Genomic DNA, 56,040 nt, shown 5'->3' with positions numbered 1-56,040 from the left:
GACGGTTCCCCGCTCGTCTACGACCGGCCCGACCCGTGGTTGCCGGACCTGCTGGTGTGCCGTCCGGAACTGGCCGAGCCGCTGCTGACGGCGTTGTCCCGCTCGGCCGCGACACGTCCCGAGGGGAGCTCGTGATGCCCGCCGAACCCGCACTGTCCCGCTTGGACATCCTCGAATCCGAGGCACTGCACCTGATTCGCGAGGTCGCGGCCGAGTTCGACCGGCCCACGCTGCTGTTCTCCGGCGGCAAGGACTCCGCCGTGCTGCTTCGGTTGGCCGAGAAGGCGTTCTGGCCCGCGCCGATCCCGTTCCCGGTGCTGCACGTCGACACGGGCCACAACTTCGACGAGGTGCTCGACTTCCGGGATCGCCGGGCCGCGGAGCTCGGCGTGCGCCTGGTCGTGGCCTCCGTGCAGGACTCCATCGACGCCGGGCGCGTCGTGGAGCAGGAAGGCCGCGGCGCGAGCCGCAACCGGGCGCAGACGGTGACGCTGCTCGACGCCATCGGCGAGCACCGGTTCGACGCGCTGTTCGGCGGAGCCCGCCGCGACGAGGAACGGGCGCGGGCGAAGGAGCGGATGCTGTCGTTCCGGGACGCCTTCGGCCAGTGGGATCCGCGCAACCAGCGCCCCGAGCTGTGGAACCTCTACAACGGGCTGATCTCGCAGGGCGAGAACGTGCGCGCCTTCCCGCTGTCGAACTGGACCGAGCGCGACATCTGGACCTACATCGACCAGGACGGGGTGGAGCTGCCCGGCCTGTACTTCGCCCACCGGCGCAAGGTCTTCGAACGCGACGGCATGTACCTCGCCGACAACCCGTTCGTGCATCGCGACCCGGATGAGCCGCTGGTCGAGAAGTCCGTGCGGTTCCGCACCATCGGCGACATGACCTGCACCGGCGCGGTGCCCTCCACGGCGGCCACGGTCGCCGAGGTGATCGCCGAGATCGCCGCCACGAAGGTCACCGAGCGGGGCCAGACCCGCGCCGACGACCGCGCGAGCGCCGCGTCGATGGAGGACCGCAAGCGAGAGGGATACTTCTGATGAGCCTGTCCACCGACGCCGAGCAGCAGGTCTTCGCGCCCGCCGACAGCCTGCTGCGGTTCGCCACCGCCGGTGCCGTCGACGACGGCAAGAGCACCTTGATCGGCAGGCTGCTGCACGACTCCCGCTCGCTGCTGGCCGACCAGCTGGAGATGCTGGAGCTGGCGGGCAAGGAACGCGGCGACGAGGTGCTCGACCTGGCGATGGTCACCGATGGGCTGCGCGCGGAACGCGAGCAGGGCATCACCATCGACGTGGCGCACCGCTACTTCGAGACCGCGCACCGGGCGTTCATCATCGCCGACACCCCGGGCCACGCCCAGTACACCCGGAACATGGTCACCGGGGCGTCCACCGCGGACCTGGCGATCGTGCTCGTCGACGCCCGCAACGGGCTCACCGAGCAGAGCCGCCGCCACGCGGTGCTGGCCGGGCTGCTGCGGGTGCCGCGGCTGGTGCTGGCGGTGAACAAGATGGACCTCGTCGGCTACGGCCAGGGCGCGTTCGAGGAGATCACCGCGGAGTTCGCCCGCTTCACCGACGAGCTGGAGCTGCGCGACGTCGCGGCCATCCCGATCTCGGCGCTGCGCGGCGACAACGTGGTGCACCGGTCCGCGGAGATGCCGTGGTACGACGGCCCGGCGCTGCTGGAGCACCTGGAGCAGGTGCACATCGACGAGGACCGGTCGGCGGGCGACTTCCGGCTGCCGGTGCAGTACGTGATCCGCGCGCAGGGCCAGGACTACCGGGGCTACGCGGGCCAGATCAGCGGTGGCCGGGTGCGCGAGGGCGCCGAGGTGCTGCACCTGCCCTCCGGCTTGCGCACCAGGGTGACTTCGCTGGACACCGCGGACGGCGCGCTCGCGGAGGCGCGGGCGCCGCAGTCGGTGTCGGTGCGGCTGGCCGACGAGATCGACGTGGGCCGCGGTGATCTGCTGTGCGCGCCGGACGCCGCGCCCGCCGCGGCGACGGAGCTGTCGGTGCGGGTGTGCTGGATGAGCGCGAAGTCCGCGCTGCGGCCGGGTGCGCGGCTGCTGCTCAAGCACACCACGCGAACCGTCAAGGCCCTGGTCACCGAGGTGCGCCACCAGGTCGACGTCACCACGCTGCGGCGCGATCCGGCGCGGGAGCTCGGGCTCAACGACATCGGCGAGGTGGGGCTGCGGCTGGCGCAGCCGGTGTTCTGCGACCCCTACGAGCGCAACCGGCTCACCGGTGGGGGGTTGCTGATCGACGAGTCCACGCATGCCACCGTCGGCGCGGTGATGATCATCGAAGCGCGCTGACGTCCGCACTGGGACAGCGGGAAGGCCCGACCGCTCGGGCGAGCACAACAAGGAGCAACACCATGGTGAAGATCATCGGGGCCGGGTTCGGCCGCACCGGGACGGCGTCGATCAAATCGGCGCTGGAGCACCTCGGCTTCGGGCCGTGCTACCACATGTTCGAGGTCATCGCGGAACCCGAGCGGATGCAGGACTGGGCCCGCGCCCTGGACGGCCCGGTCGACTGGGACCAGGTTCTCGGCGGCTACGAGTCCACTGTGGACTGGCCGGGCTGCACGTTCTGGCGGGAGCTGATGGCGGCCTACCCCGACGCCAAGGTCCTGCTGACCACGCGCGACCCGGAGCGCTGGTACGACAGCACCTACAACACGATCTACCAGTTCGTGCAGGACCCGCCCGGCGACGCCGACGACGCGTTCACCACGAAGCTGCGCCCCACCATCGAGCGGATGATCTGGAACGGCGCCTTCGGCGGCCGGTTCGAGGACCGCGCCCACGCCATCGAGGTCTTCGAACGGCACAACGCCGAGGTCCGCGCCGCCGTGCCCGCCGACCGGCTGCTGGAATACCAGGTCGGCCAGGGCTGGGAGCCGCTGTGCGACTTCTTCGGCGTCGACGTGCCCGCGGAGGACTTCCCGCACATCAACGACAGCGCCTCGATCCGCGACCTCGCGGAAAAGGTGCAATCCGAGGGCAAATTCCCCTCTCCGTTCACGACCGCCTGAGAAGGCTTCGCTCGAACCGGTTCGCGCAGGGGCCGGACAGCGGAACCTCAGCGGTCCTCCCGCCGCGGGATCGCTTCCTCCGCCACGAGGAATCGTCCTCCGCACGAGAGGGCCGCTGAGGACCCGCCGGTGGTCGTCGTGCTCAGCTGGTCACCGCTCAGCGGCTTCGCCGCTGAGAAGACCGGGACGACGGCACTCGCGCCCGTGCCCCCGCGCGGCCGGTTCTTCAGCAGGTCACCGAAATTCCGAGGAGCCGACCGATGACGACCACCCCCAACCCCGCCGTGGGGCGGCGCAGCGTGCTGCGCATGATGGCCGCTGCCGCGGCCGTGCCCGCGCTCGTGAGCACCGGAACCGCCGCGGTCGCCGCCGCCGCGCCGCGTGCCGGAACCCGCGCGGGCCACACCTTCGTGAGCCGCCCCGACCTGAACCCGCCGCAGGTGGAGATCACCACCCCCGCCGCGGGCGTCGAGCCCGGCTACGTGCTGCTCACCCCCGCCGGGGCCAACAAGCTCAACGCGGCGGCACCCGCCCCGCGGGCCGACTTCCAGCCCGGTGCGCTGATCATGGACGACCTCGGTCAGCCGGTGTGGTTCTCCCCGCCGGCCGAAGGCGTCATCGCCGACATGAAAGTCCAGCAGTACCAGGGGAAACCGGTGCTGACCTGGTGGGAGGGCGCGATCCACATCCCGCCGGGCTTCGGTGAGGGCCGGTTCGTGGTGCTCGACGAGAACTACGAGCGGATCGCCACGGTCAGCCCGGCCAACGGCCTGCAGGGCGACATGCACGAGTTCGTGATCACCCCGCGCGGCACCGCGCTGGTGATCGTCTACTCCGAGGTGCGCGCCGACACCACCCCCATCGGCGGGGCGCCGGACTCGAAGGTCCTCGAAGGCGTCATCCAGGAGATCGACATCGCCACCGGCGACCTCGTGTTCGAGTGGCGCAGCCTGGAGCACGTGACGCTGGACGAGTCCTTCTACCCCGTCCCGAAGGACCCGGAGGAGTGGTTCGACTACATCCACCTCAACGCGGTCTGCGAAGACGGTGACGCGCTGCTCGTCTCGGCCCGCTGCACGCACGCCGTGTACCGGATCGACCGCGCCACCGGCCGGGTCAACTGGCGGCTCAACGGCAAGAAGAGCGACTTCGAGATGGGGCCGGACGCGCCGTTCGCCTGGCAGCACGACTGCCGGCGGCAGGCCGACGGCGCCATCAGCCTGTTCGACAACGCCGCCGCCGCACCCGGCCGCGGGAAGTCCCGCGCGCTCACCCTCGCCGTGGACGAGACGGCGCGCACCGCCGAAGTGGTGCGCAGCAACGAGAGCCCCGAAGGGCTGCTCGCGCCGAACCAGGGCAACACGCAGATCCTCGCCAACGGCCACGTGTTCGTCGGGTGGGGCGGCGAACCGTACTTCACCGAGTTCGACGAGGACGGGACGGCGCTCTTCCACGGCAAGTTCGTCGACTCCATCACCTCGTACCGCTCGTTCCGGTCGGCGTGGGTCGGCAAGCCGCTCGACGCGCCCGCCGTGGCCGGGCAGGCGGGCGATGGCGTGACGAGCGTGTACGCCAGCTGGAACGGGGCGACCGAGGTCACGGGCTGGCGGGTGCTGACCGGGCCGGACGAAGCGAACCTGACCCCGGTGCAGGACGCCGAGCGCGCCGGGTTCGAGACCAAGGTGGACGTCCCCGGTGGCGCCGCGTTCGTCGGCGTGCAGGCGCTGGACCGCGAGGGCGCGGTGCTCGGCACCTCCCCGGCGGTCGCGGTGAGCTGACGCCGCGGTCCGCGACCCGGCCGGGGTGCGGCCGGGTCGCGGACCGAGCGGGGCAGGAGCGACGCGTCGGCGGGAACGCGCCGACGACCGGGCTCCTAAGGTGTGCGGGAGCCCCTCGACCCGCCCTACCGATCGTGAGCCCGCGCATGCCCCACGCAGTCCCTGCGGGGACCCCCGCCCCCGAGGTCGTCATGAACGACCGCCTCACCGACCTCGTGTGCCTGCGCTGCGGGCGGGCGTACCCGGTGGCCGACCACACCGCGGGCTGCCCGCGCTGCCTGGAGCAGGGCTCCCCGGCGAACCTGCGCTGCCGCTACGACGGCGACCCGGTCGGGGAACTCGCGCTGAACGGGGCGCGGACCCTCGGCGAGGGCGGTACCCCGCTGTTCCCGCTGCCCGCCGGGCTCGCCCCGGACGGCGTCGAGGTGTGGGTCAAGAACGAGTCGGCCAACCCCACCGGCTCGCACAAGGACCGCTTCAGCTGGGGAGCGGTGGGCCGCGCCGCCGCGGCCGGGTACGAGTCGGTGGTGGCGGCGTCCTCCGGCAACGCGGCCGTGTCGCTGGCCGCCTACGCCGCCGCCTACGGACTCGGCTGCGACCTCGCGGTCACCCGTGACGTGCCCACCGCGATCAGCGACGCGGTGCGCGACACCGGCGCCCGGCTGCACGTGTTCGACACCGCCGAGCAGCGCTGGGAATTCGTGCGTGACCACGGCGCCGACCCGGTGCGGTTGCCGGTGACGAACTACGCGCGTCCCGTCGTGGGCAGCAGCCCCTACGGCGTCGACGCGATGCGGCCGATCGGGTGGGAGATCGTCGAGGTGCTGGGGCGGGTCCCGGACCACGTGCTGCTGCCCACCGCGCGCGGCGACCTCGCCTACGGCACCTACCTCGGGCTGCGCGAGATGGCGCGGCGCCACGGTCGGCCCTGCCCGCGCATCCACCTGGTCGAACCGTTCCCGCGCCTGCGCGCGGTGCTCGCCGGGGCGGGCGTGCACGACTCCTTCGCGGGCGACGCCGCGGCGACGCCGTCCATCGGTGGCGACTCCACGACGCTGCAGGCCCTGCGCGTCCTGGAGGACACCGGGGGCGTTGCGGTCGTCGTCGACACCGGGGTCGAGCAGGCCCGGATCGGCTTGGCCCGCAACGGGATCCTGCTCGAAGGCGCCAGCGCGATCGTGCTGCCCGCACTGCGCTCGTTGCACGACCGCATCGCTCCCGGCGAGACCGCGGTGCTGCTCGCCACCGCCCACCCCTTCAAAGGGCTGTGACGGGACGTCACCGGGAACGAGTCGTGTACACCCCGTGCGGGTGCCGGTGGTACCCCTTGGCGCCGACGGCGCGGGCCAGCGGGCTGCGGATGTCCTCGTCGGCGCGCACCAGGTCCAGCACGTGCCGGAAGTCGAACCGGGGAGTCCAGCCGAGGTCGGCGCGGGCGCGGTCGTTGACGTACACCCGGTCCAGGCCGGGGAACATGCGCCAGCCGCGGCGGTCGAACTCCGCCACGTGGTCCGGGAACAGCCGCCGCACCACGGCGGGCGCGTCGGACCGCAGCTGAGCCAGATCCTCCCGCGCGAACGGGGGAGTGGCGCTGACGATGTAGCGCCCGAACCCGAGCTGCGGCGCCCGCGCCAGCGCGAGGCGGTGCGCGTCCACCGCGTCCTGCAGCTCGACCCGCCGGTACAGGAACTCGTTCACCTTCGTGTTGAGCCCGTCGTAGGCGGCGCGCACCTCGTCCCGGTCGTCGTCCTCCGGGAAGAACCGCGAGGTCCGCAGCACCACCACCGGCAGCCCCAGGTCGCGGTGGACCAGCTCGCACACCTGCTCGGCGGCGATCTTGGTGACGCCGTAGATGTTGCGCGGCACCGGAGCCACGTCCTCGGTGATCCACGCGGCGGGCTCGTCCGCCGCGGGCGTGAGAGCGCGGCCGAACGCGCTGGTGCTGCTGGTGAACACGAAGCCGCGCACCCCGGCCGCGGCCGATTCCTCCAGCAGCGCCAGGGTTCCGGAGACGTTGGTGTCCACGAACGCCTGCCGGTCGTGCGAGCTCACGTGCGGTTTGTGCAGCGTCGCGGCGTGCAGCACGCCCGTCACGCCGTCCAGGCAGCGGCGCAGCACCTCCCGGTCGGTGATCGACCCGGTGACGGTGGTGAACCGCGACTCCAGGACGTCGAGCCCGACGACCTCGCGGCCTTCGGCGCGGACGCTGCGGACCAGCGCCTCCCCGAGGTGTCCGGCGCTTCCGGTGACCAAGATCTTCTCGTCGCTCACGGGCGACGACGCTAGTCGCCGCGCGCCGTCGGCGACATCGAATTCGCCGCGCCCCGCGCGCTCACTCGCGGACGATGACCACCGGGCACTTGGCGTGCACCGCGCACCGCTGGCTCACCGAACCCAGCAACGTGCGGTAGAAGCCCCCGTGCCCCCGGCTGCCGACCACCAGCAGCTGGGCGCCGTCGGCGGCTTCCAGCAGCGCCTGCGCCGAGTGCCCGTGCGCCACCACGCGTTCCACTCCGGCGCCGCCGCCGGTGACCACGTCCACGGCGTCGTTCATGTTGCGCTGCGCGGCGTCCTGGAAGTCGTCCGGCGGCATCGGGCCGCCCTCCCAGCTGTAGAACGCCGGGTACTCCCAGGCCACCACCGCGCGCACGGTGGCGCCGGTGAGCTCGGCCTGCCGCAACGCCCAGCGCAGCGCCGCGCGGGACGGCTCGGAACCGTCGACTCCCACGATGATCACGTTCTCGGTCGTGCTGCCCATGCGCCACCTCGGCTGGTGTGGTCCGTCGCGCTCGGCGGCGGAAGGACGGCTTCGCACTCCGGTGACCCGGTTCCTCCAGTGTGCGATGAACGGCTCGTCGGCCGGAACCCCCGATTCACCCGTCCGGCGGCGGACAGTCGCGGGCTCACCGGGTCGCAGCGAACGGAACGTGATCGAGCAGGAACGGAACTCTCCGTGTCCGAGGCGCCGATCAGGGGTCACTCGGCACGGTGGAAGGGTGCGATTTTCCGCTCGATAAAGGGAAATTCGGCTGCTGATCCACACACGACCGGCGTCTTGCCGTGACGGGTGTGGCGGGGGTTACCTCATGGGGCACGTTTCACCGAGAGCAAGGGGGCGATCATGACGACAGCCGCGAACGGAACCACGGGGCGCTATCTGGTCCTGCTGGAGGACGACGCGACCGTGCTCGGCGCCCGGGAACTCACCCGGCTCGCCGGGATCCGCACCGCCAGCACCGCCGACGCGGCCGGTGCCGGACCAGGCGAACTCTTCAGCGGCGCGGGAGGCGTCGTCCTGCACGAACTCGGCGTCGCCCTCATCGACGCCGCCGAGGACCAGATCGCCGCGCTGCAGAACTCCGTGCGCGAACGCGGCACGCCGCTGGCGGCCATCGAGGCCGAGCGCAAGGTGTTCGCCATCGGATCACCGCAGCCGCCCGCCGACGGCGAGGTCACCTGGGGCCTGCGGGCCGTCCGCGCCGACCGCAGCGCCCCCACCGGGGCCGGGATCCGGGTGGCCGTGCTCGACACCGGGTTCGACCAGGCGCACCCCGACTTCGCGGGCCGCGACGTCGTCACCGCGTCCTTCGTGGACGGCCAGGACGTCCAGGACGGCCACGGCCACGGGACGCACTGCATCGGCACCGCGTGCGGGCCGCGCGGCACCCAGTCCGGTCCGGGCTACGGCATCGCGTCCGAAGCCTCGATCTACGCGGGCAAGGTGCTCGGCGACGACGGTTCCGGCGGGGACAGCGGAATCCTCTCCGGCATCCAGTGGGCCATCTCCAACGGATGTTCGGTCGTGTCGATGTCGCTGGGCGCGGCGACCCAGCCGGGCCAGCCGTTCTCCGACGCGTTCGAGCGGGTCGCGCAACGAGCGATCCAGCGCGGCACCCTGATCGTCGCCGCGGCCGGCAACGAGAGCCAGCGCTCCGCCGGGAGCATCGCGCCGGTGGGCCACCCGGCGAACTGCCCGTCGATCCTCGCCGTGGGGGCCGTGGACGAGCAGGGCGCCATCGCCGACTTCTCCTCCGGCACGGTCGACCAGATCGGGCAGGTCGACGTGGTCGGACCCGGGGTCGACGTGTACTCCAGCTGGCCGGGCCAGGAGCGCTACCGCAAGATCAGCGGCACCAGCATGGCGACTCCGCACGTCGCCGGCGTCGCCGCGCTGCTGGCCCAGCAGCACCAGGAGCGGGCCTGGGGACTGTGGGCCCGCCTCGCGCAGAGCGCGCGGCGGCTCCCGCTCGCGTCGACCGACATCGGCGCGGGTCTCGTGCAGGCTCCATGATCCGGCTCCCGCGTTGCGGGCGTGATCCGGAAGGTGCGGCGAGTGCGCTTCGGCGTGCTCGCCGCACCGTCGTGCCCTCCGCGGCACGTGTGTCGTTCCCCCGATCCGGGTAATCCTCGCGCAACCGGTCAGGTGTGCTGAACCGGTCAAGCACGATGGGGTGATCGTCGGCGAAGTCCGCACGCGATCGCTCGGGGGGACGGCACAGATGAGCACAGGCAACGCCGCAGGAGGAGAAGGGGACCGGAACTCCGGACGACCCGGCGGGGGCGAACCGGGACCCGCACGGCGTCCGAGATCGACCGGCGCGGCGGTCGACGACGCGGTCCGGGCTCGCGAGGAGATCGGTGGCGCGCTCGACGGCGCGCGGCGCACGGGCGAGGCGACCGCCATTCCGGGCGCCCGCACCGAACCCGCCACCGAGCCCGCGGACCTCTCGGCGCGGGACGCGTTGCTCGACGTCGCGGTCCGCGGCCACCGCCTCGCGCTGGTGCTCGACGGCCTCGCGCACCGCTACGCCACTCCGGGCACCGCCCGTCCGAGCGAAGCCCACGTGGCGCTGGACCAAGCCGCGGCGGCGGCCGAAGACCTGGGCAACTGCGCCAAAGCCGCCGCAGCCGCCATCGCGGAAGAGGCCGACCACCGCGACTGATCCGGCCGGGTCCTCCGTTCCGGCGCGACCACGCGCGGCACCGGCGGCTCAACGAGTTCCCAGTCGATTCCTCGGGGAGACGCGGGGATCAGTCGAGGAACCGGCCGAGGTCCCGCCACTCGGCAACGCGGGAACGCTCAGCTCCGCGACGACAGCGCTCGTTCCAGTTCGGCCTTGCTCATCTTCGAGCGGCCGTCGATCCCGGCCCGCCGCGCGTCCTGGTACAGCTGGGCCTTCGTCCGCCCGAGGGGCCCGGTGCGGTTGCCGGAGCGCAGCCCGCCGCGGCGTTCCGGTGAGATGTCGTGGACCGACGTCCTGCTGCGCTGCTTCGCCTGGCCCTGCTGGGCCCGCTCCTTGTTCACGGTCCGGGCCGCGATCTCCTTCGCCCGGCGTTCGCTGCTGCCGTGCTGCTCGGCGTTGGACTTGATGTGCTCGTACTGCCGCTCCTGCTTGCGGTTCGCGCCTGCAGGCATGAGGCCTCCTCCAACGGGGTCGTTCCGGTTCCGCGTTACCCGGTTGCGGGCGCTGGCACACCCGTTCGTCGTGATGCGGCGGGTTTCGGCTGCGCGATCGGTGGAATCTCGGTGCGCTGACGGATCGGACGCGGGCTCGCGGCGGTCGTTCGCGGCTACTCTGCACCGCTGAGCGAAGGGGGGCGCCATGACCGCTCAGGACCGACGGGCATTCCGCGAACGCCTGCCGCTGCGCCGGATCAGGGCGCCGCGGTGGGCCGAGCAGGAGGGCACCTGGCGGCAGGCACGTCCGGAGCTCATCGACGCCGCGCTGCGGCGGGCGCTGGAGCGGCCGTCGGGGAACTGGTTCGTGCTCGCCGGGAGCCTGGAGATCACCGGCGACCGACCCTTCGGGCGCACCGTGGCGGGGGTGGAGCTGGTCGCGTGGCGGGACGGGCGCGGAGCGCTCCACATCGGACCGGGGGCCTGCCCGCACTTGGGCGCGCCGCTGAGCGAGGCGCGGGTGCACCGGGGTCGGCTGGTGTGCCGCTGGCACGGGATGTGCCTGGGCGAGAGCTCTCCGAGGTGGCCCGCGTTTCCCGCGCACGACGACGGAGTGCTCGTCTGGGTCCGGCTCGACGCCGTCGGCGGTGAGCCGCCGCTGTCCGCCCCGGTGCTGCCGCGGCGCCCTGCGCCGGGTCGGAGCATTCACGCGGTCGCCACGGCGATCGGGGAGTGCGAGGCGCAGGACGTCGTGGCGAACCGACTCGACCCGTGGCACGGCTCGTGGTTCCACCCGTACTCGTTCGCGAACCTGACCGTGCTGCGCACCCCGGATCCGGACGAGGACGACGAGTTCGAGGTGGCGGTGTCGTTCCGGTTGGCGCGGGGAATCGGGGTGCCGGTGCGGGCCACGTTCAGCGTCCCGGAACCGCGCACGATCGTGATGCGCATCGTGGCGGGGGAGGGCGTGGGCAGCGTCGTGGAGACGCACGCGACGCCGCTGGGCCGGAACTCGGCGGGGCGCCCGACGACGGCGGTGATCGAAGCGATCGCGGCGCACTCGGCGCGCCCGGGATTCCGCGCGGCGTTGCCGGCGGCGGGCGTGGTTCGGCCACTGATGCGGTGGGCCGCGCTGCGGTTGTGGCGCGACGACCTGGCCTACGCCGAACGCAGGTACCGGCTGCGCACCCGCCCGAACTCCTGATCCACGGCACGACCCGAGCAGCACCTGCCCGCGCCCGGACATGTTCCTGAACACTAGGGCTTCAGTGTGGAATGAAATTAATGCTCTGATCTCGAAGAACAACGACCGCTCGGAGCGGGGAGGGATCGAAGACCGGACGAAGTGGGCGAGCGGACGACCACCCCGACCGATCCGGCTCAGGCCCAGCGCGCGGCTGCGCGGAGCAGCGGGGAGCGACCGCGAACGGGCACGCTCCACACGTCGTGCCCGCGCAGTCCCCACGAGCGCAGCAGCCGGTTCGCGGCGAGCATGCCGCTGGTCGCGGCGCGCTCCATCAGCGCCACCGGCAGATCGACCCGCACGTGGTCCCCGGCGAGCACCAGCGCCGGTTCGGGGGTGCTGATCGACGGTCGCAGCCCGAAACCGCCGGGCGGGGACAGCGGGCAGTCGGAGCGCAGTTCGTGCCGTTCGTCGACGACCTGGGCCGCGGCGGTCTCCGGGTACACCCGGTGCAGCTGTTCGAGGGTCTGCGCCCGCAGCCCGTCCACCGTGGCGTCGGCGGGCAGCGCGTAGCAGTGCACCTCCACCACCGAGCCGTCGTGCTCGCGGGCCCACCGCGCCGCGCTGCGCTCGTAGCGCTCCAGCACGCTGATGTTGTCCACCGGCCCGAACCCGCTGGTGCCGAGGAAGGCGTGCCGGTGCCCGGCCACCGGGCGGTCCAGCCAGAACCGCGAGACGAGGAATGGCGGCGCGGTGCGCGCCGACCCGACCCGCTCCCGCCAATCGCGATGTGCCAGCGCGGGGGAGCGCCGCACGATCCGCTGCGCCGAGCCGAGGTCCGTCGCGAGCACCACGGCGTCCGCACCGATCGACCCGCCGTCGGCGAGGTGCACCGCGAACTCGCGCGGCCCCTCGTGCGACACCGACTCCACGGCGGTGCCCAGGCGGAACCGCACGCCGCGCTCGTCGAGGTGGTCGCGCAGCGGGTCCCACAGCGCGGCGGGGAAGGAGTCCGCGGCAACGTCGAACAGCAGACCTTCGCTGGAGCCGAGGAAGTACAGGTGGAACATCAGCGCCAGCTCGGCCGCCGACAGGTCGGTGGGCGGGGCGAAGAAGCTGCGGGAGAACACTTCGAACGCCAGGTGGCGAGCGGCCTCGGGGAACCCGATGCGGCGCAGGTACTCGGCGGCGTCGATCTCGTCGAGCCGCCCGTAGCCGCCGGGGATGCGCACGTCGGCGAGCGTCGCGGCCTCGCGCAGGTTCATCCGCAGGACGTCGCGCCACCGGAAGGTGGGGCTGCGCGCGACGAAGCCCAGCGCGTTCCACGGCGGGGACCGCGGCAGCCCGGCGAAGGTGTCGATGCGGCCGTCCGCGCTCAGCAGCGGGTACTCGGGCAGCGCGACGAGCCCGGTGAGCTCCGGGTCCGCGCGGCGCAGCAGGCCGCGCAGGTTGTAGTACTGGCGGAAGAAGGCGTGGAAGCCCCGGTTCATCGGCACCGCGGAGCCGTCCCGGAGCGTCGTGCTCCAGCCGCCGACCCGCCCGCCGAGGTGGTGCTCGCGTTCCAGCAGCACCACGTCCACGGTCCGATCTCGCAGGCAGGCCGCGGCGGAGAGCCCGGCGATGCCGCCGCCGATCACGACGACGCGGGGCGTGGCGGTGGCGGGCCGGTCCGCGCCGGGATGACCGGGATGGCGCACGGCACGCGGGTCACGCATCGGGACGGACTCCGAGAAACGTGTGGGTGAGCGTGCGCTGCCAACCGGACATCGGTTCGCGGCGCACCCGGTCGAACCCCGCCTGCCGCAGCCGCGCCTCGAAGCGAGGTGGGGAATCGAAATCGAGCACGCTGCGCCACAGGTAGCGGTACAGCGAGGCGTCGCCGGTGACGCACCGCCCGGCCGGGATGATCACCGACCAGCAGACCGCGTGCCACAGCAACCGGTCCGCCTTCCGACGCGGCAGCGAGTAGTCGTGCACGGCCAGCGGAGCGCCGGGGCGGAGCAGGTCGCGCAGCAGCCGCAGCCCGGCGTCCGGCTCGGGAAGGTTGCGCACCAGGTACGCGGCGAGGATCCCGTCGAACGGGCCGCGCACCCCGGCCTCGGGCAGGCGGCGTGCGTCGGCGTGCACGAAGCGCACCGTGGCCGGCCACGCCTTTTCGCGCGCTCGGGCCAGCATGCGCGCGGATCCGTCGACCGCGGTGATGGACGCGTCGGGGAACACCTCGTGCAGTGCGCGGGTGGAGGCCCCGGTCCCGCAGCCGACGTCGAGCAGCCGCAGGCCCTGCCCGCCGCCCGCGATCCCGAGCCGCCGCGCGGAGCGGGCGAGGTCCCGGTGGTAGCCGGGGTTGGCGGCGACCAGCGCGTCGTAGTCGCGCCCGCCTCGGTCGAACAGCGCGGTGACGTCGGTGCTCATCGCCGGTTCCTCCCCTGCGTGGTGGTGCGGGCTCGGGCGGCGCCCGCGGACAGCAGCGCCGGGGCCGCCACTGCGAGGCGCCTGCCGGTGGGCACCGCGAGGCGCGCGCCGAACACCCGGTACCCGGACTCCACCACGCGGTCCAGGATCTCGCCGTAGAGCACGTGCGCGGTGGCCACGCACGGCCGCGCCACCGGATCGAGCATGGGGATCCCGGCTTCGGCCTGCCGGTACAGCGCGCGGGTGCGGGCGACCTGGTCGCCCAGCGCACGCCGCACCGGGCCGTCCGGGCGTCCGGTGCGGCGGCACCAGCGCAGCCGGTCTGCGTCCACGCCGAACGCGGCGAGCTCGTCGGCGGGCAGGTACACCCGGCCGCGGTCGAGGTCCTCGCCGACATCGCGCAGGAAGTTGGTGAGCTGGAAGGCGTGCCCGAGCGTGGCCGCGTGCGGCGCCGCCGCCTCCCGCGTGGCGGTGCCGAGCACCGGCAGCACCTGCAGCCCGATGACTCCGGCGGAGCCGTGCACGTACTCGTCGAGCGCGGCCCGGTCCGGGTAGCCGGTGACCCGCAGGTCCATCCGCATGGAGCGCATGAAGTCGGTGAACAGCGCCGCCGGGAGCCGGTACCGGCGGGCGGTGTCGGCGACGGCGGCAAGCACGGGGCGGTCCACTGGCCCGCCGGTGAGCGCGCGGTGCAGCGCGGTGTCGATCCGGGCGAGTTCCGCGTCGCGGTCTCCGTCCGCGGCGCCGGGAGAGTCGACCACGTCGTCGACCCAGCGGGCGAAGCCGTAGAGCGCGTGCACGGCCGGCCTGCGCGCCGGGGGCAGCAGGCGGGTCGCGAGGAAGTAGGTGCGGCCGTGCTGGGCGTGGAGTTCGCGGCAGCGGCCGTAGGCGGCGCGCAGCGCCGGGTCCTGGAGGCCGGCGGCGTCCAGCTCGCGCCGCGCCGTCGGCGATGGATCTCGGCCGGGGCGCCGGAAAAACCCGCTCGCAACGTCCACAGAGGAGATCGAAGCACACGTCGTGCGGGCAGCGCTCGGCAGCGCTGCCCGCACGTGTGCCGGGCCACCCGGGTGGCCCGGGCTCGGGCGGGACGGGGACATCGCCCGAGCCGCACCCGTCACTGGCCGGGCATCAGGACGTTGTCGACGACGAACACGGTGGCGTTGGCGGTGGGAACGTTGCCGCACAGCACCGAGGCGCCGTTGACCTTCAGGTTGTCCCCGGATCCCTCGATGGTGAGCTGCCCTCCTTGCGCGGTCGGCACCGTCTTGGCCTGCGCGAGGCCGTTGGCGTCCATCCGCTGCGGCACCACGTGGTAGGTCAGGATGTCGGTGAGCTGCTGCTTCTTCGCCAGGGCGGTGAGCAGCGCGTCGAGCGTGTCCTTCGGGAGGGCGTCGAACGCGGGGTCGGCGGGGCGCGAACATGGTGTAGGGCATGTCGGCCTTGTTCAGGGTGTCGCCGAGCCCGGCGGCCTGGACGGCGGCGGTGAGCTTGGTCAGCAGCGGGTTGTTGCTCGCGGCGGTGCCCACCGGGTCGTCGACCACGCCCTGCACGGAGCCGGGGTCGTTCGGGTCGGTGGGCACCTGGGCGCAGCCGGGTCCGAACACGTCGTCGGCGGTCGTGACGCCGTCGGCCGCGGGCTGCGGCTCGGCGGGGGCGGGAGCCGGCTGCTGCGCGGCCGGTTCCGCGCCGTCCTGCTCGCCCTGCCCGCACGCGGAGAGGGCGAGTGCGAGTGCGAGTGCGGCGGCGGTGCCGGTGATCGCGGTGGTGCGTCGGCGGATCCGCATGCTGTGTCCTCCTGGATTTCAGGGATCTCGCGGGGCGCGGATCCCTTGGCCTCACCAGGTATTCGGCGCACCCGCCGCAGCGGATTGGTCTCGGTTGGACTTTTTCCGGAAGTTCTCCGGAATTGCCCGCCTCTCGGGTGGGGCGTTGGTCGCGCCCGCCCGGTCGGCGGGGAAATCGGCTGGGCGGTGACCACCCGGAGCGCCCGGCCTCTGCGCGGACCGAGCAGGTCAGGCGCGCAACGCCGCGGTGTCGAACTCCCGCATCCCTTCGGCGAACCCGGCCTGGGCGTGGAACCCGATCTCCTCGGTCGCGCGGCGCGGATCGGCCATGATGTGGCGGACGTCGCCGAGCCGGTAGTTCCCGGTGGTGATCGGCGCCGGGCCGTCCGCCGCCTCGGCCAGCGCGGTCGCCATGTCGCCGATGGTGCGCGGTCGCCCGGAGCACGCGTTGTAGGCGGCGAATCCGGGTTCCTCGCGTCGCATCGCGGCGAGGTCGGGGGCGGCGATGTCGCGCACGTGCACGAAGTCGCGGCGCTGCCCGCCGTCCTCGAAGATCCGCGGCGCCTCCCCGCGGGCCAGCGCGGAGCGGAACAACGAGGCCACTCCCGCGTAGGGGGTGTTGCGCGGCATCCGCGGCCCGTACACGCTGTGGCAGCGCAGGCTCACGGCGGATCCGCCGGTGTTGCGGGCCCACACCGCGGCGAGGTGTTCCTGGGGGAGCTTGGTGGTGGCGTAGGTGTTGCGGGGATCGACCGGGGCGTCCTCGGGAACGGTGCCCGGTTCGAGCAGGCCGTCGCAGGTGGGGCAGCGCGGTTCGAAGACGCCGCGTCGAGGTCGTCCGCGGTGCGCGGGCCGGGCCGCACGACGCCGTGGGCGGGGCACAGGTAGCGGCCTTCGCCGTAGACGACCATCGACCTGGCGAGCACGAGCCGTCCGATGCCCGCTTCGGTCATGGCGGTGAGCAGATGCGCGGTGCCGAGGTCGTTGTGCGCCACGTAGTCCGGCATGTCGGCCATCCCGGCTTCGAGCCCGACCATCGCGGCTTGGTGGCACACCACGTCCACATCGGGCAGAGCCGCGCGCAGCACCTCAGGATCCCGGACGTCGCCGATGACGAGTTCGTGCTCGCCGAGATAGCCGGGTGCGCCAGCGCGGCGGGCAGCAGCGCGTCGGGCAGCCGCACCGAATGTCCCCGCGCGACCAGCAGGTCGGCGATGTGCGACCCGATGAAGCCCGCGCCACCGGTGACCAGCACGTGCATGCTTCCTCCAGGTGAGTTCCCGGGCCCGAGAGGCCCCGTTCGCTCCCCGCCCTGTCAGCGGCGAAGCCGCGAGCAGCGATCACCCGCGGGTTCTCAGCGTTCTTCTCGCGGGGACGACGCGTGCGGAGAAGAACGCTGAGGTTCCGCCACCCGACCTCCTGCTCAGGCCCCGGACGTGGGTCCCGTCAGCGGGCGGTGCAGAACACCGAGTGCCAGCCGGTTGCGCCGTCCGGCAGGACGGGGGCGCGTTCCGGTGTCTGGGTGGTGCCGTCGTGGTCGGTGGCGCGGCATTCGATGGTGTGCCCGCCCGGCGCGAGGTCGACGTCGGTGCGCCACATCCGCCAGGTCTGCCGGTTGACCTCGGTGGACAGCTGCGCTTCCTGCCACGGCCCGCGGTCGACGCGGACTTCGACGCGGTCGATGCCGATGGGCTGTGCCCAGGCGATGCCCGCGACGGTGGTGCGCCCGGCGGGGATGCGGCCGAAGCCGCCGGGGCGGTCGATGCGGGACTGGACCTTGATCGGCCCGAATCGCCCCCAGCCGCGCTCGATCCAGTAGGCGGGCTTGTCGAAGGTGGTGAGTTCGAGGTCGGTGAGCCACTTCGTCGCCGACACGTAGCCGTAGAGGCCGGGGGTGACCATGCGGACGGGGAAGCCGTGTTCGGCGGGCAGCGGTTCGCCGTTCATCCCGTAGGCCAGCAGGGCGCCGCGTTCGGCGTCGAGCAGCGCCTCCACCGGCGTGCCCGCGGTGAACCCGTCGACGCTGGTGCTGAACACCTGCTCGGATCCGGGGCGGACCCCGGCGGCCAGCAGCACGTCGCGGATGAGGACGCCGGTGAACTCGGCGGTGGAGATGTAGGGCCCGCCGACGTCGTTGGACACGCAGGTCATCGTGATCGTCCTGGTGACCTGCGGGAATCGTCGCAGTCCGGCGAAGCCGAGGTCGAGTTCCCGGTCCACCATGCCGTGCACCCGCAGCCGCCAGTCGGCGAGCTCGACGCGCGGGATGCTCAGCGCGGTGTCGATGCGGTAGAAGTCGCGGTTCGCGGTGAGGAACGACGGGGTGCCGGCGGAGGCGAAGTCGGCTCCGGCGGGCACGGTCCGGGCGGGGGAGGAGCCGAGGGCTTGCGCGACGGTGCGCCGCGACGCCTCGGCGTCCCGGCCGCCGGTCAGCAGGGAGCCGGCCGCGCCGGTGAGCCCGGCGGTGGCGGCCACCGCGACGGAGGACGCCAGGAACCGGCGCCGATCCGGGCTCCCGGTTTCGGCGAGCAGCTCGGGGTCGAAGGGCTCTTCCAGGGTGTCGTGCGGGTCGTGCCGGGTGCGTGGAGGGGGAGCGGCGGGGTTCGCCGCGAGGGCGGTGCGGTGCAGCAACCGGAACGCCGCGATGCCCGCCAGCGCGGCCACGAGCGGTGCGAGCACCCCCAGTGCGCCCACGTCGGGCCGGGACAGCACCGCGGCCACCCCGAGCAGCCCGAACGTGCCGATGAGCACGACTCCGGGCCGCGCGTCGCGGCGCGAGAGCAGGCCGGCCGCGGCGGCCAGCAGTGCGATGACGATCGCCATCCCGCCCAGCAGGGCGACCTTGTCGGACTGGCCGAAGGTGCGGATGGCGAACTGCTTCACCGGTTCCGGGGTGAGGTCGATCGCCGAGTTGCCCACCGCCAGGAACGGCGAGGAGCGGGGTTCGAGGAGGGCGGCGAGCAGGTGACCGGCGCCCAGCGCGACCGCAGCCGCCAGGACTCCGCACCACGCCGCCACCGGGAGGCGCAGACGGTGCATGGATTTCGTGTTCACACCGTCCATTCGTAGCCGTCGCGCGCCTGGATCGGTGGTTCCGGCGGGTGACGGTTCTAGTTCCGTAAGAACTGCCTCGCCGCGCGGTTCGCCGGGTCGGGACGTCCGGTTCGACGTCCGGGCGCCGCTTCGCGCGGTGCGCGGCGAGTTCGTGGCGCGGGGTCAGGGCAGCTGCGCCTCCCGGACGGCTTCGTCGAGGCTGTCCAGCAGCACCACGCCCAGCGTGTTCGCCATCGACCCGGTCGCGAGTTCCCCGCGCAGCTTCGACGCCAGCGTCCGCACCCGCCGCGGGTCCGGCCGGGCGCTGCGCGCCGCCTCCCACAGCCGCTGGGCGGTCCGCTGCACGAGTTCGTCCTCGCCGTAGCGGGCGTGCACCGTGGGCAGCGCCAGCAGGCACACCTTGGCGACGCGGGCGATCCCGTCCAGCGAGTCCGGCGGCACGGTCGTCGGCTCGGCCGATCGGCGCGGCGCGATCACCGTCGGGGCCCGCGCGGTCAACACTGCCACCCCGGCCGCTTCCCGCCACGCGCGCAGGTCCCCGTCGTGTTCGCTCACGCAGATCAGACCGGAGCCGGTGAGCCCGGCGCGCAGCGGCAGCCCGTCGGCGTGTTCCGCGCCGGTGGCCACGAGTTCCTCGCCGCGCAGGGAGTCGACGACCGCGCCGAGTTCCGCGCGGTCCGGTGCCGGCGCGAGCGCGCCGGCCTGCGCGCTGTCCAGGAATGCCGCGACCTCGGGCCGGAAGTGGTCCTCGGCGTAGAGGTAGCGCAGGAATTCCCGTGCGACCGTGTCGATCCTCGGCAACGTCATCTCCCGATTCCGCCGCCCGGCAGGTGATGGCCGGGCGCGCGAGTGCGGTGATGCTGCGGGACGGCCCGAATGGCCGTCACCGCTCCCCAGTCCGGCGGCGTCCGGTGCCCCCGCACCGTCCGGCCCGGGCGTCGTCCGAGCCGTGTCGCCGCAGCCAGGTTACGGGGGTCCGCACGCAGATCGCAGGGTCTTTCGTCACTCACATGGCGCGTGAGGAAGGGGGAATCATTAGCGAGATATCGACAGGTGCGTCCCATTACGTCACATCGGTGACTCGGCTCGCGAGACGGCCCGTCGGGGTGCTGAGGTAGGTTCGCCGCCGAACAGTCCGGAAAGCACGATCGTCATGGGAAGGACCGCCGTGGCTCCCACCATCGCCACCAACAAGCGCGTCGAGCGGCCGGAACTGCTGGAGTTCCTCCGCCCTCGCCACCACGCCCTGCTGGTCACCGAACGCGGCAGCGGACGTCCGCAGATCTCCCCGGTGACGTGCGGCGTCGACTCCGAGGGTCGCATCGTGATCTCGACCTACCCGGATCGGGCCAAGACCGTCAACGCCCGGCGCGCGGAGCAGGTGTCGGTGTGCGTGCTCTCCGACGAGTTCAACGGAGCTTGGGTGCAGGTCGACGGGCGAGCCGAGGTCATCGATCAGCCGGAGAGCGTGGAGCCGCTGGTGGACTACTTCCGCAGCATCTCCGGTGAGCACCCGGATTGGGAGGAGTACCGGGAGGCGATGCGCAAGCAGGGCAAGTCGCTGATCCGCGTCACCATCGACGACTGGGGCCCGATCGCCACCGGCGGTTTCCCGGCGCGGCTGGCGGAGTGAACCCGCTCGCTCGGTGAGACTTTTCCGGTGCGGTGGGGAAATGCGTCCCGGCTGCGGGGAGACCGGGCGGGATCAGCATCGGTGCGCCGCAGCCCTCGGCCGTCGGGTGCCGCGCGGTTCGTGGGAAGGAATGACGCCCAGGGCTTGCTGGGGGTTCAAGCCCTGGGCGTCCCTCGCCGCACGAGGGGGAAGTGCGACGGTGACCACAGAGTAACCCATCGGCACCGAATAGTCACCCTCCGTGCCGATGGGACTGGTCGAGCTGCCGGATGACCGCGAACGTCACCGCACCGGGCGCGACGGTCTCACGCCGTCTCGCGCGGGTGCGGACGGTCCGCCCCCCCTGCACGCGCGTCCGCTCCCGCACCGGAAGTGCGGGAGCGGATCGGCGTTCCCGGATCAGGACGTCCCGGCGCCCGCCTCCAGGGCCGGCCGGATCTCGAAGGTCAGCCGGTCGCCGGAGGTGTCCACCTCGACCCGCTGGCCCTCACCGAGCCTGCCCTCCAGCAGCAGCTCCGAGATCGAGTCGTCGACCTCGCGCTGGATCGTGCGCCGCAGCGGCCGTGCCCCGTAGTCGGGCTGGTGGCCGTGCTCGGTGATCCAATCCACCGCGGAGTTGCTGAAGTCGACCTCGATGTCCTGGGTGTGCAGCCGCTGCCGGGTGTCGCCGAGCAGCAGCTCGGTGATCCGGTGCAGCTGGTCGGTGTCCAGCCTGCGGAACACCACGACCTCGTCGATCCGGTTGAGGAACTCGGGCCGGAACGATTCCCGCAGCCGCGCCATCAGCCGCTCGCGGGCCGGTTCGTCGGCCTGCTCCTGATCCCGGCTGGAGAACCCGAGCACCCCGGAGCGCTGCGAGATGATGTCCGAACCCAGGTTGCTCGTCATGATCATCACCGTGTTGGTGAAGTCAACCGTGCGACCTTGCCCGTCGGTGAGCCGGCCGTCGTCGAGCACCTGCAGCAGCGTGTTGAACACGTCCGGATGGGCCTTCTCGATCTCGTCGAGCAGGACCACCGAGTACGGGCGCCGCCGCACCGACTCGGTGAGCTGGCCCGCCTCGCCGTAGCCGACGTAGCCGGGCGGCGAACCCACCAGCCTGCTGGCGGTGTGCGCCTCCTGGAACTCGCTCATGTCCAGCCGCACCATCCGGTCCTGGTCGCCGAACAGCGACTCGGCTAGCGCCCGCGCCAGCTCCGTCTTGCCGACGCCGGTGGGCCCGAGGAACAGGAACGTGCCGACCGGCCGGTGCGGATCGCCCATGCCGGTGCGGGAACGCCGCACCGCGCGGGAGATGGCGTGCACCGCCTCGTCCTGGCCGACGACCCGCTTGTGCAGCTGATCCTCCAGCTTCATGAGGCGGCTCTTCTCCTCCTCGGTGAGCTGGGTGGCGGGGATGCCCGTGGCGCGGGAGACGACGTCGGCGATCTCCGCCCGGCCGACCACCGCGATGCCGCTGTTGCCCTGCCGCTGGGAGCGGATGTGGTCGCGCACCCCGATGAGCTCGTCGCGCAGCCCCGCGGCGCGCTCGTAGTCCTCCTCGGCGATGGCCTGCGCCTTGTCCCTGGCCAGCTCGTCGTAGCGCTGCTCCAGTTCGCGCAGGTCGGTGTCCGGGGTCCCGGTCCGCAACCGCTTGCGCGCCCCGGCCTGGTCGATCAGGTCGATCGCCTTGTCCGGCAGGAACCGGTCGGTGATGTAGCGGTCGGCGAGCTCGGCGGCGGCCCGGATCGCGTCGTCGCTGAACCGCACCTGGTGGTGGGCCTCGTAGCGGTCCCGCAGGCCGCAGATGATGCGCTCGGTGTCGGCGACGCTGGGCTCGTCCACCGTGATCGGCTGGAAGCGGCGCTCCAGCGCGGCGTCCTTCTCGATGTTCTTGCGGTACTCGTCGAGGGTGGTGGCGCCGACGACGTGCAGTTCGCCGCGCGCCAGCTTCGGCTTGAGCATGTTGCCCGCGTCCACCGCGCCGTCCGAGCCGCCCGCGCCGACCACGGTGTGCAGCTCGTCGATGAAGATCACCAGCTGGTCGCGGTGCTGGCTGATCTCGTCGAGCAGCTTGTTCATCCGCTCCTCGAAGTCGCCGCGGTACCGGGTGCCGGCGACGACACCGGAGAGGTCCAGCTGCACGACCCGCTTGTCCTTGAGCGTGTCCGGCACCTGGCCGTCGACGATGCGGGCCGCGAGGCCCTCGACGACCGCGGTCTTGCCGACGCCCGCCTCGCCGATGAGCACCGGGTTGTTCTTGGTGCGCCGCGAGAGCACTTCGACCGTCTGCTCGATCTCCTCGTCGCGGCCGATCACCGGGTCCAGCCCGCCGTCGCGGGCGCGGGCGGTGAGGTCCTGGCCGAACTGCTCCAGCGTCGGCGTGCTCGACGTCTCGGCGGAGTCGTGCTGGCGGGACTGCGCGGGGTCGGCCGGAGCCGCCTGCAGCGATTCCAGCGTGACGTGCGCGGCGGCCAGCAGCCGTCCGGCGCGGGAGTCGGGGTTCGCGGCCAGCGCCAGCAGCAGGTGGTCCGGGCCGATGTAGGAGGCGCCGACCGCGCGGGCGATCTGGTGCGACTCCAGCAGGGTGCGCTTGGAGGCGGGGGTCAGCGCCGGAGGCAGGTCGACGGCCTCGCCCTCGGGCAGCTGCTGCTCGATCTGCCTGCCGAGCGCGTCCGGATCCGCCCCGGCGCGTTCCAGCATGCCCCTGGTCGTCTCCGAGCGGGTCGCGGCCCACAGCAGGTGGTGGGTGTCCAGGTCGCGGCCACCGTGTTCGACGGTGCAGCGCGCGGCGGCGGCCACCATGTCCTGCGCGTGCCCGCTCATCAAGCGGGTCAGGTCGACGCGCTGCGGTTGCTGCGGGCCGTCTCCGCCGGAGAGGTAGCGGGCCAGGAAGTCGTCGAACGGGCTCGAACCGAACCCTCCGGAACCGAAGAAGCCGGTCATGGTCACCTCTCTAGTCCGAGAAACTCCTCGTTGTCTTCCCGCGGGTATCACCGCCTCAAACACGGAGCGTCCGGATGAGCATTCCGCGGCGGGCCTGGCGTATGCGGCATCCCACAGATCGGCGCGGACGGGAATGCGCGCCGTACCGGATCACAGCGGGTGCGGATCGGTGTGCAGGTCGGCGAGCAGGTCGCCGTCGCGCTCCACCCGCCGCAGCACGTCCTCGGCGGTGAACCGCAGGTCGCTCGGGTCGCGGCAGGAACGCACCTCGTCCCAGGTGATCGGGGTGGACGCGGTGGGCTGGTCGCGGGCGCGCAGCGAGTACGGCGCGACCGTGGTCTTCGCGGTGTTGTTCTGGCTCCAGTCCAGGAAGACCTTGCCGGTGCGGGCGGCTCGGCTCATCTTCGCCAGCAGCGCGTCGGGGTGGTCGGCGGCCAGCCGCAGCGCGAGCTCCTTCGCGTAGGCGGAGGTGCGGTCGGATTCCTCGGTGCGCACCGGGCAGTAGAGCTGCATCCCCTTGGCGCCGCTGGTCTTCGGGTACACCCGCAGGCCGTCGGCGCGCAGCCGCTCGTGGAGCAGCTCCGCGGCCCGGCAGCACTCGACGATCGTCGCGGGCGGGCCGGGATCGAGGTCGAACACCAGCAGGTCCGGGGTGTTGCGGGAGTCGTCCTCACCGACCGTCCACTGCGGAACGTGCAGTTCCAGCGCAGCGAGGTTCGCCGTCCACACCAGGGTCGGCAGGTCGCGGATGAGCACGTGGTGGTTGACCGCCGAACCGGATCCGTCGGCTCCGCTGACCAGCCGCGCCGTCGGCACCCAGTCCGGGGCGTGCCGGGAGACGTTCTTCTCGAAGAACGAACCCGAATCCACGCCGTCCGGGAACCGGATCAGGGTCACCGCGCGACCCCGCAGGTGCGGCAGCAGCACTGGGGCGACCCGCCGGTAGTAGTCGATCACGTCGCGCTTGCGGAACCCGGCGGCCGGGTAGAGCACCTTGTCCAGGTTGGACAGCGTCAGCTCGCGGTCCTCGACGCGGACGCTCACCCGCGAGGACACGTCCGCCGCCTCACGAGGCCGCTCGGGAACCGGAAGCGGCGTCGCGCACCGCCGCTTCGAGGTCGGAGCGGTTCATCTTCGACCGGCCGCGGACGCCGAGCTCCTTGGCCCGCTTGTCCAGCTCGCCCTTGTTCAGCTCGCCGAGGTCGTCGCCCTTCGCCTTGCCCCCGCGCTTGTCGCGGGCCTGTTCGACGCTGCGGCGCAACGCGTCGGTGAGGTCGATGACGTCGGTCGCCTGGGCGGGTTCCTCCGCCGCCTCGGGGCTCACGCCGCGGGCCTTGTCGGCCAGGAGTCGTTCGACGCGCTCGGTGTAGGTGTCCTCGTACTCCTCCGGGCGCCACTCGCCGGTCATCGACTCGATGACCGTCTCGGCCATCTGGATCTCCTTGTCCGAGGGCGCGGCGCCGCCGGCGTCACCGATGATCTCGCCGGGTTCGCGGATCTCGTCGTCGAAGAACAAGGTGTTCAGCGCCAGCGCCGTCTCGTCGGCGCGCACCGCGGTGAGGTATTCCTTGCCGCGCAGCACGAATCTCGCGATGCCCACCTGGTTGGTCTGCTCCATGGCGCGGCGAAGCAGGTCGTAGGGCCGGTGGTTCTCCTTCGCGTTCGGCGCGAGCCAGTAGGTGCGCTGGAAGTACACCGGGTCGATCTCGTCGAGGTCCACGAACGAGGTGATGTCGATGGTGCGGGAACGGCCGGGCGCGATCTCGTCGAGCTCCTGCTGGTCGACGGTGACGAGCACGCCCTCGACCTCGCGGCCCTTCACGATCTCGCCGTAGTCGACCTCGTCGCCGGTGCGCTCGTTGACCCGCTTGTAGCGGACCCGGTCGGTGGTGCCGCGCTGGTACTGGTGGAACGAGGGGCTGTGGTCCTCGGTGGCCGCGTACAGGCCGACCGGGATGGTGACCAGGCCGAAGTTGATCGAACCCGTCCAGATCTTGCGCGCCATGACGTGCCTCCCTCACCGCCGGGCAACCCGGCCCGCCACCACCCCACGATGCGCCGCCGCCGAGCTGATCGCAGGGGTGGGCGGAGGGTGCTCGTCGGCTTCGCCGCCGGCAGGACGCGGGGAGACCGCGATTCAGTCCGGGCGGACTCGGTGGGTGCCGTCGGGGAGGTGTTCGGTGCGGCCCTCGCGGGCGAGCAGCTCCAGGAGCGGGACGGCCACGCGGCGGGAGGTGCCGAGCGCCTGGCGGGCAGCGGAGAGGGTGAACGGTTCGGGCAGGCGCCGCAGCACGTCGAGCGCTCGCCGCTCGGCTCCCGGCAGCAGTACGACACCCGGTGCGAGCCGCAGCAGTTCTCCGGCGCGGACGGCGGCGGCCAGCGGCTCGGCGCCCAAGCCCAGTTCGGCGAGCTCGGCGGCGGTGGGGGCCGCGAACGGATCGTCGGTCAGCATCCCGCGCAGGCGCTCCAGCGCGGTGGCCACCTCCGGCGGCCAGGGCGCGGCGCCGAGCCGCAACCGCCCACCTCCGGTGCGGATCTCGCGGGCGGGACCGGCGCGCAGCAGCACGTCCAGCAACGCCGCATCCGGCAGCGCGAGTTCGCGCCGAGCCGCTTCGGCGGGCAGGCCGTCGGCCAGCGGCTGTCGTTCGCGGTGATCGTCGAGCAGCCGCACCAGCCGGTCGGCCAGCTCGTCGCGGTGCGCCGGATCGAGCACCCACCCGGCCGCTTCCGGCGCACTCGCCGGGGCCTCCGCGCCCATCGCGCGCAGCTCCGCGCCGCGCACGACCCGGCGGCGCCGCAGTTCCCCCGCACCGTCGGGAACGCCGTCCATGCCCGCGAGCTCCCGCGCCCGCTCCCGCGCCGCACCCCGCCGCCGCAGCGGGCGCGGGCGCACGTCGAGCAGCACGGCGCCCCCGGCGACGTGGTGGGCGCCGGGATCGCGCAGCAGCACCCGGTCGCCGATGCGCACCGGCAGCGGCTCTCGCAGCGACAGCCGAGCGGTGTCCTCTCCCAGCGGCCGGACGCGCACCGCGACGGCGGCCGAACCGAGGTGCAGCACCAGCTGCCGGGGCAGGCCGGCGGCGACGCGGTCGCACAGCCGCACGTCGAGCAGGTCGCTGCTCAGCCACGTGCCAGCGGTGAGCAGCGCGTGCCCGCGCCGCACCTGCTCCAGCGGCACGCCGCGCAGGTTCACCGCCACCCTCGCCACGGCCGACGCCTCGTCCACCGGCTCGCCCAGCGATTGCAGCGCCCGCACCGCCACTTCCTGCCCGCCGGGGTGCAGCCGCAGGCGGTCCCCGGTGCGCAGCGAGCCGGCGGCGAGCGTCCCGGTGACCACGGTGCCCGCGCCGCGGATCGTGAACGCCCGATCGATCCACAACCGCACCGCCGCCGCGGAATCCGGTGCGGGCAGCCGCCCCGCGAGCTCGGACAACGCGCAGCGCAGCCGAGCCAGGCCGGCGCCGGTGCGCCCGCTCACGTGCACCGCGGGCAGCTCGCCCAGCGCCGATTCCCGCAGCCGCCGCCGGGCCTGCTCGGTCGCGTCGGAGGGGTCGGCCAGGTCGCAGCGGGTCACCACGAGCAACCCGTGGCGCACTCCCAGCGCGTGCAGCGCGTCCAGGTGCTCCGCAGACTGCGGCTGCCAGCCCTCGTCGGCGGCCACCACGAACAGCACCGCCGGTACCGGGCCGATGCCCGCGAGCATGTTCGGCACGAACCGCTCGTGCCCGGGCACGTCGACGAACGCCAGCGTCTGCTCGCCGATGGTGGTCCAGGCGAACCCGAGGTCGATCGTCATGCCGCGTTCGCGCTCCTGCGACCAGCGGTCGGGTTCCATCCCGGTGAGCAGCCGCAGCAGCGTCGACTTGCCGTGGTCGACGTGCCCGGCGGTGGCGAGCACGTGCATCAGCCCACCGCCGCGACGGCGTCGAGCAGCACGGCGTCGTCGGCGGGCGCCACGGCGTAGAGGTCCAGCAGGCACTGCCCGTGCTCGACCCGGGCCAGCACCGGAGTCCGCCCGGTGCGCAGCGCTGCGGCGTACCGGGGCGGCAGCGTCACCGAGGCGCTCGGCAGCTCGACTCCCGGCGCCCCGCCGCCGCCGACGGTGGCCGTGCTCGTGCGCGCATCGGCGTCGATCCCGCGTTCCCGCAGGCTCGCCGCGAGCCGCCGAGCGCGGTCGAGCAGGTCGGCTTCGGAGCGGTCCAACGCTTGCGCGGTGGGCGTGGCCGGGCCGCGCACGCTGGCCTCCAGCGCGGCGAGGGTGAGCTTGTCGACCCGCAGCGCCCGCGCCAGCGGATGCCGCTTGAGCCGCTGCACCAGGTCCGCCGACCCGAGCAGCAGCCCGGCCTGCGGCCCGCCGAGCAGCTTGTCCCCGCTGGCCGTCACCAGGTCGGCCCCGTCGGCGAGGGTGCGCTGCGCGTCGGGTTCGTCCGGCAGCACCGGATGCGCCCGCAGCAGCCCGGAACCGATGTCGGCGATCACCGGAACCGGCAGCTCCCGCAGCGCGGCGACCGGGACCTGCGAGGTGAACCCGGTGATGCGGAAGTTCGACGGGTGCACCTTCAGCACGAACCCCGTCTCCGGCCCGATCGCGTCCCGGTAGTCCTCGAACCGGACCCGGTTGGTGGTGCCGACCTCCCGCAGCCGCGCCCCGGTGGAGGTGAGCAGGTCGGGGATGCGGAAGCCGTCGCCGATCTCCACCAGTTCACCGCGGGCCAGCACGATCTCGCGGCCCGCCGCGAGCGCGGTGGCCGCCAGGGCGAGCGCGGCGGCGCCGTTGTTGACCACGTGCGCGTCCTCGGCCGCCGGCACCGCCTCGGTCAGCGCCCCGCACGCCGCTCGTCCGCGCGGACCGCGGCGGCCGGTGTCGAGGTCGAGCTCCACGTCGGTGGTGCCCGCCGCCGCGCGCACCGCCTCCACCGCCGCGTCCGAGAGGGGAGCGCGGCCGAGGTTGGTGTGCAGCAGCACCCCGCACGCGTTGACGACTCGCCGCAGGCCGCCCGCCGATCCGGGCAGCGCCTCCCGCGCGGCGGCGATCACCCGCTCCGGGGCGAGATCTCCGTGCCGGGCCCGGCGCTGGGCGTCGTGGACGACGGTGCGCACCACGTCCCGTCCGAGTCGTTCGACCGCGCCCGCCAGCACCGGATCGTCGAGCACCCGGTCGGTGGCGGGAATCCGGCGCCGCGCGTCCATGCGGCGCAGCTTAGGAGCCGCCGTGAAGATCCGCTATCGACGCGATCCCGGGCCGGAGCTCACCGCTGCTCACCGCGCCACACGGCGCGGTAGCGAGCCGCGGCCTCGGCGTCCATCCGGTTGCGCACCGCCGAAGCGTGACCGGGCGGGAAGCCGTGCCTGCTCAGCCGCGCGTCGACGCTCTCGACCGAGCTGGTCAGCACGATCCGCAGCACCACCAGCACCCCGAGCAGCACCGAGCCCAGCGCGATCGGCCAGGACCCACCGGCCCAGTACAGGCCTCCGAACATCAAGGCGACCAGCGGCAGGACGTGCAGCATCCCGCGCACGCAGACGCGCAGCACCCAGGTCGAGCACGTCGCATCCCGCAGCACCCACTCGCGGTAGGGCTCGGGCAGGGTGCCGCCGTACTGGTAATACAGCCACCATGCCGGATTGGGCCGCTTGATCCCCACACCGGCATGGTAAGCCCCGGTCGTGCGGACTCCCGACGGACCTGTCGTCGCGGGGTGCGGCGGGGGAGCGGCGGAGGCGGACGGGAATCGAACCCGCCTGACCGAGGTGCTCGGCCACGTCGGTTTTGAAGACCGCGGGGGCCACCAGGCGCCCTGACGCCTCCCTCACCCGCTCCAGGCGCCGCCAACCTACGCCCGGAACCGTCCGCCCGGCCAGCGCGCGGCGCTCAGCGCCGGTCAGGGGTGAGCAGGTAAGCGAGCGCCATGTCGCTGAGTTCGTCCGCGTAGCGGCTCTGGGCGGCATCGTCGGCGGGGCGGTCGGGGCGAACCGAGTTGTGGAAGCAGGCGCCGAGCAGCACGCGCGCCGCGGTGTCCAGCGCCTGCTCCGGGTTCGAGCGGCGGATCTCGGCGGAGTAGGGGGCCGCCGCATCCAGCAGGAGGCGGTGGACTTCGGCGATGGTGCGGGCGCCGCGGTCCATCACGTCGACCTCGCGGGCCCGCAGCAGGTCGGGGAACACGCTGCTGGTGTCGGTGAAGGACCGCAGCAGCGCGTGCGCGTAGGCGTCGAGCACTCCGGACAGCGACGGTTCGGCCGCGCGCAACCGCTCGGCGAGGTAGGCCTCGCGTCGTTCCAGCATCCGCTCGGTCAGGGCGGCGACCAGCTGCTCCTTGCCGGCGAAGCGGCGGTAGATCGAGCCGACCGAGGTGCCTGCGCGTTCGGCGACGCCGCCGATCGTCATCTCGTCCAGGCCGACCGCGGTGACGAGTTCCTCTGCCGCCCGCAGCACGCGGGCCAGGGTCGCGGCGCTGCGGGCCTGCCGAGGTTCCCGGTAGTGCGCCTGGCGATCCGGCTCGTCGGTCATGGCCCGCATCGTATCGGCGGCTCTCGTGGTGACCGTCCTTGACAAGGGGCGCCGATGCGCCACTAGTATTGAGAACGAGAATTCGCATTCACATTTTGTAGGGGGCACACATGCCGACACCGGAGAGCGCCGCGGAGGTCCGCGCCTTGCTGGCCGCGATCCGCGAACGCCGAGGCGAGCTGGCCGAGGGCGGTTTCGCCGCCGACCGCGACAACGCGGACCCCGCCGCCAACATGGCGCTGCTGGCCGAGTCGGGCGCGGTTCGCCTGGTCGTTCCCGCCGAACGCGGTGGGTTGTGGGACGGGACGGAACGCGGCGGGTGGGGCGCGCTCATCCGCGCGGTTCGGGAGATCAGCGCGGGCGACGGGCCCACCGGGCAGAACTGGCTCACCACCGCCTTGGTGGCCCGCGAGCTGTTCGGCCCCGGCAGCGCCTTCCCGGAGGCGACCCGCGCCGAGCTCGCCCGCCGGATGCTCGACGACGACCTGCGCTTCGTGTCCTCCGTGGCGGAAACGGGGGGACCGGGCCGCGTGACTGCTCGGCCGGTCGAAGGCGGAGTGGTGCTCAGCGGCACCAAGACCTTCAACTCCAACAGCGGTGGCCGGGGCACGGCCCTGGTCGGTTGCCTGCTGGAAGGGGAGCGGTCCGCGCACCAGGTCCTGGTGGACCTGAACCACGACCAGGTCGAGCCGCACGACGACTGGGACAACATGGGCCAGCGCGGCACCCGCAGCCAGACGATCACCTACCGGGACGTCTTCGTGCCCGACGGGTGGCACCGGCCGGCCGAGGAGTCGCCATCGCAGGTCTTCCTGGCGGCGGTGATGCTGCTGCACGCGGCGTTGATGCAGGGCATCGGCGACGGCGCGCTGGACGCCCTCGTGCGGCACGCGCGCACCATGAAGCGCGGCTCGCTACCCCGGTTCGCCACCCCGGCCGAGGACCCGCTGGTCCTGCGCCGCGTCGGCGCGCTCTCCAGCGGGCTCGCGGCCTCCCGGGCGTTGCTGCACGACGCGGCGGATTCGCTCGAGACCTCCGAGGACGGCGAAGACGGGGACGCCGTGACCGCCGACTGCTTCCGCGCCAAGGTCGCCGCCGTCGAAGCCTCCCTCGCCGCCGCCACCGAGATCCACGAGGTCACCGGCGCGCGCAGCACCTCCCACGCCCACCGGTACGACCGCTTCTGGCGCAACGCCCGCACCTTCGCCTCGCACGATCCGACCGATGCGAAGAACGTCTACGTCGGCGGCTACGAGCTCACCGGCCACCTCCCTCCGCTGTCCACGATCATCCGCCGCTAGGACCGTTGCCGTGCACGGCTTCTGACCGGATCGCGAAGCTGAGCCCCGGCGAGATCGTCGACCTCGACGTCGACCTGTTCCCGATCGGCCTGGTGTTCCACCCCCCGGCGAGCAGCTCCGGCTGGTCATCAGCACGCGCGACGAGCTGGGGGCGATCATGCCCGGAACCCGCGACTACGTGCCGTGCCACTGCGGCGAGCACGTCGTCCACACCGGTGCGGAGGACGCCCCGTACCTGCAGCTGCCCGTCGAGGCCCCTTGATCCTCGTTCCGGACGAGCGAACCGGGGCGGCGGTGGATGCTCCCTGCGATCAGGCGCACTACGGTCGGTGAGGTGACGGAACTCGACGCGCCCGCCCGGTACCGGCTCACGCAGTACGCGCACGGAGGGGGCTGCGCGTGCAAGATCCCACCCGGTGAGCTGGAGAGCATGGTCGCCGACCTGCGGGCGGTGGCCGATCCGACGTTGCTCGTCGGGCTGGACCACGGCGACGACGCCGCGGCGGTCCGCATCGGCTCGGCGCCCGACGGCACCCCCGGTGGGCACGCGGTGATGAGCACCGCGGACTTCTTCACCCCGGTCGTCGACGACGCCTACGACTGGGGCCGCATCGCCGCGGCCAACGCGCTGTCCGACGTGTACGCGATGGGTGCCCGGCCGGTGCTCGCGGTGAACCTGCTGTGCTGGCCGCGCGATCTGCTCCCGCTGGAGCTCGCCCGCGAGGTGCTGCGCGGTGGTCTCGACGTCGGCGTGCTCGCGGGCTGTCCCGTCGCGGGTGGGCACAGCGTTGACGACCCGGAACCCAAGTACGGCATGGCGGTCACCGGCATCGGCGACCCGGAAGCGCTGCTGCGCAACGACTCCGGCCGGCCGGGCACGCCGCTGTCGCTGACGAAACCGCTGGGCATCGGAGTGCTCAACACCCGGCACAAGGCCACCGGGGAGGTCTTCCCGCAGGCGGTGGCGGCGATGACCGAGCTCAACGCCGCCGCCTCCGCCGCCGCGCGGGAGGCGGGCGCGCGGTGCGCCACCGACGTGACCGGTTTCGGGCTGCTCGGCCACCTCATGAAGCTGGCCAGGGCCAGCGACGTCTCCGCGGTGCTCGACCCGGCGGCGGTGCCCTACCTGGACGGGGCGCGGGAGGCGCTGCGCGACGGCCACGTCAGCGGCGGCACCCGGCGCAACCTCGACTGGGTGCGCCCGCACTGCGACCTCGACGGGATCGACGAGGACACGGCGCTGCTGCTGGCCGACGCGCAGACCTCCGGCGGCCTGCTGATCGCGGGCGAGATCCCCGGAGCCCCCGTCGTCGGCGAACTCGTCCCGCGCGGCGAACACCTGATCGCGGTGCGCTGAACCCGGTCGCCTCACCGCCGGGCGCTGAGACGACCGGCGCGGAAAGCGCCCGGGGTGATCCCGTAGCAGCGGCGGAACCAGCGCGTCAGATGCGCCTGGTCGGCGAACCCGGACCGCGCCGCGGCCTCGGCGGCACCGGCACCGAGCCCCAACAGCCGCCGCGCCTCCCGCAGCCGCAGTTGCCGCTGGTAGGCGCCGGGGGCGAGGCCGTGCGCCGCGGTGAACGCGCGGCTGAGCGCGAACCGGCTGCACCCGGAGACCTCGGCGAGGCGCTGCGCGGAGAAGTCGTCGGCGACGTGCGCGTGCAGGTAGTCCCGCGCCGCCCGCACCCCGGCCGGAACGGGGCGCACCGCGGGTTCCCAGTCGATCGGCGGCGCGTGCAGCGAGCCGCGCCGCACCATCGCGTACACGGTGCGGCGCACCGCCTCGTCGCGGGTGAGCGCGCTCTCCTCGTCGAGCAGCGTGCGGTTGAGGTCGCTCACGGCACGCGCCAGCAGCGGATCGTGCAGCACCGGTTCGGCGAACAGCGGCAGCGCACCCGCGGCGTCCCCGGCGGCGTCGGCCAGCACCTCCGCGACGACCTCCGGTCCGATGTGGACGATGCGGTAGGTGAAGCCCTCCGCGATGGCGGAGTGGCCGTCGTGGGTCTCGTCCGGGTTGAACGCCATCACCATGCCCGCCGCGCTGGTGCGCGCCGCGCCCCGGCAGCGGAACGTCTGCGCCCCGGTCTCGGTCACGCCGAACGAGTACGCGTCGTGGCTGTGGCGCTCGTAGGTGTGGTCGCGGAAGAACGCGTGCATCGCCTCCAGCGACGTGTCCGGCCGGCGCCGGTAGTGGATCCATTCGAGCTCGTCTCGCACCCCACCAGTCTGCCCCGGGCTCGCCGCGGACTCGCGCACCAGCGTTCAAGACCCCAGCGGCACGACCACCGCACGATGCGCTCATGGCAGCACGGACCAAGATCGCCGTCGTCGTCCGCAAGGACCTCGCCGACTGGCAGCGGTTGAACGTGACCGCGTTCCTGATCAGCGGCATCACCGCCGCGCACCCCGGACTCGTCGGGGAGCCCTACGCCGACGCCGACGACGTCGGGTACCTGCCGCTGCTGGGCAAGCCGGTGCTGGTCTACGCGGCGACCACCGAGGAGCTCGCGCAGGTGCACCGCGAGGCGCTGGACCGGGACATGCGGCTCGCCGTCTACACCGCGGACATGTTCCGCACCGGCAACGACGAGGACAACCGGGCGGCCGTGCGCGCCGTGCCCACGGCGGACCTGGACCTGGTGGGGGTCGCGCTGCACGAAGGGCGCAACGCCGTCGACAAGGTGTGCAAGGGGCTCAGCCTGCACCCGTGAACGCGGCGCCGGTCTCCTCGGCGACCGTCCGCATGCCCGCGGTCGTCTCGTCGAGGAGACCCGCGAGGATCACCGGCAGCGAGGTGCCGTCGGTGCACACCAGCCATTCCCGCATCGCCGAGCCGAAGCACGTCATCATCAGCATCGCCCACGTGTAGAGCCGGGGTTCCGGGCAGGAACCGTCGCCGCAGTGCTCGGCGAGCGCGGCGGCCACGTCGTGCACCCAGCGCCGGTGCATCAGGTGCGACTCGTAGTCCCCGGTGGCCTCCAGCGAATCCAGCAGCTGCGCGCGCATCAGGTGCTGTTGGCGGTCGGCCTGGATGCGGTGGGCCGTGTCGAACATGGCCGCGGCGAGCTTGCGCATCGGGTGTTCCCCGGCGGGCCGGGCGAGCAGCACCTCGCGCAGCCGCTCCTGCTCGCGCAGCGGGTCGCCGAACAGGACGGCGTCCTTGCTGGGGAAGTGGCGGAAGAAGGTGCGCGGCGCGATGTCGGCGGCCTCGGCGATCTGCTCCACGGTGGTGGCGTCGAAGCCCTGTTCGGTGAACAGCCGCAACGCCGCCTCCTCGATGCCCGCGCGGGTGCGCGCGGTCCGGCGCCGCCTGCGGTCGGCGGGCTCGGCGGGGGACACGGGGGCGGCGGTCATGCGACCAAGGTTCGCCCGGAGTTCGGGGAACGTCAACGGTGACTGATGTCATGAGTGACAAATGGCAGTCATGACATAACGTGGACCGGCAAGCCGTACGCCTGTGATCAAGGAGAACGTCGTGTCCGGTTCCCACCCCGAGTCGGGCGGTGCGCATCCCACCGCTGACGGCCCGGTCACCGAAGGCGAGCGCCGCGCCATCGCCGACGGCATCGACCTGCGGGTGTACCGCAGCCGCTGGGCCACCTTGCTGGTGCTGTGCCTGGCGCTGTCGGCCACGATGCTGGCGAACACCTCCCTCGGCGTCGCACTGCCGTTCCTGTCCCAGGACCTCGGCTCGTCGCTGTCGGACCAGCAGTGGTTCAGCAACGCCTACGCGCTGGTGTTCGCGGGACTGCTGTTCACCACCTCCACGCTCGCCGACCGCTACGGGCGCAAGGTGATGCTGCAGGCAGGCCTGATCCTGTTCGGGGCCGTCTCGCTGTACGTGTGGCTGTTCGTGGCCTCCAGCGCCGAGCTGATCGCCGCCCGCGGCCTGCTCGGCCTCGGCGCCTCGATGATCATGCCGGTGACGTTGTCCATCCTGACCAGCGTGTTCCCCAGTTCGGAGCGCACCAAGGCGGTCGGGGTGTGGGCCGCGGTCTCCGGCGCGGGAACCGCGCTCGGCCCCGTGATCGCCGGGCTGCTGCTGGAGTTCACCACCTGGCACGCCGTGTTCGCGATCAACATCCCGGTCGTGGTGGTCGCCGTCATCGCGGGCGTCCGGTACGTGCCGAAGAACGCGGGCAGCGCCGCTCCCGTCGAAGGCGGCCACGGCGGCATCGACATCGGCGGCGCGATCCTGTCCACCGCGGGCATCACGGTCGTCGTCTACGGCCTCATCGACGCCCAGCACGTCGGCTGGACCGCCCCGCGCACGCTGATCATGGTCGCGGCGGGCCTGGTGCTGGTCGGGCTGTTCGTGCTGTGGGAGCGCCGGGCGAAGGACCCGATGCTGGACGTGAACCTGTTCCGCAACGCCGGGTTCTCCTCCTCGGCGGTGGCGCTGACGCTGGTGTTCTTCGCGATGATCGGCGTGTTCTTCTCGCTGAGCCAGACGCTGATCCTGGTGTTCGGCTACTCGCCGCTGGGCTCCTCGGTGGCCATGCTGCCGATGTCGGTGATGATGGTGCTGGTCGCCCCGCAGGTCGCCGGCATCGTCGCCCGCTTCGGGCCGCGCGCCACCATCGCCACCGGCCTGGTGCTCGCCGCGTGCGGCATGGCCGGGCTGAGCACGCTGACCGTGGACTCCGGCTACCTGAACCTGCTGCTGCCGCTGGCACTGACCTCGGGCGGCATGTCGCTGGCGATGGCCCCGGCCACCGACCAGCTGATGGCCAACGTGCCGCGGGCGCGGGCGGGCATGGGCTCGGCCACCAACGACGTGACCCGCGAGGTCGGCGCCTCGCTGGGCGTCGCCGTGCTCGGCAGCGTCCTGGGCAGCGCCTACTCGACCCGGTTGGGGCCCGCCATCGCCGACCTCCCGCCCGAGGCCCAGGCGATGGCGAAGGAATCACTGCCCGGTGGCCTGCAGGTCGCCGCCTCCCTCGGGCAGCAGGGCGCGGCCCTCGCCCAGGAGGTCATGGTGTCCTGGATGGGCGGCATGCGGTTCGCGAACCTCGCCGGTGCCGGGCTGATCCTGGCCGCCGCGCTGGTCGCCTGGATCTGGATGCCCCGCAAGACGGCCCACGCCGACACCCCGGCCGAATCCACCGCCGAGCGCGACGACGACCGGCCCGCCGAGAACGTCGGCGGCTGACCGACGAGCACGAACCGGCTTGCGCTGATCACGCGGCGGGTGTCCGATGGGAGACCAACGGGCACCCGCCGTCGTCGTCGGGGGAGGAGTTCGCCGATGCCGCAGTGGCTGAACTGGCCGCTGGTCCGCCAGCTCACCGGCTCCGACCCGCTCGGACGCGGCACCGCCGCCCGGTCCCGCCGCACCGAGGATCTCCGCGCCCGCACCGAGCAGGCCGACGAGGTCGTGCGCTCGGTGTGCCCGTACTGCGCGGTGGGCTGCGGGCAGCAGGTCTTCGTGCGCGACGGCGAGATCACCCAGATCGAGGGCGACCCGGACTCACCGATCAGCCGCGGCAGGCTGTGCCCGAAGGGCTCCGCGAGCCGCGAGCTGGTCACCTCACCCGGTAGGCAGACCAAGGTCCGCTACCGGCGCCCGCACGGCACCGACTGGGAGGACCTGGACCTCGACACCGCGCTGGACATGATCGCCGACCGCGTGCTGGCCACGCGGGACGCCACCTGGGAGCGAGCCGACGATCAAGGTCGGCGGCTGCAGCGCACCATGGGCATCGCGAGCCTCGGAGGAGCGACCCTCGACAACGAGGAGAACTACCTCATGAAGAAGCTCTACACCGCCCTGGGCGCGATCCAGGTGGAGAACCAGGCGCGCATTTGACACTCCTCCACGGTTCCCGGTCTGGGGACCTCGTTCGGGCGCGGAGGGGCCACGACCTTCCTGCAGGACCTGGCCAACGCCGACTGCATCCTCATCCAGGGCTCCAACATGGCCGAGGCGCACCCGGTCGGATTCCAGTGGGTGATGGAGGCCAAGCGCCGTGGCGCCACGGTGATCCACGTGGATCCGCGGTTCACCCGCACCTCGGCCGTCGCCGACCGGCACGTGCCGTTGCGCGCGGGCAGTGACATCGCGTTCCTCGGCGGGCTGATCCACCACGTGCTGGAGAACGACGCCTACTTCCACGACTACGTCGTGAACTACACGAACGCCGCGATGATCGTCGGCGAGGAGTTCGAGGACACCGAGGACCTCGACGGCGTGTTCTCCGGGTTCGACGCCACCGAAGGCGCCTACGACCCGGCGAGCTGGCAGTACGAGGGGACCGAGGCCGTGCCCGCGGTCTCCGGGCACGGCCCGGAGAACTCACCCGGCCGCGGCGAACCGAAGTCCACCCCGCACGGCAGGGAACGGGCCAGGAGCGGACCGGAGCGCGCGGGTTCCGGCGGTCCCGTCTACCACGGCGAACCGGAGACCGACCCGACGCTGCGGCACCCGCGGTGCGTGTTCCAGCTGCTGCGCAAGCACTTCGCCCGCTACACCCCGGACATGGTCGAGCAGGTCTGCGGCGTCCCGGCGGCGGAGTTCCTGCGCGTCGCAGAGGCGCTGACCGCCAACTCCGGCCGCGAGCGCACCAGCACCATCGCCTACGCGGTCGGCTGGACGCATCACACCGTCGGCGTCCAGTACATCCGCGCCGCCTCGATCCTGCAGCTGCTGCTGGGCAACATCGGACGCCCCGGCGCCGGGATCCTCGCGCTGCGCGGACACGCCAGCATCCAGGGCTCCACCGACATCCCCACGTTGTTCAACCTGCTGCCCGGCTACATCCCGATGCCGCACGCGCACACCGACCACGACCTGGACGCGTTCGTCGCGCAGGACGAGGGCGCGCGCGGCTACTGGGGGAACATGCGGTCCTACGTGGTGAGCCTGCTCAAGGCCTGGTGGGGCGAGACGGCGACCGCGGACAACGACTTCCGCTTCGGCGACCTGCCCCGGCTCACCGGTGATCACGGCAGCTTCCAGACCGTCGTGGACCAGATCGACGGGAAGGTCAAGGGCTACTTCGTCATCGGCGAGAACCCGGCGGTGGGCACCGCGAACTCCCGCCAGCAGCGGCTGGGGCTGGCCAACCTGGACTGGCTGGTGATCCGCGACCTCAACATGATCGAGACCGCGACGTTCTGGCGCGACGGCCCGGAGATCGAGAGCGGCGAACTGTCCACGGCGGACATCGGCACCGAGGTGTTCTTCCTGCCCGCCGCCGCGCACACCGAGAAGGACGGCACCTTCACCAACACCCAGCGGCTGCTGCAGTGGCACCACAAGGCCGTCGAACCGCGCGACGACCAGCGAAGCGACCTCTGGTTCTACTACCACCTCGGCCGCAGGCTCCGGGACAAGCTCACCGAACGGCAGCCGCAGCGCAGCGCGCGGCAGCGCGCCGACGACCGCGTGCTGCTGGACCTCACCTGGGACTACCCGACGCACGGCGAGCTGGACGAGCCGAGCGCGGCGGCGGTGCTGCGCGAGATCAACGGCACCGACGAGACCGGGGCCGCGCTGTCCGGGTACACCGCGCTGAGACCGGACGGGTCCACCTCGTGCGGCTGCTGGATCTACAGCGGCGTGTTCGCCGACGAGATCAACCAGTCCGCCCGCCGCAAACCCGGCCGCGAGCAGAGCTGGGTCGCCCCCGAGTGGGGCTGGGCGTGGCCCGCGAACCGGCGCACCCTCTACAACCGCGCCTCCGCCGACCCGCGGGGCAGGCCGTGGAGCGAGCGCAAGGCCTACGTCTGGTGGGACGCCGACGCGGGGGAGTGGACCGGGCACGACGTGCCCGACTTCGACAAGGGCAAGAGCCCCGACTACCGGCCCACCGACGACGCCACCGGGCCCGCGGGGATCGCGGGCACCGACCCGTTCATCATGCAGAGCGACGGCAGGGGCTGGCTCTACGTCCCCGCCGGGCTCGTCGACGGCCCGCTGCCCGCGCACTACGAACCGCAGGAATCGCCGCTGGCCAATCCGCTGCACGCCCATCAGCAGCGCAACCCCGCCCGGCAGACCTACCAGCGCCCGGAGAACCGCTACCAGCCCAGCGGAGCCGAACCCGGCGCTGAGGTCTACCCGTACGTGTTCACCACGTTCCGGCTCACCGAGCACCACACCGCGGGCGGCATGAGCCGCTGGCTGCACCACCTCTCCGAGCTCGCCCCCGCGATGTTCCTGGAGGTCTCCCCGGAACTGGCCGCCGAACGCGGGCTCGACCACCTCGGCTGGGCCACCGTCGTCACCGCCCGCAGCGCCATCGAAGGCCGGGTGCTGGTGACCCGCCGGATCCGGCCGCTGCGCTTCGGGGACCGCACCCTGCACCAGATCGGGCTGCCCTGGCACTGGGGGCCGAACGGGCTCACCACCGGGGACGCCGCGAACGAGCTGATCGGCGTGTCCTTGGACCCCAACGTGCACATCATGGAGACGAAGGCGGGCACCTGCGACATCCGGCCCGGCCGCCGTCCGCGCGGGCCGGCGCTCGCCGCCTACGTCGCCGAGTACCGCAGGCGGGCGGGCATCACCGAGCGCACCGGGACCGAACACGCCGACGACCCCCGCGAGAGCGGGCGATGAGAAGGGAGCGACGCGTGGCCGACCGGACCGAGCAGCACCGCCTCAGCGGCCCGCTGGCCGACCCCGCCGCCGACGCCGGGTACGCCGACCACCCCGAGCGCGTCGGATTCTTCACCGACACCAGCGTGTGCATCGGCTGCAAGGCGTGCGAGGTCGCGTGCAAGGAGTGGAACCTGCTGCCCGAGGACGGCCTGGAGCTCACCGGCATGTCCTACGACAACACCGGGGACCTCGGCGCGAGCACCTGGCGGCACGTGGCGTTCGTCGAGCAGGAGGTGACCACCACCGACCTCGGCCTGCCCGGCATGGCACCGCCCGGCGAGGACGCCGCGCACGAGGCAGGCGGCGTGCGGTGGCTGATGTCGTCGGACGTGTGCAAGCACTGCACCCACGCCGCCTGCCTCGACGTCTGCCCGACCGGTGCGTTGATCCGCACCGAGCACGGCACCGTGTTCGTCCAGGACGACATCTGCAACGGTTGCGGCTACTGCGTGCCCGCCTGCCCCTACGGGGTGATCGACATCCGGCCCGGCGACGGCGGCGCGTTCAAGTGCACGATGTGCCAGGACCGGCTCGGCGCCGGACTCGCCCCGGCCTGCGCCACGGCGTGCCCGACCGAGTCCATCCAGTTCGGGCCGCTCGACGAGCTCCGCGAACGCGCCGCGCTGCGCGTCGACGAGCTGCACGAACGCGGCGAGACCGGCGCGCGGCTCTACGGACACGAACCGGAGGACGGCGTCGGGGGAGATGGCGCCTTCTTCCTGCTGCTCGACGAACCCGAGGTGTACGGCCTGCCGCCGGACCCGGTGGTGACCACCCGGGACCTGCCGTCGATGTGGCGCCACGCCGGGGCCGCCGCCGGTGCTGCTGCGGCCGTCATCGCGGCCTGCTTCGTCGGAAGGCGCCGGTGATGGGCAGGCGCCGCGGCGGCGAATCGATCGTCCCGGACGCCGAGTTCCGCTCGTACTACGGCCGCCAGATCATCAAGACCCCGACGTGGAAGGTGCCGGACGTCCCCGCCTACCTGTTCCTCGGCGGCCTGGCCGGAGCCTCCGCCACCATGGCGGCGCTGGCCGACCTGACGGGGCGGCCTCGGCTCCGCGCGGCCGGGCGGCTGGCCGCGGCGACCGGAGCGGGGGCCAGCGTCGTCGCGCTCATCCACGACCTGGGCAGGCCCGCCCGGTTCCTGCACATGCTGCGGGTGTTCAAACCGACCTCGCCGCTGAGCGTCGGCTCCTGGATCCTCGCGCCGTTCTCCGGGGTGGCCGCTGCCGCCGCCGCCAGCGAGGTCACCGGGCTGCTGCCCGGGCTCGGCAGGCTCAGCGGGCTGGTCTCGGGTCTGGTCGCGCCCGCGATGACGACCTACACGGCGGTGCTGCTCGCCGACACCGCCGTGCCCGGCTGGCACGAGGTGCATCGGGAACTGCCGTTCGTGTTCGCGGGCAGCGCCGTGTCCACCGCGGGCGGCATCGCGCTGCTGAGCGTCCCCGTCGGCGAAGCGGGCCCCGCGCGGCGCATGGCGGTCGCGGGTGCGGCGCTGGAACTGGGCGCGGAGGAACTCATGCTCCGCGACCTCGGGCTCGTCGCCGAGGCCTACCGCACGGGCACGCCGGGCAAGGTGCTGCGGGCGGCGAAGGCGTTGACCTTCGCGGGAGCGGCGGCGACCGCGGTGGCGGGCCGGGACCGGCGGGTCGCGGCGGTCGCGGGACTGTGCCTGGGAGTCGCCGGGGCCGCCACCCGCTACGGCATCTTCGAAGCCGGCCGCGTCTCGGCGCGGGACCCGAAGTACACGGTCGTCCCGCAGCGGGACCGGCTCTCCCGCACCGAGTCCGGGTGATCTTCCGAAACCGCCCGGACCGCACCGGCCCGCCGTGTAGGGTTCGCCCATGCTTGATCGGCCGGAGCTCGTTGACCGGCCACGCCTGGTCCCGAGACCGCCGGCCCTGGCCGAGCGGTATCCGGATCGCTCACCGTCAAGGGAAAACCCTCTCGCTACCCGGTGCCTGCCGTGGCGTTGTGGACACCGTCGTAGCGTGAGGCGTCCCGCGTGGCCTGCCCACTCGACCGCGCGCCGGACATGAGCGTCCTCGATCGGCGGCAGGCCCGACACGTCAGTTCGCACGAGGAGAATCATCATGACCGCCGCGTCGAGGTCCGGGACCGAATCGATGCTCACCGGCACCGACCTGGTCTGCTCTTTCGGGCCCACCCCAGCGCTGCGCGGAGCCCAGCTCGCGATCGACGCGGGTGAGGTCGTCGCCGTCGTCGGCTCGTCCGGCTCCGGGAAGTCGACGTTGCTGCACTGCCTGGCCGGAGTGGTCGCCCCCGAGTCGGGCACGGTCCGCTTCCGCGGCCGGGACGTCACCGCGATGACCGACGACGAGCGCAGCGCGCTGCGGCGCAGCGAATTCGGCTTCGTCTTCCAGTTCGGCCAGCTCGTCCCCGAACTGAGCGTGCTGGAGAACATCGCGCTGCCGCTGCGGCTCAACGGCGTCGCCCGCCGCAAGGCGGAGGCCCGCGCCCGCGAATGGGCGGAGAAGCTCGACGTGGCCGGACAATCCGACAAGCGCCCCGGCGAGATCTCCGGCGGGCAGGGCCAGCGCGCCGCGCTGGCCCGCGCCTTGGTGGCCGACCCAGCGGTGATCTTCGCCGACGAGCCGACGGGCGCGCTCGACTCCGTCGGGGGCGAGCAGGTGATGCGGCTGCTCGCGGAGACCGCCGCCGAATCGGGCAGCGCCGTGGTCCTGGTGACCCACGAACCGAGCGTCGCCTCCTACGCCGACCGGGAGGTCGTGATCCGCGATGGCCGGACGCTGCTGGAGGAGACCGCACGATGAGCAGGCTGCGCACCTGGGCCACCGACCTCGTGCTCGGAGTCCGGCTCGCCATCGGCGATCGCCACACCCCCTGGGGGCGCCTCGCGCTGATGACCGTCGGCGTCGGCGTCGGCGTCGCCGTCCTGCTGGCGAGCGCGGCGCTGCCGACGTGGCTCGACGGCAGGAACGCCCGGTCCGTTGGACGCGAGATGCAGTCCACCAGCAGCGCGACCACTGAGATCCCCGCCGCGGTGCTGGGCGCGGACGGGTCGACCTCGTTCCGCGACGAGCGCATCCGAGGCATGCGGGTGCAGGCGCAGCGGCCGGACGCACCGGTGCCCGCGGGGCTGCACCGCTTACCCGGGCCCGGCGAGCTGGTGGTGTCCCCGGCCCTCGGGGAGCTGCTCGCCCAACCCGATTCCGAACTGCTGCGGCAGCGGCTGGACGGACGCATCGTCGGCCACATCGGCGACGCGGGCCTGCTGGCTCCCGGCGAGCTGTACTACTACGCGGGCACCGCCGACCTGACCGAGTGGAACGCCACTTACCGCGTCGACGAGCGCTTCGGGGAGAACAGCAACACCCGCACCATCTCGCAGGACGCCTGGCTGATGTGGCTGATGGGTATCTGCGTCCTGCTGCTGCCGGTGATCGTGTTCGTGGTGAGCACGGCCCGCCTCGCGGAAGCCGCCCGGCAGCGGCGGCTCGCCGCCCTCCGGTTGGTGGGTGCCGGTGCTCGGCAGGTGCGCCGGATCGCGTCGGGGGAAAGCCTCGTAGGGGCGCTCGCCGGGGTCGTCGCGGGATGGGCGATGTTCTTGACCTGTCGTGCGGTCGCCGGGAACCTGGAGGTCGTCGCGGACCTGGTCGCCGTCGCCGACTTCGCTCCGGTGTGGTGGCTCGCCATCTTGATCACCGCCGGGGTACCGGCGATGACGGTGATCATCGCGTTGTCGTCGCTGCGCGGAGCGGTCCGGGACCCGCTGCGCTGGGTCCGCCACGGCATGCCGGCGCGTCGGCGGCTGTGGGTGCGGTGCGTGCCGCTGGTCCTCGGCGTGGCGGGAATCGTCCTGACCGCTGCGGTGCGGTGGAGCCAGGACGGCCTGTTCGCGTACGTGCTGATCGGTTCGATCACGCTTGTCCTCGTGTCCGTCCCGCTGCTGCTGCCGTGGACCGTGGACGCACTGGCCCGCCTGTCGCGCGGAGGACCGGTGGCGTGGCAGCTCGCGCTGCGCAGGCTGCACTTCACCAGCGGCACCGCCGCCCGTTCGGTGAGCGCCATCGCCGTGGTGCTCACCGGCGTGATCGGCCTTCAGACCTTGGTGGCCTCGATTGAGGCGGCGATGTACGACGACCGCGCGACGGTGCGGGAACCTGGGATCAACGTGTCGGCCAGCGAGGATCTGAGCGGCCGGGACGGGCTCACGGCCTCCCTCGCCGAGATCAGGTCCCTGCCCGGCGTGCGGGCCGCGCACGGCGGGCACTCCGCGAGCCTGTCGAGAGGATCGGACGACGCGTCGCGTTCCGTGATGATCGTGGACTGCGACACGATCACCAGGTCGGCCCAGGTCGGGGGCTGCGCGGACGGGACCGCCTACCGCACCGAGGACGGGCGGGGGGAGACCGACGCCGAAGCTCCGGCTGATCCGCCGATGCGGGAGGGCCAGCTGTGGGAGATCTCGGGCCGCGGCTCCAACGCCAACGGCGCCGGCACGGTGGCCTGGGTGATCCCGCCGGTGCAGGACATCGAGGTGATCACCGACGAGCTGCAGAACTCGGAGCTGGTCCTGACGCCCGGCGCGGCCACCGGCATCCCGATGGAGATGCGCTCGGTGTGGATGGACGTCGAGGTCGATGAGGCGGTCTCACCGGAGCTGCTGGAATCGGTGCGCAACGTGGTGGCCGCGAACCTGAGCAGCGGCTCGGTCTTCTCCACCTCCGACGTCCAGAACCGGGAAGACACCGTGCAGCAGGTCCGCGCGGTCAAGTACGCGTTGCTGCTCGGGGCGCTGGTGACCTTCTCCCTCATCGGCTGCAGCCTGCTGGTCACCGCGATCGAGCAGATCCAGGAGCGGACCCGGCCGATGGCGGTGCTCGGGGCGGTCGGCGCGCGGCGCAGCACCCTCGTGTGGTCGGCGTTCCTGCAGAACGCGGTGCCGATGCTGCTCACGGCGGTGCTCGCGGTGCCGATCGGGCTGGGGCTGGGGACGTTGCTCATCGTGACGCTGTTCGAGAACTACCCGGTGTTCGACCTGGCGGGGATGGGCGTGGTGCTGAGCTTCGCCGCGGTGTCCGTGCTGGTCGTGACCGCGCTGACCGCTCCCGCGTTGTCCCGCGCCATGAGTTCTGAAGGCCTCCACACGGAGTAGCCCTCCACAGGCGTCTTCCCCGCCACCGAGCTCGCCGTAATTTCTCTACAGTCACGATTCATTCAGTGTCGAATGAAATTAACGCCCTGCAAACACAACGAAAGAACTCGCTGCGAGCGCGGAGGGGGCCCTACTTCAGCCGCCTGCGGCGCAGGTCGGATCGGACGTCCCACACCGTCCACCAGACGCCTGCCAGCGCCACCGCGCCCAACAGGAACAGCACCAGGTACTGGGCCATCGCAGAACTCCCGGAAGGGCCTCGGAGGAAGCACCGGCGGACTCGGTCGCATCCACGCCGCGGGCACCGCGTCCGGTGGTCTCGGCACCGGACGCGACTTCGAGCCTAGTGAGGTTCGACTCCTGATCGCCGGATGAGCGCAGCCGCCCGCGATCACCACGGACGACCGGAACGCGCAGCTCGGCCGGGTGACGCCCCGGCATGTCCGACCCGGTCCGTGACCGCCGGACTCGGACGATGGGGGGTCACCTGGCATCGAACTCAGCCGACCCGGGGAAGGAGGTGCTTCGCAGTCATGTCCTCCGCGCATCAGGTGGTGTTGGCCGAGGCGCTGAGCACGCACGGGGAGGTCGGCGCGGTGACCTTGACCGCCGGTGGCCTGCTCGGATTCGTCGCGCTGTATCGCCGACGGCGGGCCACACTGTCGAAGCGGCGGGCGAGGGTGGTGAGCAGGTCGGACCTGGCCGACCCCCTGGTCCCGCGGCAGTGAGGTGAAGCCGGCGACCGGCCACCGCACCACCGCTGTTCGTCAAGGGGGAGTGACGAATGACCGGAACCAGAAGGGACGGCGATCGGACGACGGAGCAGGGCGAGGCCGACGGCGAACGGGCCACTGCGGGCGGAGTGACGACCCCGCGGCCTCGCGAAGCCGACAGCCCGCCGACGTCACCCGACCCGTCCACGTCGACCGAACCGATCGCGCCGTGGCGAGTGATCGCCCCACCGCATCCGTCGCCGCCGGCACCAGGCAGTCCGCTGCGGACGTCGTTGGCGCTCGGTGCCGGGCGGGTCGTGGCGAGCATGTCGCGGCGGTTGCGCCTGGGCAGCGGCGGCATGATCGGCGGCAGGCTCGCGCTGAGCCTGCAACCCGGACTGCTCGCCAGGCTCGCCGCCGGCCGCCGGATCGTCATGATCACCGGGACCAACGGCAAGACCACCACGACCGCGCTCGTCGCGGATGCGTTGCGCAGCCGCGGAGCGGCCACCAGCAACGTCACCGGCGCCAACATGCTCGACGGGCACGTGGCGGCGCTGATGACGGACCTCTCGGCGCCGTTCGCCGCGCTGGAGGTCGACGAGCTGCACCTCGCCCAGGTCACCGCGGAGTTCGCCCCCTCGGTGATCCTGCTGCTCAACCTCAGCAGGGACCAGATGGACCGGGTCGGCGAGATCCGCACCGTGCAGCGCAGCCTGCGCACCGCGCTGGAACGGGCACCGCAGACGCGCGTGGTGGCCAACCGCGACGACCCGAACATCGTCTCGATCGGCGCCGGGCACCCGTCGGTGACCTGGGTGTCCGGCGGTGCGCGGTGGATGCACGACGCGCTGAACTGCCCGCGCTGCGGAGCGTTCATCACCGACCTCGACGGGCCCTGGCGCTGCGAGTGCGGACTGACGCGCCCGGAGGCCGACTGGACGGTCACCGAGACGGGCGTGATCGGGCCGGACGGCGCGGAACACGAGCTGAACCTGGCGCTTCCCGGGCACGTGAACCGGATCAACGCCACGTTCGCCGTGGCGGCGGCGGTCGAGCTCGGCTGCGATCCAGCTGAGGTGCTGCGCCGCGTCGCGGACCTCCGCCAAGCCAGCGGGCGCTACTCGACGGTGCTGCTCGACGACCGGGTGGTGCGGTTGCTGCTGGCGAAGAACCCGGCGAGCTGGCTGGAGATGCTCGACCTCGTCTCCGGGCACGACCGCCCGCTGATCCTGGCGGTGAACAGCAGGGAAGCCGACGGCTACGACGTGTCGTGGTTGTGGGACGTGGACTTCGAGGCGCTGCGGGGGCGGTCGGTGCTGGTGACGGGGGACCGGGGATTGGATCTGGCGGTGCGGTTGCGGTACGCGGGGGTGTCCTGCGAGGTGGCCGCCACCGCGCAGGACGCGCTGGTCCGCAGCGGGCTGGAACCGGACGTGGTCGCGAACTACACCGCGTTCCGCGACCTGCTGAGCCGGAGCGTGGCCCGATGAGCGCCGAGGGCGTGCGGATCGCGCTGGTGCTGCCGGACCTGCTGGGCACCTACGGGGATCGCGGGAACATGCTGGTGCTGGAGCGGCGGCTGCACTGGCGGGGCATCCCGTCCGAGACGGTCACCGTGCTGTCCTCCTCCGCGGCGGTGCCCGATTCCTGCGACGTGTACCTGCTCGGCGGCGGTGAGGACGTGGCGCAGACCGCGGCGATGCGGGTGCTGTCCCGGTCGCCGGGCCTGCAGCGCGCCGCGGCCCGCGGTGCACCGGTGCTGGGGATCTGCGGTGGCCTCCAAGTGCTGGGCACGGAGTTCACCACGGGCGACGGAGTGCGTCACGAGGGGCTCGGGCTGGTCGACGCGGTCACCGAACCAGCGGGGGAGCGGGCGATCGGCGAGGTGACGACGGACTGCTTGCTCGCCGGGGTCGGCATGCTCACCGGCTTCGAGAACCACCTGGGCCGGACCCGGTTGGGGGCGGGGTCGATGCCGTTGGGGCGGGTCACCCGCGGGATCGGCAACGGGCCCGAACGCGCGGAGGGCGTGGTGCGCGGGCACGTCGTGTGCACCTACCTGCACGGCCCGATCCTGGCGCGCAATCCGGCGCTGGCGGACCTGCTGCTGGGCTGGGCGGTGGGGGCTCCGCTGCAGCCCATCGCCGAGCCTGAGGAGCTCGCCGCGCTGCGCGTCGAACGCAGCAGGATGCGCGCCCGCAACCCGAAGTGATCAGCGGCGGCGCTGCAGGGCGGCCCGCACGGGTTCCATCTCCGGGGCTTTGACCAGCAGCAGGCCCCCGAAGCTGACGGCGAGCACGACGACGCCGTCGACGACGAGCGTGAGCCAGGCACCGGCGATCACTCCGGTGGTGCCGAGCGCGGCGCTGATGGCGGCGTCGGCGGCGACGGCGCAGCAGCAGGCCACGGCGGTGACGGCGAGCGCGCGCAGGATGCTGAGCCCGGTGCGGCGGGTGCGGATGCCGCCGACCCGCGCGCTCAGCCAGAACTGCCCGACGAGGGCGCCGACCACGAAGCTCAGCGACATGGCCAGCGCGACGCCCACCACGAGGTCCTGCGGGTCCGTGGTCGCGAGGAACAGGTAGCACAGCGCGGTGCGGAAGCCGACCATGATCAGGTTGATGATGGTGGGGGTGCGGGCGTCCTTCATCGCGTAGAAGGCGCGCAGCTGCAGCATGGTGATCGCGAACGGCACGATGCCCAGCGCGCACACGCCGATGGTGGCGCCCAGGCGGTCGGCGGCGGCGATGCCGTTGTTGCCCAGCGAGAAGAACGCGATGCCGAGCGAGCCGCCCGCGACCAGCATGAGCGCGCTGATCGGCAGCAGCAGCACCGCGCTCATCCGGGTGCCCAGGGAGAGGTCGGAGACGAACTCGCGGGAGTCCGGGTCGGTGGCGGAACGGCTGATGCGCGGCATGAGAGCGGTCAGCAGGGACACGCCGAGCACCCCGTAGGGCACCTGGGACAGCAGCCAGGCGTAGGTGAAGGTGGCGACGCTGCCTTCGGTGCCCTGCGCGCCGACCCTGGTGGTGACGATCATGCCGAGCTGGCTGATCAGGGTGTAGAGCACGACCCATCCCGCGAGGGAGGCGAACTCGCCGAGCCGGTGGTCCCAGCCCCACCGCCAGCGGTACCGGAACCCGGTGCGGCGCAACGCGACGGCCACCACGAGGCTCTGCGCGACGATGCCGAGCGCGGTGCCGATGCCGAGCACCAGCAGCTTCGGCTCGCCCATGCGCACCGGGTCGAGCGAGATCGTGCCGGGAAGCAGCACGAACACTCCCGCGGTGGCGAGCACGACCACGTTGTTGAGCACCGGTGCCCAGGCGGGCGGTCCGAACACGTGCCGCGCGTTGAGCACCGCCGACAGCAGCGCGGAGAGGCCGTAGAAGAGGATCGCGGGCAGCAGCAGGTAGGCGAACGCGGTGGTCAGCGCCGTGTTCGCGCGGGTGTCCGCGCCGAGGTAGAGGGCGGTGAGCAGGGGGGCGGCGGCCACGGCCAGGACGGTGGCGGCTGCCATCAGCACCCCACCCGTGGTGATCAGCCACTGCGCGTAGGACTCGCCGTCGCGTTCCCCGCGCTGCTGCGCCCGCACGAGAAGCGGGACGGCGACGCTGGTGAGCACGCCGCCGAGCAGGAGTTCGTTGACCACGGTCGGCAAGGTGTTGGCGACCGTGTAGGAGTCGTTGACCATGCCGAGCCCGAGGACGGCGACCAGCACGACCTTCGCGGCCAGGCCGGTGATGCGGCTGACGATGGTGGCGATGGCCATCGTGCCGCCCGCCCGTGCCAGCGACGGTGGCCGGCGTGCTGATTCGGCCTGTTCGACCACGGTGCCCCCAACCGTCCCCTGATCCGTGCCCTCGGCGACTGTGGCACGGATCAGGAAGGCTCGCGTCCCGGTTCACCGGGCGGGTGAGCGCCGGTGCCGGTTCGTGACAGGCTGGTGGCCGTCCGCACGATCGTCGGTGCGGCGGAGAGGTGTGCGCCATGATCGCCGTGGGTGGAGTGCTCGTGCTGGCGGGCTTGATCGCGCTCGGGGTCGGGGATTGGAGCGGGCAGTGGTGGCTGCTGCCCGGTGGCCTGATCGCGGCCGGGATCGGGGTCCTGGTGGCCGGAGTGGTGGCGCGGGTGCGCCGCAGGCTCGCTCCGCTGCGGGCGGCCCGCCGGGTCGCGACGTCGGCGCCCGGCACCGGTGGGCCGGTTCAGCGGCTGCGCGCGATCCCGTCGATGATCGCGGCGCCGTGGCGCGGCGGGGAGGCGGCGGTGCCGCGGTATCAGACGGTGCTGTGGCTGGCCGGGGTGCTGTACTTGATCTGGCCGATCGACGTGATCCCGGATCTGCTGCCGCTGGTGGGGATCACCGATGACATCGGCGTCGGTGCCTGGCTGGTGACGAGCCTCTACGCGGAGGCGGGCAACCAGATCGCCCGGCAGCGCGCGGTCGGCGGTTCGGAGGAGGACTGACTCCCGGTCAGCGCCCGTCGCCCGCCGCGCTCGGCCGGCGGCGGCCGGTGAAGCGGCTCAGCACTCCGTGGTCGATCGACCAGCGCCCGCCGTTGAACCCGAGGGCGAGCGCGGCGACTCCGATGACCAGCACCAGTTCGTAGCCGTTGGGGCTGAACAGCCCGTGGGGCAGGTGCACGAACCAGGCCGCGCCTGCCATGAGCAGCGCGACGAGCACTCCGACGATCGGCAGCAGCAGGCCGAGGACGAGCAGCGTTCCGCCGACGATCTCGACGAGCACGGTGAACCAGGCGGCGATCGTGGGCAGCGGGATGCCCAGCCGCCCGAAAGCTTCGCTGATCATCGGCATGCCGAGTCCGAAGAACTTCTGCACGCCGTGGGCGATGAGCACGATGCCGATGGCGAGCCGGGCGATGAAGGCGAACAGGTCTCGTGCGATGTCCATGGAGCTCCCCCGGATGTCGCGGCGCTGGTGCGGCGTCGGAGAGGTGTCTGGGAAGTTCAGTGTGCGGGCGACCTCGGCGGCGGGCATTCCAGGTCCCGACACGCCTGTGGCCCCCGGCGTCGCCGGGGGCCACAGGTTCGGGAGTGCTCGGATCGCCTCGCGGGATCAGCCCTTGAGCAGCGCCCGCGCCATCACCATGCGCTGGATCTGGTTGGTGCCCTCGTAGATCTGGGTGATCTTGGCGTCGCGCATCATGCGCTCGACAGGGAAGTCGCGGGTGTAGCCGGCGCCGCCGAACAGCTGCACGGCGTCGGTGGTGACCTCCATGGCCACGTCGGAGGCGAAGCACTTCGCCGCGGCGGAGATGAACCCGAGGTTGCCTTCACCGCGCTCGGCGCGGGCCGCGGAGATGTAGACCATGTGCCGGGCGGCTTCGATCTTCATCGCCATGTCGGCGAGCATGAACTGCACGCCCTGGAAGTCGCTGATGGACTTGCCGAACTGCTTGCGCTCCTTGACGTAGTCGATCGCCGCGTCCAGCGCGCCCTGGGCGATGCCGATGGCCTGGGCGCCGATGGTGGGACGGGTGTGGTCGAGGGTGCGCAGCGCGGTCTTGAAGCCGGTGCCGGGCTCACCGATGATGCGGTCGCCGGGGATGGTGCAGTCCTCGAAGTAGAGCTCCACGGTGGGCGAGCCCTTGATGCCGAGCTTCTTCTCCTTCGGGCCGACCACGAAGCCCGGGTCGTCCTTGTGCACGACGAACGCGCTGATGCCGTTGGCGCCCTTGTCGGGGTCGGTCACGGCCATGACGGTGTACCAGCTGGACACGCCGCCGTTGGTGATCCAGCACTTGCTGCCGTTGAGCACCCAGTTGTCGCCGTCGCGGTGGGCGCGGGTCTTCATGGAGCCCGCGTCGGAGCCGGCTTCGCGCTCGGACAGCGCGTAGGAGGCGGTGGCGTTGCCCGCGGCCAGGTCGCCGAGGACCTTCTTCTTCAGGTCCTCGGAGCCGGACAGGATGATCGGCATGGTGCCGAGCTTGTTCACCGCGGGGATCAGCGAGGACGAGGCGCAGACGCGGGCGACTTCCTCGATGACGATGCAGGTGGCGATGGAGTCGGCGCCCTCGCCGCCGTAGGCCTCGGGCACGTGCACGGCGGCGAAACCGGCCTTGACCAGGGCGTCGAGCGCTTCCTGGGGGTAGCGCTCCTGCTCGTCGACGTCGGCGGCGTGCGGCGCGATCTCCTTCTCGGCGAGTGCGCGCACCGCTTCGCGCAGGGCGTCGTGCTCGTCGGCCAGCCGGTAGGTCTCGAAGTTCGGGTTCACCGCTTGCCTCCCGTCTCCAGCGTGCCGCTGGGGTCGTGGTGATCGCCGGATCCGGGTGCGTGGGCTGCTGCCCCGCCGCATCCTCGTTCGCCGGAATCCTAACGGCACGCAGTGCCACCTACAATCAGGGTGGGTATATTTCGGCCATGTCCGAGCAGCCGAGACCGCGAGCCGGTCGCACTCCGCAGGGCCGTCGCCGGATTCGCGGGACGGTGTCGCTGGCGGCGCTGGACCTGTTCGCGGCGAACGGGTTCGAGGCGACCACGGTGGATCAGATCGCCGAGGCGGCGGGCGTCGGCAGGCGCACCTTCTTCCGGTACTTCCGGTCCAAGGAGGACGCCGTCTTCGGTGATCACGAGGAGCGGCTCGCCGACGTCGCGGAGTTCCTGGAGGGCGCCGCCGGCGACGGGGAGCCGCTGCTGTTGGTGAGCCGGGCCGCCGAGGAGGTGCTGGACACCTACCTCGCCGAGCCCGAGGTGTCGCTGCAGCGCTTCGCGCTCACCCGGCAGGTGTCGTCGTTGCGGGACAAGGAGATCGCCAGCACCGACGGCTACCAGCGGGCGTTCGCCCGCTACCTGCGGGGTCGCTACGCGGACGAGGAGGACGGGGCGCTGCGGGCGGCGGTGGCCGCGGCGGCGATCGTGGCCGCGCACAACCAGGTGCTGCGGGAATGGCTCAAGAGCGGGGCGGAGCTCGACGCGCGCACCCGGCTGCGCGGGGCATTGGCGGTCGTCCGCACCGGTTTGTCCTCGGCCTGGGAGGGCGCGGGTGATGACGTCGTCGTCGGCGTCGTGCGCACCGGGGCGCCGGCCGCGGCGGTCCTCAAGCAGCTGGAGGAGGCGCTCCGGGACCTGCCCGAGGCCTGACAGTAGCGGCACTTAGTGTCATAAATCGCCTCCGCTCTGGCATGCCGCATGAACTTCATCGGATCCGTTTGTTCAGTGCTCGCTGAATCGAATTCAGCGGAACGAAACAACGCGACGAAGCTCAGACGGGGAGCGGGCCGCCGAGCGATGCGGGCTCGGCGGTCGTGGGCCGTTTCAGCACCGCCTTCGAGGCCGCGCGGCGCTCAGTCGTAGCCGCGGATCAGGTGGCTCTCGTCGGCTTCTTCGAGGTCGCAGGGCCACGGCTGCCGGTGCTGCGCGGGGATGGCGGCTTCCGGCATGAGGGTGTGCACGCTCCCGCTGGGGGAGTCGAGGGCGTCGGCCCGGTCTCGCTCGGCGGGTTCCACTGTCTGCTCCTAGTACTTCGGGTGTCGGGAGGGTACGGCCGATGGTCCTGGGGAGTGGTGTAGATCGCACTCCCGCCACGCCGTCGATACCTTCAGTGCACCGGAATGGACCTCGACCCGACCTGTTCTCGTGTAGCTGCGGCGAGCGGACGTGCAGCGCCGGAGTGGCTGCGTGCAGGGCTTTGCCAGCCGGGGCGCCTTCGGTGGAGCGGCGATCCGGACCGCTCGTGCCACTCGTTCTTGGGCTCGTTCCGGGAAAGGGTCGTTTCCAGGGTCGGGTCGCTGCATCCGGGAGCGCCAGGGCGGGCCGGTCCGTCGCACCGAGAAGACGCAGTGCATGGATTGTCCAATGATTGGGTTTTCCATGTACCGTGTGTTCATGGATGATCGGCAGCTGACCGAAGAGCTTTACGACTGCCTGTTCGCGATCCGCACCCAGGTGCATGCCGAACTCAAGGAGCTGGCCCGGGAAACGGGGCTGACCGACGCTCAAACCGATGTGCTGTGGCGGCTGAGTCGCGGGCGCGAGATGACCGCGGGCCGTCTGGGCGACCTCCTGCAGTGCGACGCCTCGACCGCCACGTCGATGATCGACCGGCTGGAGAAGCGCGGCCTGGTCCGCCGTGTCCCCCACCCCGTCGACCGCCGCGCGAAAGTCATCCAGCTGACCTCCGAGGGATGCGCGCTGCGCGATCGCGTCATCCGGCACACCACCGAGAACTCACCGTTCGCCCTGCTCGACCGCGAAAGCAGGCTGCGCCTGCACGCGCTTCTTCGCGAAGTGGTCGACGGCCCCCGCCCGACGGGTGAGGCCGCCGGCGTCGAGGGCGCCGTGAAGAAGGAGCAGCAATGAGCAGCGGGACCGCGGTCATCACGGGCGGAGCCTCAGGTCTGGGCCTGGTGACGGCACGCCATCTGGTCAAGGCCGGTCAGAGCGTCGTCCTCGTCGGCCGGGACGCGCCGCGCACCCGGGCTGCCGCCGACAGCCTGCGCGGTCTCGTCCCTGCGGGCAGTGACGCGGCACCGCCGAGGACGTACACCGCTGACCTGGGGCAGTGGTCGCAGGTACGGGCACTGGCAGCGGAACTGGCCGCCGACGGACACCCGGTGGGCGTCCTCATCAACAATGCGGGAGCGGCATTCCCCCGATACGAGCAGACACCGGACGGCGTGGAACGCACCTACGCGCTCAACCACCACGCCCCGTTCCTGCTCACCCACGCCCTCCTGGCCGAAGGAGCACTGACTCCCGAAGCGCGGATCATCAACATGTCCTCGTTCGTGGAAAAGCGCGGCAAGCTCGATGCCACCGATCCGGATGTCGCGGGAACGTCGTGGAGCAAGCGCTTCTTCAACCAGATCAACGTCTATGGGACGAGCAAACTCGTCAGCCTCCTGGCCGCGCGAGGACTCGCGCATCGCCTGCCTGCGGGCATGAGCGTTTACAACGCCAATCCCGGCATGGTCAAGGGCACCGCGATGAACAGCAACGCCGGCGGTCTGATGCGGCTGACCGCTCCGCTGTTCCGTCCGTTCGCGATCACTCCGGACGAAGGCGTGCGGACCCCGGTCTGGCTTGCCGGTGCTTCGCCCGCGCCGCGCCCCAGCGGCGGTTTCTTCAGCGAGTCCCAGCCGGACACCCCTTCGCGCCTGGCCCTGAACGACGCTCTCGCCCGGACCGTCTACACCAGAACCGCGGCCCTCCTCGGGGTGGAGCCCCTCATGAGGTAGGGCGTGGTCGCAGACGAACGAGATGCGCACCGCCCGGCCCGGCGCCTCGACCGCCCGGTACGTCGGGTGCCGGGGTCATCCCCGGGTGAACCGGCGCAGGACCTGCTCGGCCTCGGCCGTGTCCGGGCGCAGAGCGGTGGTGTTCTTCGCGATCTGGTCGTAGTGCTGGGCTATCAGGTCCCAGTCGATCGTCCCACCGTCCCGGGTTCGGCCACTTCTCGTCATCCCGGCCGCACCGCCGGATCCAGACCGGCGAGCGCACGGGGGTGAGCATCATCGACGAGGCGGGTGCGCGCCCGCACCTTTCCGTGGTGGAGGTCCCGGTGATCTTGCACGAGGGGTCAGGTGAGCAGTTCGGGGATGCCGGGGGTGCTGCGCTTGCGGCGGAGCCAGATCTTGCGGCTGCCGTCGGAGTAGAGCAGCACCCGGGACAGCTCCCAGCCGGAGAACTCGGCGTGGATGCTCAGCTGGGTGGCGGCGCTGGGCCGGGTGATGCCGGGGGGTAGCCGCAGCGGGCGGTATTCCCACTTGTCGTCGGTCCAGCCGACGTCCCGCGCCCCGCGGGTGGCGGGGGCGGGCAGGGAAGAGGTTTCGGGGTCCCGTTCGTCGCTCATGGCGTCACCACCTGTAGTCCTGCCCCGGTTGCCGAGGCGACGTAGACGTGCCCGGTTGCGGGGTCGACGGTCACGGAGTCGGGTTGTTCGACGGTGGGCATGCGGTGCACTTCGCGGGGTTCGCCGCCCGCGATGTCGTAGCCGACGAGTTCGTTGGTCGCGGTGAGGGTGATCCAGGCGAGGTCGCGGGCGGGGTCGTAGGCGAGGCCGTAGGGGGCGCCGGGGACGGGGTAGCGCTGTTTCATGATCAGCGGCTTGGTGTCGAAGGCGAGGAGTTCTTGGCCTCGGGTGTCGATGGTGAGGACGCGGCCGTAGCGGTCGGCGGTGGTGTGGGTGGCGCCGGTGCCCGCGCGCAGGGCGGGTTGCTTGTCGCCGGTGGTGATGTCGATGGGGGTCAGCGAGGTGGTGAGGGTGTCGAGGACGTGGACTTCGCCGTTGAGGGTGAGCAGTTCGGCGGGGCGTTGGAAGCCGGTGGCCCGGGTGCCGTTGGGCAGGGCGATGGTGTTGCCCGCGCGCAGGGCGACGACGAGTCCGCCGGGGACGGTGGTGGCGTCGAGGGGGCCGCCGGGGTAGCGGAGTTGCTCGGCGGTGGCGGTGGCCGGGTCGATGCGGGCGACGAGGTCGGCGTCGGGCTGGGGCGCGAGCAGGTGGCCGTCGGGGGTGGTGCGCAGGGTGGTGGGGGTGCCGGGCAGTTCGAGGGTGCGCGGTGGGCGGTTGAGGTCGCGGGTGTCGTAG

General features: G+C 72.4%; 52 protein-coding genes, 1 tRNA gene and 2 pseudogenes (1 of these 55 only partly in view). 26 read left to right on the top strand and 29 right to left on the bottom strand.

Features of this window, described 5'->3' with window-relative positions:
• From OOZ19_RS08470 to OOZ19_RS08445, 6 genes are all read left to right on the top strand, one after another.
• Positions 1 to 135, top strand: the 3' end of a protein-coding gene (locus OOZ19_RS08470; protein WP_266089476.1) for a 3'(2'),5'-bisphosphate nucleotidase CysQ. The gene continues 642 nt to the left of window position 1, outside the view; the window shows 135 of its 777 coding nt (coding positions 643-777); its start codon lies beyond the left edge, outside the window; its stop codon occupies positions 133 to 135.
• Positions 135 to 1,046 carry a sulfate adenylyltransferase subunit CysD gene (gene cysD, locus OOZ19_RS08465; RefSeq protein ID WP_266089475.1) on the top strand — a complete coding sequence of 304 codons (912 nt, stop codon included), beginning with the start codon at positions 135 to 137 and terminating at the stop codon, positions 1,044 to 1,046. The genes OOZ19_RS08470 and cysD overlap by 1 nt, the downstream gene beginning before the upstream one ends.
• Positions 1,046 to 2,332, top strand: coding sequence for a sulfate adenylyltransferase subunit 1 (locus tag OOZ19_RS08460; RefSeq protein ID WP_266089474.1), 1,287 nt, complete (start codon positions 1,046 to 1,048; stop codon positions 2,330 to 2,332). The genes cysD and OOZ19_RS08460 overlap by 1 nt, the downstream gene beginning before the upstream one ends.
• Positions 2,333 to 2,394: 62 nt before the next feature.
• A complete protein-coding gene (locus OOZ19_RS08455) occupies positions 2,395 to 3,057 on the top strand; it encodes a sulfotransferase family protein (RefSeq protein WP_266089473.1) in 663 nt (220 codons plus the stop codon).
• Between the two features lie 260 nt (positions 3,058 to 3,317).
• Positions 3,318 to 4,835, top strand: a complete 1,518-nt coding sequence (locus tag OOZ19_RS08450) for an arylsulfotransferase family protein (protein ID WP_266089472.1) — start codon at positions 3,318 to 3,320, stop codon at positions 4,833 to 4,835.
• Positions 4,836 to 4,981: 146 nt separating this feature from the next.
• Positions 4,982 to 6,106 (top strand): threonine synthase, encoded by a 1,125-nt coding sequence (locus tag OOZ19_RS08445; RefSeq protein ID WP_266089471.1) that lies wholly within the window; start codon positions 4,982 to 4,984, stop codon positions 6,104 to 6,106.
• A gap of 7 nt (positions 6,107 to 6,113) precedes the next feature.
• Here OOZ19_RS08445 and OOZ19_RS08440 read toward each other — a convergent pair whose 3' ends face one another.
• Together OOZ19_RS08440 and OOZ19_RS08435 are read right to left on the bottom strand one after the other, a co-directional pair.
• Positions 6,114 to 7,106: an NAD-dependent epimerase/dehydratase family protein gene (locus OOZ19_RS08440; RefSeq protein ID WP_266089470.1), complete on the bottom strand. Its 993-nt coding sequence runs from the start codon at positions 7,104 to 7,106 to the stop codon at positions 6,114 to 6,116.
• A 61-nt stretch (positions 7,107 to 7,167) separates the two neighbouring features.
• A complete protein-coding gene (locus tag OOZ19_RS08435; protein ID WP_266089469.1) occupies positions 7,168 to 7,593 on the bottom strand; it encodes a universal stress protein in 426 nt (141 codons plus the stop codon).
• Positions 7,594 to 7,956: 363 nt separating this feature from the next.
• Between OOZ19_RS08435 and OOZ19_RS08430 the strand changes: the two genes are divergently transcribed.
• Entirely contained in the window at positions 7,957 to 9,126 is a 1,170-nt protein-coding gene (locus OOZ19_RS08430; RefSeq protein WP_266089468.1) for a S8 family serine peptidase, read from the top strand.
• A 208-nt stretch (positions 9,127 to 9,334) separates the two neighbouring features.
• Positions 9,335 to 9,778: a hypothetical protein gene (locus OOZ19_RS08425; protein ID WP_266089467.1), complete on the top strand. Its 444-nt coding sequence runs from the start codon at positions 9,335 to 9,337 to the stop codon at positions 9,776 to 9,778.
• 137 nt (positions 9,779 to 9,915) lie between these two features.
• On the opposite strand, the gene OOZ19_RS08420 is transcribed toward OOZ19_RS08425, so the two are convergent.
• Complete coding sequence (locus OOZ19_RS08420) at positions 9,916 to 10,251, bottom strand: plasmid stabilization protein (protein WP_266089466.1); 336 nt, start codon at positions 10,249 to 10,251, stop codon at positions 9,916 to 9,918.
• A gap of 187 nt (positions 10,252 to 10,438) precedes the next feature.
• On the opposite strand from OOZ19_RS08420, the gene OOZ19_RS08415 reads away from it, so the two are divergent.
• Entirely contained in the window at positions 10,439 to 11,437 is a 999-nt protein-coding gene (locus OOZ19_RS08415; protein ID WP_266089465.1) for a DUF5914 domain-containing protein, read from the top strand.
• 176 nt (positions 11,438 to 11,613) lie between these two features.
• Here OOZ19_RS08415 and OOZ19_RS08410 read toward each other — a convergent pair whose 3' ends face one another.
• The 9 genes and pseudogenes from OOZ19_RS08410 to OOZ19_RS08370 form a co-directional block, all read right to left on the bottom strand.
• Positions 11,614 to 13,131, bottom strand: coding sequence for an FAD-dependent oxidoreductase (locus OOZ19_RS08410; RefSeq protein ID WP_266089464.1), 1,518 nt, complete (start codon positions 13,129 to 13,131; stop codon positions 11,614 to 11,616).
• A complete protein-coding gene (locus OOZ19_RS08405; protein ID WP_266089463.1) occupies positions 13,124 to 13,828 on the bottom strand; it encodes a class I SAM-dependent methyltransferase in 705 nt (234 codons plus the stop codon). The genes OOZ19_RS08410 and OOZ19_RS08405 overlap by 8 nt, the downstream gene beginning before the upstream one ends.
• Complete coding sequence (locus OOZ19_RS08400; protein WP_266089462.1) at positions 13,825 to 14,823, bottom strand: phytoene/squalene synthase family protein; 999 nt, start codon at positions 14,821 to 14,823, stop codon at positions 13,825 to 13,827. Before OOZ19_RS08400 ends, OOZ19_RS08405 begins: the two co-directional genes overlap by 4 nt.
• 119 nt (positions 14,824 to 14,942) lie before the next feature.
• Positions 14,943 to 15,179, bottom strand: coding sequence for a fasciclin domain-containing protein (locus OOZ19_RS30010; protein WP_323055112.1), 237 nt, complete (start codon positions 15,177 to 15,179; stop codon positions 14,943 to 14,945).
• 661 nt (positions 15,180 to 15,840) lie between these two features.
• The gene (locus OOZ19_RS08390; RefSeq protein WP_266089461.1) at positions 15,841 to 16,494 is read right to left on the bottom strand and encodes an NAD-dependent epimerase/dehydratase family protein; all 654 of its coding nucleotides are present in this window, start codon (positions 16,492 to 16,494) and stop codon (positions 15,841 to 15,843) included.
• A 62-nt stretch (positions 16,495 to 16,556) separates the two neighbouring features.
• Positions 16,557 to 16,808: pseudogene (locus OOZ19_RS08385) on the bottom strand (NAD-dependent epimerase/dehydratase family protein); the annotation flags it as partial.
• An 8-nt stretch (positions 16,809 to 16,816) separates the two neighbouring features.
• Positions 16,817 to 16,873 (bottom strand): annotated as a pseudogene (locus tag OOZ19_RS08380) (hypothetical protein); the annotation flags it as partial.
• 185 nt (positions 16,874 to 17,058) lie between these two features.
• A complete protein-coding gene (locus tag OOZ19_RS08375) occupies positions 17,059 to 18,651 on the bottom strand; it encodes a molybdopterin-dependent oxidoreductase (protein ID WP_266089702.1) in 1,593 nt (530 codons plus the stop codon).
• Between the two features lie 177 nt (positions 18,652 to 18,828).
• A complete protein-coding gene (locus tag OOZ19_RS08370; RefSeq protein ID WP_266089460.1) occupies positions 18,829 to 19,473 on the bottom strand; it encodes a hypothetical protein in 645 nt (214 codons plus the stop codon).
• Positions 19,474 to 19,834: 361 nt separating this feature from the next.
• On the opposite strand from OOZ19_RS08370, the gene OOZ19_RS08365 reads away from it, so the two are divergent.
• Positions 19,835 to 20,299, top strand: a complete 465-nt coding sequence (locus tag OOZ19_RS08365; protein ID WP_266089459.1) for a PPOX class F420-dependent oxidoreductase — start codon at positions 19,835 to 19,837, stop codon at positions 20,297 to 20,299.
• Between the two features lie 399 nt (positions 20,300 to 20,698).
• Here OOZ19_RS08365 and OOZ19_RS08360 read toward each other — a convergent pair whose 3' ends face one another.
• The 8 genes from OOZ19_RS08360 to OOZ19_RS08325 form a co-directional block, all read right to left on the bottom strand.
• A complete protein-coding gene (locus OOZ19_RS08360; RefSeq protein ID WP_266089458.1) occupies positions 20,699 to 23,224 on the bottom strand; it encodes an ATP-dependent Clp protease ATP-binding subunit in 2,526 nt (841 codons plus the stop codon).
• 150 nt (positions 23,225 to 23,374) lie between these two features.
• Positions 23,375 to 24,280: a non-homologous end-joining DNA ligase gene (gene ligD / locus OOZ19_RS08355; RefSeq protein ID WP_266089457.1), complete on the bottom strand. Its 906-nt coding sequence runs from the start codon at positions 24,278 to 24,280 to the stop codon at positions 23,375 to 23,377.
• A 10-nt stretch (positions 24,281 to 24,290) separates the two neighbouring features.
• Positions 24,291 to 25,229 (bottom strand): non-homologous end joining protein Ku, encoded by a 939-nt coding sequence (ku, locus tag OOZ19_RS08350; RefSeq protein WP_266089456.1) that lies wholly within the window; start codon positions 25,227 to 25,229, stop codon positions 24,291 to 24,293.
• 132 nt (positions 25,230 to 25,361) lie between these two features.
• Complete coding sequence (selB, locus tag OOZ19_RS08345) at positions 25,362 to 27,128, bottom strand: selenocysteine-specific translation elongation factor (RefSeq protein WP_266089455.1); 1,767 nt, start codon at positions 27,126 to 27,128, stop codon at positions 25,362 to 25,364.
• Positions 27,128 to 28,414 carry an L-seryl-tRNA(Sec) selenium transferase gene (gene selA / locus OOZ19_RS08340; protein ID WP_266089454.1) on the bottom strand — a complete coding sequence of 429 codons (1,287 nt, stop codon included), beginning with the start codon at positions 28,412 to 28,414 and terminating at the stop codon, positions 27,128 to 27,130. The genes selB and selA overlap by 1 nt, the downstream gene beginning before the upstream one ends.
• Positions 28,415 to 28,473: 59 nt before the next feature.
• Positions 28,474 to 28,869, bottom strand: a complete 396-nt coding sequence (locus tag OOZ19_RS08335) for a DUF5313 family protein (protein WP_266089453.1) — start codon at positions 28,867 to 28,869, stop codon at positions 28,474 to 28,476.
• 71 nt (positions 28,870 to 28,940) lie between these two features.
• Positions 28,941 to 29,033: transfer RNA gene (locus tag OOZ19_RS08330), tRNA-Sec, on the bottom strand.
• A 63-nt stretch (positions 29,034 to 29,096) separates the two neighbouring features.
• Positions 29,097 to 29,732 carry a TetR/AcrR family transcriptional regulator gene (locus OOZ19_RS08325; protein ID WP_266089452.1) on the bottom strand — a complete coding sequence of 212 codons (636 nt, stop codon included), beginning with the start codon at positions 29,730 to 29,732 and terminating at the stop codon, positions 29,097 to 29,099.
• Positions 29,733 to 29,842: 110 nt separating this feature from the next.
• Between OOZ19_RS08325 and OOZ19_RS08320 the strand changes: the two genes are divergently transcribed.
• Both OOZ19_RS08320 and selD read left to right on the top strand, forming a co-directional pair.
• Positions 29,843 to 31,033 carry an acyl-CoA dehydrogenase family protein gene (locus OOZ19_RS08320; RefSeq protein WP_266089451.1) on the top strand — a complete coding sequence of 397 codons (1,191 nt, stop codon included), beginning with the start codon at positions 29,843 to 29,845 and terminating at the stop codon, positions 31,031 to 31,033.
• 334 nt (positions 31,034 to 31,367) lie between these two features.
• Positions 31,368 to 32,390, top strand: coding sequence for a selenide, water dikinase SelD (selD, locus tag OOZ19_RS08315; protein WP_266089450.1), 1,023 nt, complete (start codon positions 31,368 to 31,370; stop codon positions 32,388 to 32,390).
• Positions 32,391 to 32,401: 11 nt separating this feature from the next.
• On the opposite strand, the gene OOZ19_RS08310 is transcribed toward selD, so the two are convergent.
• A complete protein-coding gene (locus tag OOZ19_RS08310) occupies positions 32,402 to 33,250 on the bottom strand; it encodes an AraC family transcriptional regulator (protein ID WP_266089449.1) in 849 nt (282 codons plus the stop codon).
• Positions 33,251 to 33,333: 83 nt separating this feature from the next.
• On the opposite strand from OOZ19_RS08310, the gene OOZ19_RS08305 reads away from it, so the two are divergent.
• Positions 33,334 to 33,744 carry a DUF2000 domain-containing protein gene (locus OOZ19_RS08305; protein WP_266089448.1) on the top strand — a complete coding sequence of 137 codons (411 nt, stop codon included), beginning with the start codon at positions 33,334 to 33,336 and terminating at the stop codon, positions 33,742 to 33,744.
• On the opposite strand, the gene OOZ19_RS08300 is transcribed toward OOZ19_RS08305, so the two are convergent.
• Positions 33,728 to 34,387, bottom strand: coding sequence for a TetR family transcriptional regulator (locus OOZ19_RS08300; protein WP_266089447.1), 660 nt, complete (start codon positions 34,385 to 34,387; stop codon positions 33,728 to 33,730). The genes OOZ19_RS08305 and OOZ19_RS08300 overlap by 17 nt on opposite strands.
• Before the next feature lie 121 nt (positions 34,388 to 34,508).
• Between OOZ19_RS08300 and OOZ19_RS08295 the strand changes: the two genes are divergently transcribed.
• The 9 genes from OOZ19_RS08295 (at position 34,509) to OOZ19_RS08255 (ending at position 47,706) form a co-directional block, all read left to right on the top strand.
• A complete protein-coding gene (locus tag OOZ19_RS08295; protein WP_266089446.1) occupies positions 34,509 to 36,185 on the top strand; it encodes an MFS transporter in 1,677 nt (558 codons plus the stop codon).
• Positions 36,186 to 36,281: 96 nt separating this feature from the next.
• Positions 36,282 to 39,596: a formate dehydrogenase gene (gene fdh, locus OOZ19_RS08290; RefSeq protein ID WP_266089445.1), complete on the top strand. Its 3,315-nt coding sequence runs from the start codon at positions 36,282 to 36,284 to the stop codon at positions 39,594 to 39,596.
• A 14-nt stretch (positions 39,597 to 39,610) separates the two neighbouring features.
• On the top strand, positions 39,611 to 40,507 hold the full coding sequence (locus OOZ19_RS08285) for a 4Fe-4S dicluster domain-containing protein (protein WP_266089444.1): 897 nt from the start codon (positions 39,611 to 39,613) through the stop codon (positions 40,505 to 40,507).
• A complete protein-coding gene (nrfD, locus tag OOZ19_RS08280) occupies positions 40,507 to 41,433 on the top strand; it encodes an NrfD/PsrC family molybdoenzyme membrane anchor subunit (protein WP_266089443.1) in 927 nt (308 codons plus the stop codon). The genes OOZ19_RS08285 and nrfD overlap by 1 nt, the downstream gene beginning before the upstream one ends.
• Before the next feature lie 298 nt (positions 41,434 to 41,731).
• Positions 41,732 to 42,433 carry an ABC transporter ATP-binding protein gene (locus OOZ19_RS08275; protein ID WP_266089442.1) on the top strand — a complete coding sequence of 234 codons (702 nt, stop codon included), beginning with the start codon at positions 41,732 to 41,734 and terminating at the stop codon, positions 42,431 to 42,433.
• A complete protein-coding gene (locus OOZ19_RS08270; protein ID WP_266089441.1) occupies positions 42,430 to 44,778 on the top strand; it encodes an FtsX-like permease family protein in 2,349 nt (782 codons plus the stop codon). Before OOZ19_RS08275 ends, OOZ19_RS08270 begins: the two co-directional genes overlap by 4 nt.
• 533 nt (positions 44,779 to 45,311) lie before the next feature.
• On the top strand, positions 45,312 to 45,506 hold the full coding sequence (locus OOZ19_RS08265) for a hypothetical protein (RefSeq protein ID WP_266089440.1): 195 nt from the start codon (positions 45,312 to 45,314) through the stop codon (positions 45,504 to 45,506).
• A 56-nt stretch (positions 45,507 to 45,562) separates the two neighbouring features.
• A complete protein-coding gene (locus OOZ19_RS08260) occupies positions 45,563 to 46,984 on the top strand; it encodes a MurT ligase domain-containing protein (RefSeq protein ID WP_266089439.1) in 1,422 nt (473 codons plus the stop codon).
• Positions 46,981 to 47,706 (top strand): type 1 glutamine amidotransferase, encoded by a 726-nt coding sequence (locus tag OOZ19_RS08255; protein WP_266089438.1) that lies wholly within the window; start codon positions 46,981 to 46,983, stop codon positions 47,704 to 47,706. The genes OOZ19_RS08260 and OOZ19_RS08255 overlap by 4 nt, the downstream gene beginning before the upstream one ends.
• Here the strand turns inward: OOZ19_RS08255 and murJ are convergent, their stop codons facing one another.
• Positions 47,707 to 49,326 carry a murein biosynthesis integral membrane protein MurJ gene (gene murJ / locus OOZ19_RS08250; protein WP_266089437.1) on the bottom strand — a complete coding sequence of 540 codons (1,620 nt, stop codon included), beginning with the start codon at positions 49,324 to 49,326 and terminating at the stop codon, positions 47,707 to 47,709.
• 158 nt (positions 49,327 to 49,484) lie between these two features.
• On the opposite strand from murJ, the gene OOZ19_RS08245 reads away from it, so the two are divergent.
• Positions 49,485 to 49,961, top strand: a complete 477-nt coding sequence (locus tag OOZ19_RS08245) for a YkvA family protein (protein ID WP_266089436.1) — start codon at positions 49,485 to 49,487, stop codon at positions 49,959 to 49,961.
• Positions 49,962 to 49,968: 7 nt separating this feature from the next.
• Here the strand turns inward: OOZ19_RS08245 and OOZ19_RS08240 are convergent, their stop codons facing one another.
• Both OOZ19_RS08240 and OOZ19_RS08235 read right to left on the bottom strand, forming a co-directional pair.
• Entirely contained in the window at positions 49,969 to 50,406 is a 438-nt protein-coding gene (locus OOZ19_RS08240; protein ID WP_266089435.1) for a DoxX family protein, read from the bottom strand.
• 165 nt (positions 50,407 to 50,571) lie between these two features.
• Positions 50,572 to 51,729 (bottom strand): acyl-CoA dehydrogenase, encoded by a 1,158-nt coding sequence (locus OOZ19_RS08235; protein WP_266089434.1) that lies wholly within the window; start codon positions 51,727 to 51,729, stop codon positions 50,572 to 50,574.
• A gap of 146 nt (positions 51,730 to 51,875) precedes the next feature.
• Here OOZ19_RS08235 and OOZ19_RS08230 point away from each other — a divergent pair, with 146 nt between their 5' ends.
• Complete coding sequence (locus tag OOZ19_RS08230) at positions 51,876 to 52,595, top strand: TetR family transcriptional regulator (protein WP_266089433.1); 720 nt, start codon at positions 51,876 to 51,878, stop codon at positions 52,593 to 52,595.
• 203 nt (positions 52,596 to 52,798) lie between these two features.
• On the opposite strand, the gene OOZ19_RS08225 is transcribed toward OOZ19_RS08230, so the two are convergent.
• Positions 52,799 to 52,960, bottom strand: a complete 162-nt coding sequence (locus tag OOZ19_RS08225) for a hypothetical protein (protein ID WP_266089432.1) — start codon at positions 52,958 to 52,960, stop codon at positions 52,799 to 52,801.
• Positions 52,961 to 53,339: 379 nt separating this feature from the next.
• Here OOZ19_RS08225 and OOZ19_RS08220 point away from each other — a divergent pair, with 379 nt between their 5' ends.
• A complete protein-coding gene (locus OOZ19_RS08220; protein ID WP_266089431.1) occupies positions 53,340 to 53,813 on the top strand; it encodes a MarR family winged helix-turn-helix transcriptional regulator in 474 nt (157 codons plus the stop codon).
• Positions 53,810 to 54,691 carry an SDR family NAD(P)-dependent oxidoreductase gene (locus tag OOZ19_RS08215; RefSeq protein ID WP_266089430.1) on the top strand — a complete coding sequence of 294 codons (882 nt, stop codon included), beginning with the start codon at positions 53,810 to 53,812 and terminating at the stop codon, positions 54,689 to 54,691. Before OOZ19_RS08220 ends, OOZ19_RS08215 begins: the two co-directional genes overlap by 4 nt.
• 75 nt (positions 54,692 to 54,766) lie before the next feature.
• Here OOZ19_RS08215 and OOZ19_RS08210 read toward each other — a convergent pair whose 3' ends face one another.
• The 3 genes from OOZ19_RS08210 to OOZ19_RS08200 all read right to left on the bottom strand — a co-directional run.
• Positions 54,767 to 54,916 (bottom strand): Tn3 family transposase, encoded by a 150-nt coding sequence (locus OOZ19_RS08210; RefSeq protein ID WP_266089429.1) that lies wholly within the window; start codon positions 54,914 to 54,916, stop codon positions 54,767 to 54,769.
• 116 nt (positions 54,917 to 55,032) lie between these two features.
• Positions 55,033 to 55,305, bottom strand: a complete 273-nt coding sequence (locus OOZ19_RS08205; RefSeq protein WP_266089428.1) for a DUF5703 family protein — start codon at positions 55,303 to 55,305, stop codon at positions 55,033 to 55,035.
• The coding region (locus tag OOZ19_RS08200) for a YncE family protein (protein WP_266089427.1) at positions 55,302 to 56,040 on the bottom strand (739 nt) is incomplete at its 5' end. The genes OOZ19_RS08200 and OOZ19_RS08205, both read right to left, overlap by 4 nt.

This window comes from Saccharopolyspora sp. NFXS83, assembly GCF_026241095.1.
GTDB lineage: Bacteria > Actinomycetota > Actinomycetes > Mycobacteriales > Pseudonocardiaceae > Saccharopolyspora_C.
This window is presented reverse-complemented; position numbering and strand designations above follow the sequence as displayed.

What these genes read in the sequence shown, in the direction of transcription:
- cysD (WP_266089475.1), top strand. Translation starts at nt 135, where the DNA reads ATGCCCGCCGAACCCGCACTGTCCCGCTTGGACATCCTCGAATCCGAG.
- OOZ19_RS08460 (WP_266089474.1), top strand. Translation starts at nt 1,046, where the DNA reads ATGAGCCTGTCCACCGACGCCGAGCAGCAGGTCTTCGCGCCCGCCGAC.
- OOZ19_RS08455 (WP_266089473.1), top strand. Translation starts at nt 2,395, where the DNA reads ATGGTGAAGATCATCGGGGCCGGGTTCGGCCGCACCGGGACGGCGTCG.
- OOZ19_RS08450 (WP_266089472.1), top strand. Translation starts at nt 3,318, where the DNA reads ATGACGACCACCCCCAACCCCGCCGTGGGGCGGCGCAGCGTGCTGCGC.
- OOZ19_RS08445 (WP_266089471.1), top strand. Translation starts at nt 4,982, where the DNA reads ATGCCCCACGCAGTCCCTGCGGGGACCCCCGCCCCCGAGGTCGTCATG.
- OOZ19_RS08435 (WP_266089469.1), bottom strand. Translation starts at nt 7,593, where the DNA reads ATGGGCAGCACGACCGAGAACGTGATCATCGTGGGAGTCGACGGTTCC.
- OOZ19_RS08430 (WP_266089468.1), top strand. Translation starts at nt 7,957, where the DNA reads ATGACGACAGCCGCGAACGGAACCACGGGGCGCTATCTGGTCCTGCTG.
- OOZ19_RS08425 (WP_266089467.1), top strand. Translation starts at nt 9,335, where the DNA reads ATGAGCACAGGCAACGCCGCAGGAGGAGAAGGGGACCGGAACTCCGGA.
- OOZ19_RS08420 (WP_266089466.1), bottom strand. Translation starts at nt 10,251, where the DNA reads ATGCCTGCAGGCGCGAACCGCAAGCAGGAGCGGCAGTACGAGCACATC.
- OOZ19_RS08415 (WP_266089465.1), top strand. Translation starts at nt 10,439, where the DNA reads ATGACCGCTCAGGACCGACGGGCATTCCGCGAACGCCTGCCGCTGCGC.
- OOZ19_RS08410 (WP_266089464.1), bottom strand. Translation starts at nt 13,131, where the DNA reads ATGCGTGACCCGCGTGCCGTGCGCCATCCCGGTCATCCCGGCGCGGAC.
- OOZ19_RS08405 (WP_266089463.1), bottom strand. Translation starts at nt 13,828, where the DNA reads ATGAGCACCGACGTCACCGCGCTGTTCGACCGAGGCGGGCGCGACTAC.
- OOZ19_RS08375 (WP_266089702.1), bottom strand. Translation starts at nt 18,651, where the DNA reads ATGCACCGTCTGCGCCTCCCGGTGGCGGCGTGGTGCGGAGTCCTGGCG.
- OOZ19_RS08370 (WP_266089460.1), bottom strand. Translation starts at nt 19,473, where the DNA reads ATGACGTTGCCGAGGATCGACACGGTCGCACGGGAATTCCTGCGCTAC.
- OOZ19_RS08360 (WP_266089458.1), bottom strand. Translation starts at nt 23,224, where the DNA reads ATGACCGGCTTCTTCGGTTCCGGAGGGTTCGGTTCGAGCCCGTTCGAC.
- ku (WP_266089456.1), bottom strand. Translation starts at nt 25,229, where the DNA reads ATGGCGCGCAAGATCTGGACGGGTTCGATCAACTTCGGCCTGGTCACC.
- selB (WP_266089455.1), bottom strand. Translation starts at nt 27,128, where the DNA reads ATGCACGTGCTCGCCACCGCCGGGCACGTCGACCACGGCAAGTCGACG.
- selA (WP_266089454.1), bottom strand. Translation starts at nt 28,414, where the DNA reads ATGGACGCGCGGCGCCGGATTCCCGCCACCGACCGGGTGCTCGACGAT.
- OOZ19_RS08325 (WP_266089452.1), bottom strand. Translation starts at nt 29,732, where the DNA reads ATGACCGACGAGCCGGATCGCCAGGCGCACTACCGGGAACCTCGGCAG.
- OOZ19_RS08320 (WP_266089451.1), top strand. Translation starts at nt 29,843, where the DNA reads ATGCCGACACCGGAGAGCGCCGCGGAGGTCCGCGCCTTGCTGGCCGCG.
- OOZ19_RS08305 (WP_266089448.1), top strand. Translation starts at nt 33,334, where the DNA reads ATGGCAGCACGGACCAAGATCGCCGTCGTCGTCCGCAAGGACCTCGCC.
- OOZ19_RS08300 (WP_266089447.1), bottom strand. Translation starts at nt 34,387, where the DNA reads ATGACCGCCGCCCCCGTGTCCCCCGCCGAGCCCGCCGACCGCAGGCGG.
- nrfD (WP_266089443.1), top strand. Translation starts at nt 40,507, where the DNA reads ATGGGCAGGCGCCGCGGCGGCGAATCGATCGTCCCGGACGCCGAGTTC.
- OOZ19_RS08275 (WP_266089442.1), top strand. Translation starts at nt 41,732, where the DNA reads ATGACCGCCGCGTCGAGGTCCGGGACCGAATCGATGCTCACCGGCACC.
- OOZ19_RS08270 (WP_266089441.1), top strand. Translation starts at nt 42,430, where the DNA reads ATGAGCAGGCTGCGCACCTGGGCCACCGACCTCGTGCTCGGAGTCCGG.
- OOZ19_RS08265 (WP_266089440.1), top strand. Translation starts at nt 45,312, where the DNA reads ATGTCCTCCGCGCATCAGGTGGTGTTGGCCGAGGCGCTGAGCACGCAC.
- OOZ19_RS08260 (WP_266089439.1), top strand. Translation starts at nt 45,563, where the DNA reads ATGACCGGAACCAGAAGGGACGGCGATCGGACGACGGAGCAGGGCGAG.
- OOZ19_RS08255 (WP_266089438.1), top strand. Translation starts at nt 46,981, where the DNA reads ATGAGCGCCGAGGGCGTGCGGATCGCGCTGGTGCTGCCGGACCTGCTG.
- OOZ19_RS08245 (WP_266089436.1), top strand. Translation starts at nt 49,485, where the DNA reads ATGATCGCCGTGGGTGGAGTGCTCGTGCTGGCGGGCTTGATCGCGCTC.
- OOZ19_RS08240 (WP_266089435.1), bottom strand. Translation starts at nt 50,406, where the DNA reads ATGGACATCGCACGAGACCTGTTCGCCTTCATCGCCCGGCTCGCCATC.
- OOZ19_RS08230 (WP_266089433.1), top strand. Translation starts at nt 51,876, where the DNA reads ATGTCCGAGCAGCCGAGACCGCGAGCCGGTCGCACTCCGCAGGGCCGT.
- OOZ19_RS08220 (WP_266089431.1), top strand. Translation starts at nt 53,340, where the DNA reads ATGGATGATCGGCAGCTGACCGAAGAGCTTTACGACTGCCTGTTCGCG.
- OOZ19_RS08215 (WP_266089430.1), top strand. Translation starts at nt 53,810, where the DNA reads ATGAGCAGCGGGACCGCGGTCATCACGGGCGGAGCCTCAGGTCTGGGC.
- OOZ19_RS08210 (WP_266089429.1), bottom strand. Translation starts at nt 54,916, where the DNA reads ATGACGAGAAGTGGCCGAACCCGGGACGGTGGGACGATCGACTGGGAC.
- OOZ19_RS08205 (WP_266089428.1), bottom strand. Translation starts at nt 55,305, where the DNA reads ATGAGCGACGAACGGGACCCCGAAACCTCTTCCCTGCCCGCCCCCGCC.